Genomic DNA, 57671 nt, shown 5'->3' on the forward strand with positions numbered 1-57671 from the left:
CTGTACATATTACTATGAACACTCTTCATCATTGATTTAATTCTTTGACTGCCAACCCGAAGGCTAAGCAGTTTCGATTAACTCAACACCTGTGAGTGTCCACACAGATTTGCTTGATAAATTGTTAAAGAGCATGGTTAGCGACTTATTCAGCGTTTAACCTTGACCCCGCTGGGTCAGTGGATGCGCATTATAGGGATGTCAGATTTTACCGCAACCTTTTTATCTCAAATAATGTAGAAAACCGAACCAAGCGCTCACTTTTCGCTCCAAGCGCATAATTAAGCAACAATACGCCTGTATTGAACGGCTAATATCCACGATTAGCCTTGTGCAAATTATCAGTAGGGCTTTGCAAGTGATATTAAGTAGCAAGTGATGTTAAATACACTGGTACATCGGCAATGCTATCCAATACTACCGTCGCATCACTACTCTCTGCCACGTCCTTGCCACTACGCACTAATATACGCATCGGCACACCTGCGGCTTTCGCTGCGAGCATATCATCAGCTTTATCACCCACCATCACTGATTGAGATAAGTCGATTTTTAAGAATTTCGCTGCATCGTTGAGCATACCAGGCTTTGGCTTACGGCAATCACAATCTACTTTGTATTCACCGATCCCCTTTTCAGCATGGTGCGGGCAGTAGTAGATCCCATCGAGATCAACTCCTTTGTCGGCAAAGTTCCAATCCATCCACTCTGTTAGACTGTGGAATTGATCTTCACTGTACATGCCGCGGGCTATGCCTGATTGATTTGTGACTACCACGAGCTTATAACCCATTTGCTTTAACGCGAGACACGCTTCAAACACACCTTCGATATATTCAAAGTCATCAACTTGATGTACATAACCATGATCTTTATTAATCACACCATCACGGTCCAAAAAAACGGCTCGATTGACTGCACTCACAGTACTCACTCCACTCACTCTAAACATCGCCTAACGCGTTATCACACTATTATTCCATTCATTGCAATAAATTGCACCGCGAAGTTCACCTTTCTTAGATGAGTCGCATGCTTGGGAACTAATGCTTAGAAACGACAGGTTTCAAACAAGCTACGCTATTCGATATCAAAACGGGAAACCTAAATAAGTAAGCGAAAGAGGATAAAACTTGCACTTTAATAGCCTAATTCATCTCATTATCCATGTACTCAATCGAGCATTCCCCTTTATTTGTGGCGTTTTTAGCGGTAACCTTGGGCGGATAATGAAAGAACAGCCGAAATAGACGAAAATGAGTCGAACTACGCCTATAGTCCACAAAACCCGCACTCAACTAGTTGTAGAAGTGCTTAGAGAGAAAATTCTTTCAGGTGACATAGCAGCAGGAGAACCACTCAGACAAAGCGCTTTAGCCGAAGCCTTACATGTTAGTAGGATCCCGGTAAGAGAAGCGTTAGTGCAACTCGAAGCGGAAGGGTTAGTGAAATTCGAACCACATAAAGGTGCAACAGCAACCGTATTATCCGTCGAACAAGTCACCGAACTCTTTGAATTACGAGCAATGATTGAAACGGATCTGCTTGCAAAAGCGATTCCACTACTCCAAGAAGAAGATTTAATTAAAGCAGAACAGGTACTAGAGCAATTGGAGTCGGCCTTTAAACATGAAGATGCCGTAGCCAGTTGGAGCGAGCTAAATACACAATTTCACACTTGTTTATATCAAGCCGCCAATCGACCACATACTCTTGAGGTCGTCCACGGTCTTAATACAAACTGCGATAGATATATTCGTTTGCAATTGCTGTTAGCAGGAGGTATTCCTGCTGCAGAGCATGAGCACCGCGCACTGCTCAACCATTGCAAATTAAGAGAAACAGAGAAAGCCACGGCGTTACTGCGACATCATATTTTGCATGCCGCGATGACTATCCGAGAGCTCGTCGCCAAACAGGTGGACTAGATCACGGACAGTTATTGGTTATACCCATAAGCTTTGTTGTCGATTCAAGGCAGCACTTCAAGTTCTGCCTTTTTATTTGAGAGAAAATACCATGCAGTACGCCACTATCACTGGTTGGGGCAAATGTATCCCCCCCGCAACCTTGACTAACGATGATCTTGCAACTTTTATAGAAACATCCGATGAATGGATTAAATCGCGCACAGGGATCAGTCAGCGTCATATCAGCCATGTGAATACCTCTGAATTGGCATCCGTTGCCGCAAAGCGAGCTCTTGCCGCAGCGGGTATCGATGGCAGTGAGATAGATATGATCATTCTGGCAAGCGCGAGTCCAGATACGTTAATCCCCAATATTGCATCGACGGTACAAGCCAATATTGGTTCTAACTGCGCGGCATTTGATATCAACGCCGCCTGTAGTGGTTTTTTATACGGCTTAGGTTTAGCTAGCTCTCAGATTAAGAGCGGCCAGAGCAAAAAAGTTTTAGTGATCGGGGCCGAGCGGCTATCTTTCTATTTAGATTGGTCTCGCCGTGAAACTGCCGTGCTTTTCGGTGACGGCGCTGGTGCTGTTGTGGTTGAAGCCTCAAATATTCCAGGTGGCGTGCTTGGTTATGAGCTTAATAACGACCCTGATGGCCGTGATATTCTAAAAGCGGGTTTCGGCACGGCTATGGATAGATTCACAGCCGAATCTTTAGATTTCTATATCCAATTTGATGGACAAGAAATTTTCAAACGCGCAATTAACGGCATGAATAAATTAAGTACTCAAGTACTTCAAAAATGTGGCATAGATAAGGATGAAGTCGATTTGGTCATTCCACATCAAGCGAATGAACGTATTATCGATACACTTGTTAGTCGAATGAAGATCCCGAAAGAAAAAGCCTTTGTTAACATTGCTAACTACGGCAATACCTCCGCGGCTACGATTCCTATTGCCATTTGTGACGCCTTGGAAAAAGAACTTATCAAGCCAAATCAAACCATACTTTCGTGCGCTTTTGGTGCGGGATTAACGTCAGCCGCCCTGCTCCTTCAATGGGGTGAGCGAGTGACGCCGCTCAATATAAGTGATGCAGAGTTACCTCCTTGCGATCAAAGTGGTATTGAACTGGTCAAACGTGCTGTTGATTATTTTTGTAACTAAGATATCAATCACATATCCATAAAAGCCATCCGATGATGGCTTTTTTAATCGCTAAAATCATATACAGAACTGGGCTCTTGTATCTCATCCCAATAAATACCTTCACCAAAATAAACTGCAAGCTTTTGATTTAACTCATTGAAGCTTTTAATTGCCACTTCGTGTCCACTTATACAAGCCCATACAAAGCGATGGCAATTATTGTCGAATAAATCATATTCACGGTATTGATAAATGGCCTGTTCGGCGCGATTCAATATAGCTTCAGCAACCAAAGGTTGGTGCAGATGACTGCAGGCAAGATAGATTTGGCTCCCCGTACGCCCCGCTAGAAAACGTTTTATCGATACCGCCCGCACAAGCCCAGAGCCATGGAGCTCCACTAAACAATCATCACCGAGCCATATACCAGTATGTTCAATAACCCCAAATACATAGCAACAGACAATACTGCCAGGCACAGGCATCACTTGTGTAAAACCTTTTTGCCATTGACTTGGTGCAGCGACCATAGCGCGATGTGTAAGAAGTTGTTTGGCGGCCCGACCGAGTAATCTATCACGCTCAAGTTGTTGGCGTTTCTCACGCTCATCGGCTAATAACACAGCGCCAATGGCCGCGCCTCCAATCCAAAGTAATGGGAGTGGCATTATTGTCTCCTACTCAGTTCATTTATAAGAGTGAAGTACATGTTCTGAAAATTACCAAATCGGAGTTAAGTAGCTTACAACAATCATAATGAACCAAATCTCACCTACTTAACCTTGGTGAAAACCAGATCAAGCCAATGACAACCGTCAAGATCAGGAGGATTGCTGCATTAGCTCAGCCACTTTGAGCTGCCTTGCCCCACCCATGGCAGCCACCTGTGCGAGTAAGAGCTCTGCGCAAGCTAAGGCATCGGTCAATGCACTATGGGCTGAATATATCGGCAAACCATAACGTTCACGGCAAGCGCCAAGGCGTAAACTACCTTCTTTAATGGCGTGATGTCCTCGTAACAATCGATGCTTTTCAAGCATTAAGGTATCTATCGAGGGTAAAAATACAGCTTGATGATAAATAGCCAAAATATCCTGCTGTAAAAATCGGCAATCTAATGGGGAATGGTGTGCAACCAGCACTCTGCCACGGGTCTTAGCAATAAACCATGCCATCGCTTCTTCAATAGTTACGGCTTGTACTAAATGATTATCAAGAATCCCGTGAATAGTTGCACTCTGGCCGACACTGCCGCGAATTTGCACCAATTTTTGCTGTGCTCCCTCGAGTGGGATCACGCCGTGCTCAATAGGCACGAGACCTATACTGAGTATCTGATCTTGCAGGGGATCGAGCCCCGTCATCTCTAAATCCATCGCCACTAATGGCGCTTCGGATACAGGCATCGCCAGTAGAGGCACAAGTGATTGATAATAATCCTTAAAGAGCTGATGTTGACAACGCAGAGCGCGCCAATTCAACCGCGCCTTCACCAGCAGAATACTCATTTAAAAGCTCCGCATAAATTTCATTTTCATGCCAGATTGAGCATCATGAACCACCTTAAAGGCGTCCCGTAATTGGTGGCGCACCAATGAGGATAAATGTCCAGGTAACAAGTAGTTACTCACTTTTTGTCCCTGAGTATATTGGTAGCCTTGATTAGCTAAGCGCATATGGGCGATAAACTCGTGGGCATCGGCCAAATTGAGTGCATCCTTGCGGTTGAGGATATTGGCATCCATCAAAGCGCGAATACGTTTGGCGGTATTGACTTCTTTTATGCCCGCTGACAGCGCATAGACACGGGCGATATCATTAATTAATGCATTACCTTTATGCTTTAAATCAATACCTTTTACTTCACTACCATCACGCTCGAGCACAAATGTGCGGAAAAAACCTAAGGGTGGGGATTCAATCAACGAATTGCCCGTCATCCCCGCAAGAAAGATATCATTGTCACGGGTTTGCGCTAATACCTTGTCCTGCAGTGCATCAAATAAGGTCTGTGGCCCATAAACCGAGCGCATATCAAAAAAAATACTGGCATGCATTAACGCTTTAGGTTCAGGCGTTATCACCCATTTTTCAAATACATGTTGCCATTGCTTTAGTGACATTCGCCACTGCGGGTTTTGCGCCATAATATTACCAGGGCAAAAAACATAACCACACTGATCTAGACCCGCACACACCGCATGGGTGAGCGCATCAAAATAGCCCTTAGCATAGTCGTCCATCTCTTCTGCGACTAACAAGCCATTATCTTGATCCGAACATGCAGCCTGATCCTGTCGACCTTGAGAGCCGAACGCTAACCAACAAAAGGCCATCGGTGGATCACCAAGAAGCTGCTGATTAAGCACGATTAACCGCCGCGTCAGCGCATCGGTAACCGAAGTCAATACACGCCCAATCTCTTCAGCCCTAGCATCGGCACTGATTAAATTCTGCAGCAATAGCGGAATTTGCTTACTAACAGAGATTAAACTAGCAAGATCCTGCTGACGCTCAATTTCCCCAATAAGAAGCAGTGGCTGAGAACCTTGTCCACGCAAGATATCGGTACTGGTCACCATGCCGATAGCTTTACCTTCATCAATAATAGGTAAATGGTGAATATTATGTTCACTCATCAATAGCATAGCTTCAAAAATTAACGCATTCGATGAAATAGAAATAGGTGAAACCGTCATCGCTTGATGCACAGCTAAACGACCATCGAGGCCTGCTGCCAATACTCGATTACGTAAATCCTTATCCGTTAAAATTCCAACTAATTTATGATTATCCGTCACCAACAAAGAAGATACGCGCGCATTTCGCATCAGGAGTGCTGCTTGGGTAACACTGGCATGGGCATCAATGGCAATGGGATCGGGTGACATCAAAGTACTTATGCGACTAGTAGTGGTGAGATCTTTTGCTTTAAAACGTGCCTCATGGCGCAGGCGCTTTGCAAAGGCTCGGGTAAAAAACTTATCGAAATTCCGGCTCTCACTCCTTAATTGATCAAACAAATGTTGCGGTAGATGGTAAACCAAACCATCCTCCAGTATTGCTACTTTATTAACAACTTTCTCCCCCGATAGCAGCGTAGAAAAACCAAAAAATTCACCTTCGCCCACTCTATCCACCAACACGCCTTCAGGATCACGAACCTCAAAAGCACCACTGCGTACTATATATAATTTCGGTGCATTGGCATCAAAGCTAACATAGGCTGAAGCCTTACTGTAATAACCTATGATGACTGCCTTAGCACAACGTAAAATCACCTCATCAGGTAAGGTATCGAAGGGAACTAACCCCTTGAGAAATTGCACTACGGGTTGTAATTCACTCGCATTCATAGGCAACACCTTATTTTTAAGCAGATATTCCCATCACTATAGCCCGCATTGTCAGTGAGCTACATTCGACTAAAGTCAGCTCAAGGTTAAAAAGCAAAAAGAGCGCCGAAGCGCTCTTTGTTTTCCACTATATCCAAGCCTTACTAGTGGCCGCTTGCCTCGCTCGAACCTTTAGGGAAACGAATAGACTCAACCATTTCCTGTACATGTAACGGTGTTGCTGCAGTCACTCTGCTTACGATTGCCGCTACCACAAAGTTGACTATCATGCCGACCATACCAATACCTTCAGGTGAAATACCTAAGAACCAGTTTGCTGGCACGTTTGCCGTTGGGTCAACAAACTTGAAGTAGATGATATAACCCGCAGTAAACAGTAAACCCGTTACCATACCCGCAATTGCACCTTCTTTGTTCATTGTCTTAGAGAAGATCCCCATGACAATAGCAGGGAACAGGGATGATGCCGCCAAACCGAAGGCAAAAGCCACCACCGCCGCCACAAAGCCTGGAGGATTCACCCCAAAGTAACCCGCAATCACAATCCCAACACCAGCCGCTAAGCGAGCATATAAAAGCTCTTTCTTGTCAGATAAATTCGGCATGAAATTCTTTTTAAGCAGATCGTGTGATACTGAGGTTGAAATCACCAACAACAAGCCAGCTGAAGTCGATAGCGCTGCGGCTAAACCACCGGCAGCCACCAATGCGATAACCCAAGCAGGTAAGTTTGCAATTTCTGGTGTGGCTAATACAATGATATCGTTATCGATTTTCATCTCATTACGACTTGCAGGGTCTTCAAACTTACCCGCTGCATAATATAACTTACCGTCAGCATTCTTATCGTCCCACTTAATAAGACCCGTTTTTTCCCAGTTTTTAATCCAACCTGGGGCAGTCTCATAGGCAACACCTTTAGCATCTGAACCATTGATGGTTTCAATCATATTAACGCGGGAGAACGCCGCTAATGCGGGTACAGTTGTATACATAATTGAGATGAAAACTAGCGCCCAACCCGCAGAGATACGAGCAGCTTTTACGCTAGGCACAGTGAAAAAACGAACGATAACATGGGGTAAACCTGCGGTTCCGACCATCAATGCTCCCGTGATACAGAACACATCAATCATACTTTTTGAACCATCAGTGTAAGGTGCAAAACCCAAATCACCGGAGAGGTTATTCAACTTATCTAACAAATATACGCCCGTATTATTACCTGCAGCATCAATCAGTTCAGCCCCAAAACCAATTTGCGGAATAATGTGGCCTGTCATCATCACTGAGAGGAAGATTGCTGGCACCATAAAGGCGAAAATCAATACGCAGTATTGGGCGACCTGAGTGTAAGTAATACCTTTCATCCCGCCAAGCACAGCATAGAAGAACACCACAGCCATACCAATGTATACACCAGTGTCGACTTCAACTTCGAGGAAACGTGAGAACACTACCCCCACACCACGCATTTGCCCTGCAATATAAGTAAAACAAATGAAGATGGCACAGATAACCGCAACCGTGCGCGCAGCCTGTGAATAGTAACGTTCACCAATAAAATCTGGCACAGTAAACTTACCAAACTTACGTAGATATGGCGCCATACACAGGGCTAATAATACATAGCCGCCGGTCCAACCCATTAGGTACACGCTACCGTCGTAACCGACGAAAGACACAATACCTGCTAATGAAATAAATGACGCCGCCGACATCCAATCTGCCGCCGTCGCCATACCGTTAACCACAGGATGCACGCCACCACCGGCAACATAAAACTCTTTTGTTGAACCCGCACGTGACCAAATTGCAATCCCGATGTAGAGCGCAAATGACAGCCCTACGATAAGATACGTTAATCCTTGAACACCCATTCCAATTCCCCTTAGTCTTCTTGTACGTTATATTTTTTATCTAAGGCGTTGGCTTTTGCCGCGTAGACAAAAATAAGCACAACGAATACATACATAGCTCCCTGTTGTGCGAACCAGAAACCTAATTTGAATCCCATGAAATGGATTTCATTCAGAACGTCAACCAATAAAATGCCACATCCAAAAGATACTGCGGCCCAAATAGCTAATAAGCTAAGAACGAGACGTAAATTCTCGCGCCAATAGCCTTTTGCTTTCTCGTTATTTTCAAAACCCATAGCGACTCCCCTGTGCTGTTTTAATTTTAAGTCATGTTTAATCTAACAACAGCTGGTGTGATCACAATCACGACTTTCGTCTAAGTCGTGATTTGAGATACGGTTTAAGAAAAGATGAATAAAACAAATTCAATGGCTTAACAAAATTATTACATTGAAATGCGCTTTAAACTTTTTCAACAGCTTAGACCAATGTCGAACAACATTAGGGGAGATTTAGTTAAATGAGGGCAAAAAAAGACGGGGCTGTAATAACTTATTGTCAGACCTAGATAAATTTAAGTACTGAGGTTTAGATAATCGCTAGGGTGTGTTGACTTTTTGAGATTAGGTTTTGTTCGTTCTGGCAAATTCGTGCTGCGAAACGAGGGTGAAATATCGTAATTCTACTCAAATGACGAGCGGCTCGTATGAAAGAAAGTAAGAGCTTGCCAAACTAAGATAAAGAATAACCCAGCGAGCACTGGGTTATTTACCTAAAAATGACTCCACTTATAAGGATAGTTAAAAACGCTAGCCTATAACTCACTTACTGGCGCTCACTTAGCGGCTAAGAATTTCACTAACGCAGCTAACTCTTCAGGGGTATGTGCCGTTGAAGTCAACATATAGCGGCCATTAACCAGCAGTGAAGGGACCGCTATAATACCTGCAAGCTCAGTTTGTGAGTCGTAGTTCATGAGTGTAAATTGGGCATCAACTGAATTGATTGCAGTCTCCACATCCTCAGCCTTAGCACCTTGGGAAACAAAAAAAGCCTTCACTTGTTCTGGACGAGTAAATTGCTCTCCGTTCACTTGGATTTGCTTAAAAATGGCACTGTGGGTTTGCTTCGTCATTTTAAGCTTTTGCGCCACATAATAGGCAAGCTGGCTCAGTTGCCAACTTGGACGACCAGCACCAACGGGAGTACGCTCAAAATTGATCTCTTTTCCCAGTAATTTAACGGTCGATTCAATTAAGGGCTCTTGGTTATAGCAATGCGGGCAGTTGTAAGAGAAAAACTCGCGTAACACCGGCTTTTGTGCCTCAGAGATCCCCGTAACCGTCACATAATCTTTACCTTCCTCAAAATTTGCCGCTTGTAGTGTAAAACTGGCACTGAGTATGAGTCCGAATGCAAAGGACACCAGTGGTCTAACAAAATTTAACGTGTTCATTATACTGTCTCTTTTATTCGTAATTTGATCTAAAGAACAATTTGCCAAGCCAATATTAGCCAATAAAGATAACCTAGAATGCCAGCTTCTCTCTTAAAATTTTGTTCATATTCCTCAACATGCACTGAGCATATCAAGGGGTGATGCATACTGATAACTAAAGCCTAAGTCGGATATAATTGCATCACCGAGGATCACCTTACTTGGCATGACTTGTTGATTAAATATGGGGGGAACTAAACCCAAAGATTGGGCTGCCACAGGGTAAAACTCAGCCTTAGTCGGGTGTTGTGGAGCGCAAAGATTATAAATTGGAGCAATGGATATGCCATTTTGACTTGCCGCTAAAATAGCACTGACGGCCTGAACACAATCGCTTAAGTGGACTAAATTGACTGCCACATTGGCACCAGAGACGTCCAACTTCCCCGCAAGAAAACGTCCAGGATGCCGTTTAGGCCCGACTAGCCCAGCAAAACGAAGGATACAACTGTTAGCTTGAGCTCGAAATAAAGCCTCTGCATCCAATAGCAGTTGGCTATCACTCGATTCCGCCAAAGCATCGGCTTCAGTCATTAATTTATCTTGGGTAGGATACACACCCGTGGTACTGATAAACACAATACACTGATATTGCCAACCTTGGGTTAGGGATAAAAGCTGTTGCAACTCATCAAAATAAGCACTATTGCCACGTGTTAATCTCGGGGGAATATTTACCACAAGAAAATCAGTTTGGAATAACGCTGCCAATGCCTTAGCGTCGGGTTTAATTTCTGCCCCCTCGCCGAGTTGCAGTGGAAAGGCTTCTATCCCAACATCTATTAATGAAGAGAGTTCATCGATGCTACGCTTACAACCTGTAACTCGATAGCCCTCTTGGACTAAATGCGTTGCCAACGCAAATCCAAACCAACCACATCCCACCACGGCAACACTTTTTTGTGGGGTGCCCTTATCTACTACATCAGCCATATTAGCCCCGAAGAGTCAAAATCAGCGGATAGAATACGGAACTTAATGGATAAGATTCAAGCCTGCAGCGCACTAAAATAAAAACTGACGCCTTTATCAACCTGTAATGTCCGAATAGCGCCTTCAGTTAACTCTTCAGCTTTGAGCGCTTTTTGTACTGTCACACCTTCCTCGCTTAAAAAACGTAACGAAGCCTCACTACCATCGGGCTTACAAGCCCAGACCTGTGGCTGGGTAACCTCTTTGGTCGTCATAATCACTTTAGCTACACAATCATCCGAGAGCTTAACAATCGTTCCTGGGGGATAAATCCCAAGAATTTTGACCAGTACAGAGATTAAGGACTCTGGATGCTTAGTCGCACGATGTTTAAATAAATAGCCCAAAGCCAACTGGGGTGACGAAGCCAGTTGACCACTGAGCTGCTGATCAAAATCATTTGCAAGGGCCACAATCTGAGTCACTATGGGAATTTTATGGCCTGTTAAGCCATCCGGAAAACCTGAACCATCAATAAATTCATGGTGGTGCAACACAATATTAAGCACTTCTTTGGGAAATAAACCCGAACGATTGAGCATGTCATAGCCAAAATTGGGGTGCATTTGCAAATAATTAGCCTCATTTGCAGTTAGAGCCCCACGCTTTCGGCGAATGATATCTGGCACTTTGAGCTTACCAATATCGTGGAGCAAGCTACCAAGGGCAATATCCCGTAAATCTCGCGGAGTTAAATCGAGAGCATGGCCTATCATCATTGCAAGCACGGCAACTGACACTCCATGTTGGGTGACACTCACCTCGTTCTCATCCATCCCCACCAAGGTTAAGAAAGGCTGTTCAATTTCCTGTAAATGGCTAAGCATATCCTCGACTAACGTTGCAGACTGCCGATACGCCCCTTCTGGATCACTCGCAATCTTACCAAACATATTGCGACATTGATTAACACCCTCCAAAAACCGCTTTTGGCTTAAACGCATAGCTTTACGTGTGTCGCTCTTAAGATCCCGCTCAGGCGGCGCTTGCTCTTGAACCTCACTAACTTTCTTATCCGTACTGGGTAATTCAATACCGGTATTGGTTTGCGAGACTAAAAATACATATGGCACACCCAGCCCACGGATCATTTCAATTTGAGCGACGCTGCTGATATCGACACGATTGAATAAAAAGGGGTGATTTGTCCATGACAGAGGCAACTTAACCCTCATGCCAAGTTGAAGTTCAGATAATAATAGTTTTCGTTGAGCTGCTTTTGCCACGCAATATGACTCCTTTAAAATGTGCTGAAGTGGATAGAGACAAAATCCATTACTCAAGCAACACATTCAAGCTAAGTACATATAACTATAGATGATTATGGAAATTCAGTAAGCAATAAGTAAAAAAATGCTTATCAAACTGAGGGATAGCACACACAACGCTAAAAAATTCATTGAAAGAGCGTAAAATTACTTTTAATTACAAAAACATAGACAACCTAAACTTTAGGTTCAATATCCATCGTTTTAGGCCAATCGGCAAGGTAGTAATGGAGTCGTTTCGATTTTAAAACGTATAAACTAGACCAAAACAATACTAGAGCATCAAGAGCAAGACTCCAGTGGAACATAAACTGTCCATGCACCAATCGCTGCCCAAGCAGTACAGCATCCACCAGTAATAACAGCCATAAACCCCATTTTAAGTGAACAAAAAAAGGCCTTAACCAATAAGGTGAACGACGACGCTCACAAAGCACTAGGATATAAAGCAGCACAGCACCAAGGCCTGCGGCAAGAGCAAGTAAGAAGTCGGATTTTTCGGGGTAAAAAATCCGCACTAATTCAGCCCTATCGTTTGCCTGTGTTAACGAAGCGATAAAAATACACCAACCGCGAGCTAAAAAAGCTAAAAGTGCATAGAGGAAAGTCGGCGGTTTGATATGGCCTTTATCATCAAGCCAAGTGATGTGACTGAAATTCAAATAGGTTTCCATTTAAAGAAGCAACAACAGCGTAAAAGTAAGATGGAGTCTATTCTGCCAATTTCAATGGTTCTTCGCCCAATACGCAGTACTTAACACTGAAATAAAAAAGAGCCCTGCATGGCAAGGCTCCATTTGTGTCCAACAATTAAGTGCTCTTTGCGAGAAATTGCAGTTAACTATTCGCGGCTAAGAGTGCTAATAGCTCGTCTTCATCCATCACTTTCACACCAAGTTCCTGTGCTTTAGCAAGTTTTGAACCTGCCGCCTCGCCAGCCACTAAGCAATCGGTATTTTTGGAGACACTACCAGCGACTTTCGCACCAAGGGCCTGCAACTGCGCCTTAGCATCGTTGCGATTAAGTTGATTTAACGTACCCGTTAATACCCAAGTCTGGCCTTTAAGTGGTTGTGCGTCCGCGCTTGGTGCTTCAATTGCAGGCCAATGCACACCTGCTGCAATCAAGGCATCAATCACTTCAAGGTTATGGGGCTGAGCAAAAAAGTGTGCCACATGCTGGGCGACCACAGCGCCAACATCTTCTACTGCGGTTAACTGCTCTACAGTCGCAACGCGCAGCGCCTCTAAGCTAGCAAAGTGCGCGGCAAGGTTTGCCGCTGTCGCCTCGCCCACTTCGCGAATGCCCAAGGCATACAAGAAACGTGCGAGTGTTGTCGTTTTAGCCGCTTCAATCGCGACAGCTAAATTGGTCGCCGACTTCATCCCCATGCGTTCAAGCATGGTCATCATAGAAGCGGTGAGCTTAAACAAATCTGCTGGGCTTTGGACTAATTCTTTATCAATCAATTGCTCGACGACTTTGTCGCCCATACCATCGATATCTAACGCCTTGCGGGACGCGAAATGCTTAATCGCTTCTTTACGCTGCGCTTCACAGAATAAACCGCCGCTACAGCGAGCCACCGCCTCACCTTCAAGACGCTCGACTAAACTGCCGCACACAGGACAGTTGTGCGGAAAGACGATATCAGTCGCAGTTTCGGGGCGTCTTTCGGGCACTATCGCCACAATTTGTGGGATCACATCGCCAGCACGGCGGATGATCACAGTGTCACCGACTTTAATGCCTAAACGCTCAATCTCATCGGCATTGTGCAGCGTCGCATTAGAAACGGTTACGCCACCCACAAACACTGGCTTTAAGCGCGCCACTGGCGTCACTGCGCCCGTGCGTCCCACTTGAAAATCAACCCCTTCGAGTAGGGTCATTTCCTCTTGAGCTGGGAATTTATAAGCTATCGCCCAACGGGGGGATTTAGCCACAAAACCTAAGCGTTGCTGCTGGACAATGTCATTGACTTTCATCACCACACCATCGATTTCAAAGGGTAAATCGCTGCGGCGGGTAAGAATATCTTTGTAATAGTCGAATACTTGATTTAACTCGGAGCACACTTTGATTTCGCTGCTAACGGGTAAACCCCAAGATTTTAGCTGCTGTAACTGTTCAAAATGGGTTTTGCCCAATGAATAAGAATCTGGCTCAACCACACCGAGCGCATAGGCATAAAAGGCAAGTGAGCGAGACGCTGTAATTTTGCTGTCGAGTTGTCGCAAACTACCCGCCGCAGCGTTACGAGGGTTAACAAAGAGTTTTTCATCCTTGGCCCGCGCGCGCTCATTGAGCGCCTCAAAAGCGGCCTTAGGCATAAAGGCTTCACCGCGCACTTCGACGAGTTCAGGAAAATCATTGCCACGTAACTTAAGCGGAATCGATTTGATTGTTTTCACATTTTCAGTGATATCTTCGCCAACAGTTCCATTACCACGGGTAGCAGCACGTTCAAGCACACCATGACGATACAAAATACTGACAGCTAAACCATCGAGTTTAGGTTCACAACAAAAACTCACCTCCCCCACTTTGTCACTCACTCGCTTATGGAAGGCGCAGAACTCCGTCTCATCGAAGGCGTTATCGAGACTGAGCATAGGTTTAAGGTGAGTGATTTGATCAAACTTTGCCAGCGCCAGTCCACCTACTCGCTGTGTTGGCGAATCGGCAACGATAAACTGAGGGAATTGCGCCTCGAGCTTAAGCAAATGCTGCATAAACCTGTCGTACTCAGAATCAGTAATGCTTGGCGCATCATCCACATAGTAGCGAATATTATGCTCGTTGAGCGATTGGCTGAGCGCCTGCATTATCTGCTGCGCATTTCCTGGGGTAACATCTTCAGAAAGAAGCTCCGAATGGAATGTATCGAGTTGAATGTCTTGCATATTCGTTATCCAGATCTCTTTAGATCACAAAAAGTAGCTCACAAAAATGAGGCCGCAGTTAGCGGCCTCATCATGTCATAATGATATAAATCTAAGCATTAGCGCGAATACGGTGTAAATAATCTTGTTTAGTAAACTCACCCCAAGGCTGGCGTTGGCCGTCGAGCACGACTGCATCGATATCATCAGCGAGTTGGCGCGCCGAGTTCAGCATAATCGAGAAGTTCATTAAGGCATCGCCATAACAAGGCAAGGTCATAAAAAATACCACACCTTGGGTGCTGAATTGCTCCATATTATCGGGATCAAATACACCGGGCTTTAACATATTAGCGATGGAGAACAACACCTTTCCATTACCGGCATTATCAACATGACGATGGAAAATATTCATTTCACCGTATTTAAAATTTAAGGTTAAAAAGCAAGGCAGTAACTCGGCGCCATTTAGCTGTTGCCCTTCTTTGGCGACCACGTGCAGCACCAAGACATCACGGGGTTCATCTAAACCTTCTTCAATGGCTTCTTCAGCATAATCGTCATCTTGATCGTTATCTTCTTGATAAGCATCTTCATCAAACAAGGCTGTTTGAGTCGGGACTGTCGCACTATGGGCAAGTTTTTCCTGTTCAAAGGCTTTTTGGGCAACAATCGCAGCGTGGGATTGACCTAAGGGTGGCACATGACTATTAAGCACAGGTTCTTGACGCGATGCTTTAGGTCCACGCTGTTGATCTGTCGCTGAAGGTGACTGCAAACTAAAATCCGGTTGTGGAACAGGTTCTTGCTTGATGTCAGGTTGAGTCTCTTGCTTCAATAATGGTTTAGGTTCTGCTTTAACATCTTGTTTAAGATAGGGGTTAATTGTAGGCGTATCATGGGTACTGGACTCCCCCGCCTTACGTACTCGCACGGCACCAATACCGTCGGCATCAAATCCATCGGCATCGAGACGTTTAGGTGTGCTTTCCCCCTTGTCGGCTTGTTGCTTATAAAAATTGCCCATAGGGCTATCTTTTAACGACTTAGGTTGTTGCCTTCTGATAGACCAAAATCCATGCACCAGCACAGCAACTATGGCTATGGCGCCCAAAACGAACAAAACTAGTTGCAAATCTTCCATTGGTTACCCTGTCTTTCTTCTAGTTATCCAGCGTCAGCCATCGCCACCGCTTGCTCTATATCTACTGCAACTATACGAGATACACCCGGCTCGTACATAGTTACACCTATAAGTTGATCAGCCATCTCCATGGTTATTTTGTTATGGCTAATATATATAAACTGTACGCTCTGTGACATTTCTTTCAGTAATCTACAGAAGCGTTCTACGTTGGCATCGTCTAATGGCGCATCCACTTCATCTAGCATACAGAAGGGAGCAGGATTCAGCCTAAATATTGCGAATACCAATGATAAAGCGGTTAATGCTTTTTCACCACCCGAAAGAAGATGGATTGTGCTGTTCTTCTTACCCGGTGGCTGGGCCATGATGGTCACGCCCGTTTCTAGCAAATCATCCTCGGTTAGCGCCAAATAAGCTCGTCCACCGCCAAAAACCTTCGGAAATAAGCGCCCGAGATCTTCGTTTACAGAGTCGAACGTTGCTTTAAAGCGTGTACGGGTTTCCTTGTCTATTTTACGGATTGCTTCTTCTAAGGTAGCGAGTCCCTTATTTAAATCGTCATCTTGATGATCAAGATAGGATTTTCGCTCACTTTGCTGTTCAAATTCTTCGATCGCAGCGAGGTTAATGGCACCTAAACGAACGATTTTTTGCCGAATTTGATCTAAATCACTCTGCCATTTATCAGGACTGCCTTCAGCGGGCAAAGTATTAATAATCTGTGACAGAACAATTTGCTGTTCTTGCAAGGCCGCTAACTGACTATCTGCTTGACCTTTTAAACCTTCACGACGTAACTTTAACGCGCTCAGGCTTTGAGTCAAGCCCTCAAGCCTACCAAGCTCTTGTTTTTGCTTTATTCCTATACTATTTAATGCCTCAGTAAGGGAACTTTGCTCCGTTCGCACGGCTTTTAAGCCCTGTTGTTGCACCTGTTGCTGTTTAAGCAGGCTGGTTAGCTGTTCACTTAACTGGTGACTATTATGCAAACCGCTCTGTTCGGCTGCCGTGGCAAGTTGCGTTGACACAGTTTCCCGAGACTGAACTAATTCATTGACACGTACCCGCTGTAATTCAATTTGTTCAACATTGACCGCTATTCGCATAGTGACAGATTGCAAGCGTGCACCAAGGGCAGATAAGGTTCGTTCAACCTCAGTCAAGCGCACTTTTAATGCTTGATGCCCCGCCAAATCTGCTTGGGAGTCTTGGCTAAGTTGCAATTGTTTTTCAAGGCTTAACTGCAGGACTTCATCTAGTTCAGCCTCTTGCTCCTCAAGTAGGCTTAATTGTTCGGTTAAGGCGGATATTTCAGCCAAACTCCGCGTTACCGTTTCCTTAAGTTGACTCCGCTTTACTGTGAGTAGCTTAGCTTGCTCAGTCGCATTGGTGAGTTGTGTCGTTTTTGTAGCTTTATCGAGCTGCAATTGATGCAACTTTTGCGTGCTACTGGTAAATTGCTGTCTCTGTTGGTTTAAAATCGCCGCTAACTCGGTTAGCTTGATTTGCTGCATACCAAGCGCGATGTCTAAATCTGCGATACTCTGCGCAAGCTGTACCTGCTCTTTACTCAGTTGCACTAAGGATTCAGCGCTGTCTTGCTTGGCAATTAAAAAGCCTCGCCCCAGCAAATAACCATCGGCGGTGACGATACGTTCATCATCCTTAAGCTTTGCTAGCATCTGTTTCGCAGATTGAAGATCTTGCGCCCATTTAAGCCCTGTTAACCAAGGGGCCAAATTGACATTAGATTGGATCTTGGCGTGATATTCATCATTGGTGTCTATACCAGCCAATTTTAGCTCTAGGGTTTGAAACCCGACCTCGGTATTTAACACGCCCATCGGCAAGGTAAGTAAACCATTTAATGCAAGCTCTGCAGCGGTTTCCCAGCCATTTTCTACCTTAATACTTTGCCACAGCTGCGGCTTATCACTGAGTTGCTCTTGCTTAGCGAGCCATTGTTCAACTAATTCAAAACGAGCACGGGTAGCAGTAAGCTTTTGTTGGATAAGGCCAAAACTAACACGCGCCTCATCTAAGCTTTGCGTGCTCAAACTCACCTGCTCTTCCAACTGATGATTAATGTCAATTTGCTCTGTTACAGCCTCATCTAACAAGGCGAGATCTTGAGTAAGCGGCGTAACCTTATCTTCAAGTTCAACACGAGTCAGGTTATTAAGCTCGGCTTGCTGCTCATCGTGCTGTTGCTGTTTATGCTGTAATAACTGCTCTTGATGCGCCAACTGGCTGCGACGCAGTTCGAGCTGCAACTTATGCTGGGATACTACCGCCGCCTGCTGACGTGCCGTTTCGCTCTGCTGCTCGCTGCGCTCGACACTCATATCCCACTGGGATTGCAGCTCATCCATCATCTCTTGCTGCTCTTCATGCTGTGGAGCAAGTTGAGATAACTCTAACTCCAAAGCACTCAGACTGGTTTGATAACCTTCGAGTTTATCCGTTTGTTGACGGATCTGGTCCTTAACTTGGATTAACTGTGCTTCGAGCTGTGAATCACGCTGTTTTTGATTCTGTAACTGTTGTTCTAGCTTAGCGATTTCGGTGCCAGTTAAATAATAAGCTTCGACGGCACGCTGCTCCTGCTCAGCCAATTGAGCAAGTTGTACTTGTAGCTCGGTCGCCTGTAATTCATCGGTTTGTGCAAGAGACTGCGCAGCCGCTTGTTGCACTTCGATGGCACTGATTTGCTCAGACAAACTCGCCATCTGCACCTGTAACTCTTGATAGCGCATCACGAGAAGTTCAGCGTGAGTCTTACGTTCAGCTTGTTTAAGTTCGCGATATTGTTTGGCGGCCTTGGCCTGCTGGGCTAATTTATCTAGCTGCTTACCTAACTCGCTACGAATATCGCCTAAACGCTCGAGGTTTTCACGGGTATGACGAATACGGTTTTCGGTTTCGCGACGGCGCTCTTTATAACGGGAGATCCCCGCCGCTTCCTCGATAAAAGTACGTAGATCTTGGGGTTTGGATTCGATAAGCCGTGAGATGGTGCCCTGCTCAATAATGGCGTAGCTTCGTGGTCCAAGGCCAGTACCCATAAATAAATCGGTGATGTCTTTACGGCGACACTTTTGACCGTTAAGAAAATACCACGACTCGCCATCACGACTGACCTGACGTTTTACCGAAATATCTTCGTAGCTAGCATATTGGCCTGCCAGACGCCCCTCTTTGTTCTCAAAAACCAGTTCAACCCCAGCCACAGAGACAGGTTTACGCGCGCTTGAGCCGTTAAAAATGACATCGGCCATAGAATCACCACGCAGGTGTTTAGCTGAGCTTTCACCAAGCACCCAACGCACGGCATCAATGACGTTCGATTTGCCGCATCCATTTGGACCAATAATGGCGGTTAATGCCTGTAAAAACGGAATTTTGGTGGGATCGACAAACGACTTAAAGCCAGCAAGTTTTATCTGTTTTAATCTCATAGTGCCAGTTAGCGCGTCTCTGAAGTTTGGCCCGAAAATGGCCCAAGTAGTGCAAATACATTCTGCAGGCAACTCTAGCAAAGCAAACCGCATTTTGTAACGTTTTTTATTGAATTCATGTGGCTTTTAGCTTGTCATCTGCCCATGAGTTGCTCACAATCGCATATAGCTGTCGCTTAACTTTTTGGAAAAACGATATGACACAGAAGAAAACCTTGCCCTTCCCAGCCAAAAGTGGTGTTAATTATTTTCTCGATGGCTTTGGTTTGATCAGGCGTAAAGGCCTGCGCACCTTCGTATTTATTCCATTAATGATCAACCTAGTCCTGTTTGCGGGGGTGATCTATGTGGCCATCGGCCAGTTAGAGACTATGTTCACTTGGATAAATGCCCAACTACCAGAATACTTAAGCTGGCTAAACTTTTTACTCTGGCCGCTCGCAGTTACGACTATGCTGGTTATGCTTGCCTTTGTGTTTAGCTCTGTAATGAACTGGCTCGCCGCGCCGTTTAATGGCCTATTAGCGGAAAAAGTTGAACAATTACTGACAGGAAAACCCCTCCATACAGGCTCAGGTCTCGATGTTGTCAAAGATCTTCCACGAATTTTTGGCCGTGAGTGGATAAAGCTTAAATACTATCTCCCGCGCGCGCTGGTGTTTTTATTACTGTTTCTTGTCCCTATGGTGGGCCAAACACTCGCACCAATTTTGTGGTTTTTATTCAGCGCTTGGATGATGGCAATTCAGTATTGCGATTATCCCTTCGACAATCATAAGGTGAGCTTTAAGGATATGCGCTTTGCCTTAAATCAAACCCGCGGTAGCAGTTTTAGCTTTGGTGCGGCAGTGATGCTGTTTTCGATGATCCCTATTGTTAATTTTATCGTGATGCCTGTGGCGATTTGTGGCGCCACCGCAATGTGGGTCGATAAATATCGCGAAGCCTACCGCAACCCAGCGATAGCCCCTGAGTAATGAAGATATTTGCTTATGGGTTCTCGGTTCCGTAACAAGGGACTCTCAAAAATGACTAGCACAAGTGATTAGTTAACTTACCCGCTGGTAAGTTACGCACAAATAAAAAACAGCCTCAAAAGAGGCTGTTTTTATAGATACCACTCAATCAATGCGTCCGCTTAACATTTCTGCAAAATCACGCTGCCGATAGAATATCCTGCACCAAATGAACTCAATAAACCTAAATCGCCAGCCTTAAAATCGCTGGAATATTTATGAAATGCAATCACAGAACCAGCCGATGCCGTATTGGCATATTCATCTAACACCACGGGCGCTTGCTCCGGCGATACCTCATCCCCAAGCATTTTTCTCACCACAAATTGATTCATATTGATGTTAGCTTGGTGCAACCACAAACGTTTGAAGGACTGTGGCGTTAATGCTTGTTCGGCCAGATGTTCATCCAAATGCTGATAAATCATCGGCAACAGCTCTTTAAACACTTTACGCCCCTGTTGGTGGAACAGCTTATCGGCTTGATGGGCCGCACTCGGATCGCAGCGATTCAGGAAACCGAAATTACTGCGAATATTGTTCGAGTAATCGGTAAAACAGCGGCTTGAGAGGATCTTAAATACATGGTCAGACTGGGCTAGGCTTTGCTCTTCAAGTACCAGTGCGGTCGCCACATCCCCGAAGATAAAATGACTGTCACGGTCGCGATAATTCACCTGCGCCGAGCAAATCTCAGGGTTGATCACTAGCACTCTTGAGGCTGAACCCGTAGCAATGGCATTAGCAGCGGCAACAATCGCGAACGTCGCCGATGAACAAGCCACCTGCATATCGTAACCGTAACCCCGCGTACCAAGGGCGCGTTGGATTTCAATCGCCATCGCGGGATAAGCGCGCTGGGTATAAGCACAGGCAACAATCACTAAGTCAATTTGTTCAGCCTTGAGATTGGCATTTTTAAGCGCCATCAATGCGGCTTCAAGGCCAATCTCGGCCTGCATCGATAATTCGTCACTACTGCGCTCAGGGATCAGGGGCATCATCACTTCAGGATCGAGAATACCCTCTTTGACCATCACATATCTGTGCTTAATACCTGAGGCTTTCTCAATAAACTCGCTCGATGAATAGGACAACGCCGCGACATGGCCTTGCTCAATTAAGCCTGCATTTTCAAGATTGAAAATATCAACATAGGCATTGAAGCTCTCAACTAAGGCTTCATTAGAAATACTGTGGGGCGGCGTAAATAGGCCACTCCCCGAAATTACGACCTGTTTCATAGGTGCTCCGAACGGGTGCTTGTTGTAAGGTGAGCAGACGCTGAAGGATCATTCGTCAGCACAGGCATCACATCTTGACGCTGTGCTTGCTGCTCTAATTGTTGCTTTTTATGCATTTGCACTAAGTCTATCACGACTGTTGAAGATATTTTATCTTGGATCCCCTGCCGATTGGCATCCCAAAATATTTGTATAAAACCGAGTAAACCGGTGGTAAAGCCAGCGGCATAACCGCCATAACGCCCAAACGCGGCCCATAAACTGATGCTAGCACCATCGAGTTGTATCACCCGAATGCCAAGTATCTTTTTACCTAAGGTTTGACCATCGAACCGCGCAGTAAAAACGGTAAAGTAAAACGCAGCCCAACCAAAGCCAAGCCCCATATCACTCATAAAACCTTTAATCCAAGCGACAACACTATGGCTGGTTGATTCATCCTTATCATCTACGCTTTTTATGCGGGAGGATTGAGAAGAGGTTACTTTCGCTGTGTCAGTCACTGTACTTTGCAACGATTCTGTTGGCCGAATCACTTGATTTGGCTTAAGCGGCTCAGGCAGAGAATCTGTTGTCGTCAATTCAGCTTGAGACGTGATAACAGGCCATAGGGTACCATCAAGCACTTCGGCCCGTAATTTTGCACTATCGGCGGCAGGCAAACCGCTAGTGACCAGGGTTTCAAGCACCATTTCCCGCCGCTCATTTTCTGCCATTCCCTTTGATACTGAATCGCTTGCTATCGCCTCTCGTAAGGATTGAATTTGAACCTTCCCACAATCGTAGTTGTCGCACAGACTCAACGAAATCAGTGCGGGTAGCGACGTAATAATTTGTTTACCCAATACCGATTGCTGCTCTGCTAACACATCGTTTGTGTCGTCAGAACCATTAAAATTAAATAGATTATCAGCGGTCGTAAGTAACATAAAAGCCAACATCAGGGCATAAAGTCCCCACTTGAGCAAACGACCAAACTTTCTACTGCGCTTTTCTATAAAGATAATACCGACCACCAGCAAGACAAACATCCAATCCATCTGTTCAGCCAACACAGTGATCAACAAACCGTCAATCATTATGGCTAATGCCCGCTTTAGCGGTGTCGCCAATGGGGTGTATAATACAGCTTCTGCAATGGTAAACGCCTTTGGTGTTACCATCGTTTTGGGGTCTTTGCCCAAATCCATTTGTTGTTGCTTCATTTTTGCTCTTGTCCGATCCCAGTGGTAGGCTTGTTTTACGATTGAAACATCAAGAAGTTATCCCTAAGAATGTAACAATCTTTTTTATGTTAGCAAGAGGTTAACACAGTTAAACTGGCTGCCAATCAGGGTTTGCGAATAACAGCACACCCTTTAATAACTAAATCGAATAAAGAAGAACAAACAATCACTTCTAAAACAGCCACAGCCGATTATGATTCAATAGTGCCAACATAGGAGCAAGCAATCCATGAGCAAAATTTTCGAAGACAATTCATATACTATTGGCAATACTCCACTAGTACGTTTAAACCGCGTTAGCCAAGGTAAAGTATTGGCTAAAGTCGAAGCACGTAACCCAAGTTTCAGTGTTAAATGCCGTATCGGTGCCAATATGATTTGGGATGCCGAGAAAAAAGGTCTGCTCACTAAAGATCACGAATTGATCGAGCCCACCTCAGGCAACACAGGTATTGCACTGGCGTATGTTGCCGCAGCCCGTGGTTATAAACTGACTCTGACTATGCCTAATACCATGAGCCTAGAGCGCCGTAAGTTGCTTAAGGCTTTAGGGGCAAATCTTGTGCTGACCGAAGGCGCAAAAGGCATGAAAGGCGCGATTGATAAAGCAGAAGAAATCCGTCAATCGGCTCCTGAAAAATACATTTTATTACAGCAATTTAATAACCCTGCAAACCCGGAAATTCACGAAAAAACTACAGGTCCAGAAATCTGGAATGATACCGACGGTGAAGTGGATGTCTTTGTTGCCGGCGTAGGTACTGGCGGTACTATTACTGGTGTGAGTCGTTACTTGAAAAAAGTGGCTGGCAAAACCATCACCTCAGTTGCGGTTGAGCCTGCAGATTCACCGGTAATCGCTCAAACTTTGGCAGGCTTACCTGTGCAACCAGGGCCGCATAAAATCCAAGGTATTGGTGCAGGTTTTATCCCAGGTAACTTAGATTTAGAATTGATTGACCGCGTAGAAGCGGTTACCAACGATGAAGCCATTGAGATGGCACGCCGCTTAATGCAAGAAGAAGGCATTTTAGTCGGTATTTCCTCGGGTGCTGCTGTGGTTGCGGCAAACCGTATCGCCGCATTACCAGAATTTGCAGATAAGACGATTGTGGTGGTATTACCATCGGCAGCAGAGCGTTACTTATCTTCAGTTTTATTCCAAGGCCAGTTTGGCGACGAAGAAAACATTCAGTAATACATCATGTTATCGCTTAATCTATACCCGGCCATAGTCGGGTATTTTTATGTTTAAAATTCAATCAACTTCATTTTATTCCTAACGGGAGCAAGTAAATATTACCCACCAAGTAGGACACAGCTCATAGTTATTTATCACGAAACTGACTTTCATGGCTGAGTTCGCTATAAAGGAGTAATCGCAAGCCAACTAATTATTTTTTATGCCTTTCTATAATGCTCCTCGCAATATCAGTGCCTTTGATGCTAAGTTTGAAGCCCAAAAAATTGCCTTTGGCCCCATTAGTTTTCAAGTGGCTCATTGCCTACTCAAGTTTGATATTTTAGCCACCATTGATAAAGCCGCAGAGCAGGGAATAACTTTGGCTGAGTTAAGCCAATCCTCTGTACTGAGTGAATATGCCCTAGGTGTCTTGTTAGATATGGGATTGAGCATGGGTTTAATTTGGCGAAACGATTTGGCCTATGTGCTCGATAAAACAGGGCATTTTCTACTCCATGACGATATGGCTGCAATCAATCTTAATTTTGTGCAAGATGTTTGCTACCAAGGTCTGTTTAAGCTAGATAATGCCTTACTCGAGGGGAAAGCAGCAGGGCTCGACGTATTTGGTGACTGGAATACCATTTATCCCGCACTTAAAGATTTGCCCCCCAAAGCCAAAGAGAGTTGGTTTGCCTTCGATCATTACTATTCAGATCACGCATTCCCCCAACTTTTACCTTTAGTGTTTGCTCACAAACCAAAACACTTAGTCGATGTTGGTGGAAACACAGGAAAATGGGCACTGAGCTGTTGTCAATACAATGCTGAGGTTGAAGTGACTATCATGGACTTCCCTGGACAGCTCGAAGTTGCCGCTCAACATGCCACGGAACAAGGCTATACCTCACGTGTGCATACCTATGCCACTGATCTACTAGACGAATCTCAGCTCTTTGTTGAAGGTGCAGACACCTACTGGATGAGCCAGTTTTTAGATTGTTTTTCTAAAGTGCAAATACTGAGCATCTTACAGCGCACAGCCAAGGCGATGACCATGGATAGCCAACTCTTTATTGTCGAAACCTTTTGGGATAGACAACCCTGTGCCGCTTCAGCCTATTGTGTTAATGCCACTAGCCTCTATTTCAGTGCTATGGCCAATGGCAATAACCGCATGTACCACTCAAAGGATTTATTGGCCTTGCTTCACCAAGCTGGATTATATGTTGATGAAGATACCGACAATCTCGGCCTCGGGCATACTCTGCTGCGCTGTAAACTAAAACCATAACTGCTAATTGACGTCTAGCGCAGCAATGCCAACTATAGTAAATAAAATTGATTTTATGCGTAAAAAGAATCAATTTAACTTATCAACCATTGGAGGAATACACTGATGACATAGAGACAGCGCTCCTCATCGAAGCGGTGTTATCAATCTCACTGTTGAGAGGTAATCAAGATGACTTCCAAACGTAAACGCTGGGCAGCACAAGCTGCTAAATTACCAAGCCCAATGGCAGGCTTAGCCCTCGCCATTGCCAGCCTAGGTTGGACTTGGGAAAGTGTGTTGCCTTCACTTAATGGCATGGGACAACTCATTGGTGCGATTATCGCTTCAATCCTGTTATTACTACTCGCGGGTAAATTTCTACTCCACCCCAATATTCTAACCAATGAGCTAAGCCACCCAGTCGTTGCCAGCGTGATCCCCACGTTTACCATGGCACTAATGGTGATATCAAAGATGCTAGGTCACTACTTACCCAATGCAGGACTAACACTATGGGTCGTTGCCATCGTTATTCATGTGATTTTTCTAGGGGCTTTTATCTACTATCGCGCCATTGATTTTAAATTAGAACATATGGTTCCAAGTTGGTTTGTGCCCCCCATTGGTATCATAGTTGCGGCTGTGTCTTTTCCCGCAGAGGGTTATCGATGGCTCGTTAATGCTATTTTAGTCTTTGGAATGTTGGTATACCTAGTGATGCTCCCCCTTATGCTATACCGCCTCATTTTTTGCCAAGCAGTACCAGATGCAGCTAAACCTACCATTGCCATTTTGGCAGCTCCTGCGAGTTTATTATTGGCGGGTTACTTAACAGTGTGCCAACAGCCCTCCATAGCACTGGTTGCATTGCTAGTGAGCATCGCTGTTCTAATGACCTGCATTGTCTACTTAGCGTTCTTTCACCTATTAAAACTGCCCTTTAGCCCGAGCTATGCTGCATTTACCTTTCCTATGGTTATAGGGGCTACGGCACTTTTTAAAACCTCAACTTGGTTAATGCAATATCGCCACTTTGAAAAGCTGGCCATGTGGATAAATTATTTAGCAGATGTTGAATTACTGGTTGCTACTGTAATTGTTATCTACGTTGTACTGCGATACTTAACACACTACTGCCCTAATCAATATAAAGCTAAAACAGCAGATCAAATACCTACAATGAACATAAAATAAGTAGAATACGAGGGAAAATATTTACTTAGACTAATTTATAAACAATTGAACCATTTCTAAAAAGAATCATAAAAATAAAGACAAATCGAATAAACAATCATCTTTCCTTTATAATTAAACAGAATGATGAATCGTATAACCAGAATAGATAGTTATTTTTTAGATCTATTAAAAATAGAATCTGCACAATTGTAGGCATCAACAATAAAATAAAAATAATAAATTAAACCGTACAGAAAACCCTATTTACATCAACTATAAACAGTGCAGCATTCGATATATATCAAAACAGGAAATATATAGATATATTTTACGCAAAAATTGTAAAAAAGTATGATTATTAGCTGCATGACACAAAGACCCGTCAAACAACAAAAGAAACCCACAAAAAAAACAGAAAACACCAAAAATACACAAAATACACAAAATAAAAACAATACCGCCAATTATAGCAACAACAATTTACTAAAAATAAGTGTTATCACAACTATTCACACTATTTATACCGATACACCCCCCTTAAAACACATAAAAACAAACAAACCACTAACAAGTTAAACGGCATTTACAATGTTGCACTTGTTATTTTCCTGTGGTTATATCCTGAGCCTAATTAAATGGGATACTGATTTATTGCAACAGTAACCCTTTAAGAAAAATAAAAATTAAATAAACAAGTATTAAGGGAGAATAAAATGCGAGCTAATTCTATATTAGCCAAAGCTGTTCGCTTTGCGTTAATAAGCGGTGCAACTACCGCTGCTTTATCAACAGCAGTATTTGCAGCTGAAGATGGAGCAAAAGTTGAACGTATCGAAGTGACGGGTTCACGAATTCAGAGAACCGATATGGAGTCAGCATTACCTGTTACTGTTTTATCTGCCGAAGATATTGCTAAAACAGGCTTAAGTGATGTTTCCGCAGTATTAGCTCAAATGCCATTTAACACTGCTGGTAGTTTTATCAGTGATGCAGGAAGCTCGGCAAGTAACCATGCAAGCTCGGGTATGCGCGGTTTAGGATCGAACCGTACGTTAACTTTGATTAATGGACGCCGTATTGCGCCATCAGCGACCTTTGGTGGTGATTCAACCAACCTCAACTTAATCCCGATGGATGCAATTGAGCGTATTGAAATTTTACGTGATGGTGCTTCTGCAATTTATGGTTCAGATGCTATTGGTGGGGTAATTAACATTATCCTAAAGAAAACATTTGATGGCCTTGCCTTTGATGCAAAATTTGGCAACCCAACTCAGGGTGGTCGCGATGAAAAATCGGCTTCTATTACTTTTGGTAACTCTGATGAAAAAAGTAGCAGCTTAGTTGTTATTGAACATAAACAGTTCGACCCTTTACAAGGTGGTGAACGCCCACATTTAACCGCTGACTGGGATGCCAAATATGGTCGCAGCGGTTTATATGCACCAGAAGGTACTTATCGCCCTGTAGCAGCACGTCCAACTAAAGGTGCTGATGGAACATTTGATGATCCAGTCTATACCGGATTACAAGTACCAGGTAAGGACTGTCCTGCTGATCGAATCGTCACCTCAAAAGATGGTTCAGCGTGTGGTTTCAGTCACTTTGATGGTACTGATTACCTGCCAGATCAAACCAAAGATTCTATCTTTACTAACATGACTCATCGTATTACTGATGAATTAGAATGGTTTGGCCAAGCTATCGTTATGCGTGATAAATCAATCACATCTTCAACAGCGCTATGGACACCCAACCTATATCTTTCTGCTGATAACAAATTTAACCCAACTTACGGCACAGAGAATGCTTCAGAAATCCAAGCTTACCACCGCTTAAAAGGCGTAGCTGACCGTAGTACTGAATTTAAGTCAGATGTCGTTGACATAGTCACAGGCTTAAATCTGGAGTTAGATGCGGGTTCATTAAGCTGGTATGTTCAGTATTCAGACCAAATTGTGAATATTGAAACTGACTCTTATGTTTTTGAAGATAAATTACAAGAGGCAGTTGACCAAGAACTATATAACCCATTTGTAGAAGGAGGTAATGCAACACAAGCAACACTAGATACTTTCTTACATACAGCAACACGTAAAGCAACGTCAAATACTACTGGTACAGGTTTATCTTGGGCAGCTTTAGCTCCAATAGTATTACCCGGTGGCGATCTTGGCTATGCATTTGGTATTGAATACCAGAAAATAGAATATACGGATAAACGAGATGCCCAACAGGCTGCAGGGAACGTATTAGGTACCTACGGTGGCGATTCAGCAGGTGAAAGAAACTATAAAGCAGCATTTATTGAATTAGAACTACCTGTTCTAGATAACTTAACAGTTAAACTGGCTAGTCGTTATGACCAATATAGTCTCCCAGACGTAGGTCAATTATCTAGCTCAGTGAACGTTCGCTATCAAGCACTTGATAGCTTGGTATTACGAGCATCCTATGGACAGGGCTTTAGAGCTCCCTCTTTAGATGATCTGTTAGGTGAACCAGCAACTAGCTATGACTTAGTGACAGATACAACACTATGTCAGTCATTGCCTGCAGACCAACAGAAAGATAATAAAGCATGTGAAGATGCCCAGTATTTACGTAAAAGCTCAGGCAACAAAGAGCTAGAACCTGAAAAATCAGATCAATACGCTTTCGGTGCCGTGTGGAACATCACAGAAAATATTGATTTAGCCGTTGATTATTACAATATTGAAATCACCGACCAAGTCAGTTATATCGATGCACAAACCATTGTCGATTTGGAGGCTATTGGTGGTTTAGGTGCTTACGACCCTAAATACATTTATATCAAACGTAAAGCAGACGGTACGATTGATGAAATCGGTGCTGGCAATATTAACATGGATGGCGTTCAAACTTCAGGACTTGATGTGTCATTCAGTTCAAACTTTGAATTAGGTAATGCAGGTACATTCAAGTTTGCAGTTGAAGGTACTTATGCTCTGGAATTTACTGAACAAGCGAGTCCTATCGCTAAACGTTATGATGTGCTCGGTACTAAGGGTTATCCACCACTGCGTTTCAATACTACATTTAGCTATATGATCGACGATTTTTCAGCGTCATTAATTGCTAAATATATTGATTCCTATGACGGTGAAACAGCGCAACAACAAGAGGCTGGTACCCAGAAGCAAGATTTCGCATCTTCCACTACTTGGGATATGACACTTAACTATGACTTTAGCAATTATGGAAAAGTCACCGTTGGTGCTCGTAATTTATTTGATGCTATGCCAACTGTGAACTATAGCTTGGGCTACCCTGGATACGATACTGATACTCACAATATCTTGGGTAGAGTGATATTTGCTGGCTATAAAGTTAAGTTCTAATTTCCTAGTGAGCAAATAATGCTACTAATATAAGCAAAACGGTATCTTTAGATGCCGTTTTTTTATCCCTTTAAAATAGCTATATTTAATAACATAGCATCCTCTATTAGGGTTCAGATTCAGATTAACTAAAGCCTAAACTAGCTAAAACCTAAATAGTGGGCACCAACAACCAGCACGCTCGATATCAACATCAAAAACAGCATAAAACGCCATATAAACTTAAGCCAATTGCCCCAATCAACTCGGCATACCCCAAGCGTAGCCATTAATGATGCAGAAGTAGGTACAATAATATTGGTGAGCCCATCACCCAGTTGGAACGCCAACACAGCCACTTGTCGAGTCACACCTACAATATCCGATAACGGAGCCATCAGCGGCATAGTCAATGCTGCCTGACCTGAGCCTGAAGTCACAAAAAAATTAAATACCGATTGAAATAACAGCATAAACCATGCAGATAAAGCATCGGGTAAATGCCCTATTACGCCACCGGCACTGCTTAATATGGTATTTAGCACGCTCGGCTGTGTCGGTTCACCACCACCTAACAACAGTAATATGCCTGATGCGCAACCAACAAGCAGAGCGGGCTCCAACATAGTTTTAGCTCCCTCTTTAAAACTCAGTGCCACCTTATTTAACGTCATACCATTGAGTTTAAAAAGAGTACCAATAATGCCAGCCACTATCCCCATGGTAAAAAATTGACTCGCAATTTCAGGGATAAACCAAGCTTTGGCAACCACGCCCCAAATAACCCAGATCATAGTCAACACTAGCGTGAGTAAAATTAAGCCATCTGCGAGATTAAAACGGCTCTCAAGTTTTGCATTGGCGTGATGCTCACGAAAGAATTCATCAGACTGATAACTATGGGATAAGGTAGGATTTTGCTGAATGCGATGGGCATAGCGCATGGTAAAAACAATACCAAATAAGGTAAACCCAACCCACATGGGAAAACGAAAGTCACTGCCTGATAATACCGGAATACCCGCGATACCTTGGGCAATTGCGACACTAAAGGGATTCATCCACGAGCTGGCGAAACCAATCTGGGTAGCGACGTAAGTTACCATCACTGTGGTAATACCGTCATAACCTAAACGTATCATCAGCGGGCAGATAATAATGGCAAAGGCAATCGCCTCTTCTCCCATGCCAAACACCGCGCCACCCAAGGAAAACAAGGTAAATATCACGGGAATAAACAGTTTCTCATTACCGCGAGTTTTATCGATTAATCGCAAAATGCCGTTATCAATCGTACCTGTTGCCATTACCACGCCAAAGGAGCCACCAATCACTAACATAAACATGATAACGCCAATCGCACTACCCCATTTAGAACCTGAGGTTAAGCCTTCGAAGGCAAAATTAAAAAATCCTACGCCACCTTCTCCCCTAAATAAGGCAACAGGTTGTAATTGGGGCTCGCCTATATCATCGAATTGATATGCAAAAGAGTTGGGATCAACCACGGTGCGCGCCTTTTGCACTCCATCTGCAAGATAATGCACCTCCTGGGTTTGGAATGAACCAATGGGGATGAGGTACGTGAGCAAACCTGCAATTAAAGCGACAAAGAAGATAATCACTAAAGTATCGGGCATAACAAATTTACCCGACAGGGGTGTTGATGGAAAGGCATCGACAGTCTTGGTTGACTCAGTAGGGGGATTTGTCATAAGTGCGCCATTTTTATCGTGAATTTAAAGGCCGCACTATAAACCAATGGGAGTAAAATCAGTACATAATATCAATAACACCCCACAACCCCCCGCTATTCAACTTGCTTTGCGAACTTCCTAACCACAGACTCAAAGCCACACTAGTGAGTCACCACAGAACGGCGAATATTTTGTATCCATTTGATAACAAAATGGCTTTACACCACAGTTAAGCATAAAGAGTGAAGCACCTCTAAAAACCACACTGTTAATTTTAACTTTACTTGTGAGCAACTCGACACGGCTCTAAAATCATTTCCGTCAATCCATCAATAAAATTGATACTTTCCACTCCCCCATTTTTCAGCTAGGAGCAAATTAACACATGAAGTACTCACTCAAGCAAATTGCCGTTTTCGATGCTGTTGCCAGCCTTGAAAGTGTGAGTGCCGCAGCCAGAAAACTTTCCATGACACAGTCTGCAGTCAGTATGTCCCTCGGCCAACTTGAAAATCTACTCGGCCGTCCTCTCTTTATACGTCAGGGAAATAGGCTCACATTAAGTCATTGGGGAAATTGGTTACGTCCTAAAGCAAGGCGCCTATTACAAGATGCCCAACAAATTGAATTAGGCCTACATGAACAGCACTTGATCAGTGGTCGATTTAAACTTTGTTCTAGTCAGACTGCTGCCGAGCATCTTCTACCAGAACTCATCAGCAAGATTGATACGGATTTTCCAGAGCTGCGAATTGAACTGATGGTAGAAAACACCGACCATGTCGTTGACGGTTTACTTAACTATGAATTTGATTTAGGGATCATCGAAGGGCGTAACGATGATATTCGTCTTCATCAAGAACAATGGCTAGACGACCATTTAGTCGTTATTGCCTCACCCCACCACCCCTATGCCCGTTACGAAAGCACCAGCCTATCGCAACTTGAACAGGCCAAATGGGTACTCAGAGAACAAGGTGCTGGTACAAGGCGGATTTTTGATGGTGCCATTCATGGTGTTATCGAAAAATTAAACGTCTGGAAAGAGTATGAACACGTTCCTTTGCTAAAGGCTTTGGTAAAAAATGGGCCCTATTTAAGCAGCCTGCCTTTCTTGGATGTTGAGAAGGACGTTGCTAATGGTGAACTGGTTATTCTGTCGACGCCACAACTCAATATGAAACGACATTTATCATTTATTTGGCGTACAGACTCTGGGGAAAACCCATTAAGAGACTGTGTCATTACTGAAGCAAGGCGCTTAAGTCGCCACAGGCAAGTTCTGGTTAAACGCTAATATCTTTTTTTTTGAAGCATCTATAAAGCAAAAATCCCGAAACAACCTTGGTTGTCTCGGGATAAGATTGATAGCTGTCAGTGGTTTTTAATCGTAGAAGGCACCACAAACCACTTTGGCGATCTCATCTCGAGTAATCATCCCGCATAACTTACCTTGCTCAATAACCGGAAAAGCACTCGGCTTAGTGGCGTAAGCATGGCGCAAACGCTCTTCGTAACTTTGATAGGTACTCGCAATCATCAGTCCGCTATCCGTTACAGGAAACAACTTTTGACGATCGACAACCATTAACTCAATTAATGCATCGAGTGGATCCTTGGGAGAAACGGTTAATACCTCGGTTTGCATTAAATCAGCCACTTTATCGGGCACACCGCGAGTAAACTCCTGCGCCCAGAGGCTGCGCAATAAGTCCTGTTGTGAGATAAAACCAACTAATACTTGTTTATCATCTACAACGGGGGCGGAGCGCACATTTGCATCACTTAGCAGCTTTAAACCCGCATAGACAGATTGGTCGGCACTCAGTGTTACTGGATGTTGATCCATTACATCACTCACGAACATTTTAGGAATAGGTTTTGAAACCAGTTTGGCATTTAACATAGTAGGTTGATCTCCAGCAGAAGTAGAATAAATATAAGGTTCGGGAACAATGGATGGCACAAGCTCATTAGCAAGTGTCTCATCCGTAGGCATGTCTTTGTTTAATAAAGAAGAAGTTGTCAACACATTGACTAGGGTTAATGTTGGGGTATGACGCTCAATACTGGATTGATGCGAAGGTTTGGCTTGCTCAATCCACCAATAACCGAGTCCAACAAACATCCCACCGCCAACAATATTGCCGAGTGTTACTGGGATAAGATTCTTGATGACAAAATGGCTAAGGGTTAAATCACTGAATTGCGCAGCATCTATACCAATAGACGTAAAAAATGCTTGATCAGCAAAGATGTGAATTGCAATGCCTAAGGGCACCATAAACAGATTAGCTATGCTGTGCTCAAAACCACTGCTCACAAACATTGCCACCGGCAACATAAGTAAAATCGCTTTAGTTAAAGCATCTCGGCTAGCAAAGGTCATCCATACCCCTAAGCACACCAACATGTTACAAAGGATCCCTAAGCTAAATGCCTGAAACCAGCCATGATGTAATTTATGCTGAGCGATCGTTAAGGCATTCATCCCCCAACGTCCCCCATCAAGTAGATACATACGGGCAGACATGATCAGTAACAACATCACCATTGCACCGAGTAAATTACCTAGGTAGACCCGCACCCAGCACATAACAAGTTGTTTAGTGGTCACTTTCTTTTGTGCCCAAGCAACAGAGCTCAGCACGGTACTCGTGAATAGTTCGCCGCCACAGATCACCACCAACATCAAACCTAAGCTAAAGGCTAACCCTCCAGCTAAGCGTACAAGTCCCCAAGGACTTCCCGCCGCACCAGTTGTCACTGTGATATAAAATACAAAAGCTAAGGCAATAAAGGCGCCTGCAAATGCGGCCAAACCAAATGATTGCCAAGCAGATTTAACCACCTTGCTCTGCCCATAATGTTCAGCGTATTCATAAAGGCTCGGCTTATCAGGTTGAGTCTTTTCAATGTGGGGATAGGATCGCGTTGGCGAGCTGAGATGAGGCTGTTCCCTCATGCGAGCATCGTACTGTGATGCTTTCATCTCATTTAATCCCAACGCTAAATGTTTTCGAGCCAAATAGAGTCAACAACATAAATTTCTCCAGTAATTTCATTGCTCTGTGAATAGTGCAATCAAACAATAACCTGAATAGCCACTCAATAAAATTTGATAATAATGATATGAACAATCATTAAATTTGATACACAAGATCAGTACCTGGCAGAATGTTAAGATTTAAAAATTATTTAACAACCAACCTTATTTATTGTTTTATATGGAATAATTTAAGCAGATATGATTTCGCGCTATCAATTAGCACGACGTCCCAAGAAGTAGATACCCAGCCAGTGATAACTTTTACTCAAACCATCACTTCATCAAGTACCCAATTTCCCGATGGAGTAGGCCATCATCAGTCAACTTGATGAACTAAACGCCCTCTTTTAGCACGAGGAAGAAAACTCCAATAACGGGCTTAACTTCACATTTATTTAAAGACAGTTGCGGATGTACTGCACATTCACGACTTATTTATCGATCCAATTCAAATTTTCACTCCATTTCGCAGTGTAACAACACAAAATCGCAGGCAAACGTGATCAATAGGTAACGCAATATGCATGCCTAAGCGTCAATTTTTATCGTTCACCCACCTAAGTTGTTAAGTGCCTCCCAAATCCCTAAAACAGGTGTTTCAGATTTATTGATACCTAGTGATGACATTAACGACCTATGTTAATATCTGACAGGTAAATTGGTCTGACCAATTTAACCATAAGGAACACGACAGAATGTGGACAAAATTATGGGGTGAACAATTTGTCTACATCGACGACTAAAAAAAGTGACTATTCTTAGCTTGCCAATCTACAAGCAAGAGTCGTTGCCAAAATCATGGAACACGCTCGGTTGTCATCAAATGATGAATCACAATGTTCTTTTCGGAGAATGAGAAACTATGTCTGAAACAGTCAATAAAGAAGAAAGGGAAACCTCAGAGCGGACTTATAGAGAACTGCACCGTCCAGCGTCTCAGTTTGTCACTCGTGAAGCGTATTTGGAGCATGAACTTAAAATCATGAAACCAAGACGCTGGGGATTAAATTTACCGGGTCGCGACTTTCGTTTCGAGTGGGAGGACTTAGTCCCCGCATTAGCTGGAACAATTGGGATTACCGTGATGTATTCAGCGGTGATGGCAGCATGGGCAGCAGGCTTAACTGAACGGTGGGAACATATCAATTTAGGGGCAGAGTTTGCGATCCAAGTTGTCCGTGTTGAAATGCTTATCCCCGCCCTACTCTTCTGTATCATTAGCTCCGGTTTTATCAATCCTCGCGCTAACTTAGGTGGTAACCATGGCCCAATGATCCCCTTAATTGGAGCGATCGCCTTAGCGGGGGCGCACCCACTGGCGCTGGCTATCCTTATTGGGATATTTGGTTTAATTCTCAGTTATTTCAAGGGGGGATCGCGGCTCGTTAACCTAACAAGTAGCGGCGTTGCGGGGGGATTACTCGTCTTCCTCGGTTTTATGGGTGCCAAGAGCCAAATTGGATCACTCTTTGAATGGGCTGGCGGTTTACAGGCCAAACATAGCTTAGATTATTCACTCGGTTATGTGGCTTTTGCTATCTTGCTGATCAATGTGATTTTATATGCTTACCTCGCTAAAGTGGGTAAACGCTGGCTAGCCATTCCGCTATGCTCTATCACTGCCATAGCCTTAGCCTTTGGGTTAGGAGCTGGCCTTGATCTGAAATTTGTCACAGAGCCAGGGATCCCTAACCTAAACCCAGTCTATTGGTGGGGCTCTACTGAGCATGGATGGCAACTAGGTTTACCTAATACTGCACACTTCATCGCTTCATTACCCTTTGCCATCTTAGCTGTTGCTATGTGGTCGCCCGATTTCTTAGGACACCGTATTTTCCAAGAGCTTAATTACCCTAAAGGCGCTGAAAAAGTGTTAATGGATGTCGATGACACTATGACAACCTGCTCACTACGCCAAATTGTAGGCACTGCGGTAGGGGGCGGTAACGTTACGTCGTCTTGGGGAACTTATATGATCCCTGCGGCCATCGCGAAACGTCCTATTCCAGCAGGCGCTATTTTGCTCGGTAGCCTTTGTATCATTGTAGCGATTATTGGTTATCCAATGGATGTGACCGTATGGCGCCCAGTGATGTCGATAGCACTCTTGGTAGGTGTGTTCTTACCACTGCTTGAAGCTGGCTTACAAATGGTGAAAGACAATTTAAGTAGCCAAGCCGCGGGGATTTGTATTTTTGCCTCTTTTGTTGCAAACCCTGTGCTTGCTTGGGCCTTAACTATGCTCCTTGATAACAATGGTCTTATTGGTGATAAGGAACGTCCAAAAACCTTGTCATTTGCAGACCGAGTGATCATTCCTGGCCTAGCATTTGTCATTTGTCTTGCCGCCATGTTAGCGGTTGGCATGATTGAAGGTATCCCAGCACTACTTTAATAACGTTGTTTAGCGCAAGCCAATAATGTGTTGGTTTGCGCTAATGATAGAAGCTATTTATTTCACTGATATATAGCCAATATGATTGATTTTTAAAACATTTATGTATCAATCCCATTGCCTATGTACCATTGGTCCTATAATGGACGGCCAAGTAAGCACTTTTGTACCTAAAGCTCAGTAGCGTCTGAATCCCAATATCAAAGTTTTTGTATTGTTGAACGAGGCTGGTTTTAACTGAATTAGGTATATGACTAATCGATGAGATGCAAACGTTAATTTACGGTAAAAATGCTATATGGGTAGCAATTTTGGAATTAACTCAAGGCAAACTAAACTGATTTAAGTGCGATAGTAGGTTAGCTATGGTAGTATGAATCTGGTTAATTGGTCTTACCAATTATAATGAGGAATTATCGATAACCGAACTAGCGAATATTTGCCATCTTATCGGGTATCAATAGACAGACTTTTGAAGTACCAGCTTTTATAAAGCAACAGGTATTTTAAAGATCAGTTCCCATCATAGGGCGTCATCATGAAGGGAACTTTATATCAGGAATTAGCTATTGGCTTATAGTCAGCATTGCTCAGCGCTGATCGCCAATAACCTTTAATCTCAACCAAAAGGTATTAGTACGATGACCGACAAAACTGAACTGTTTGCCAGCGCCTGGGAAGGTTTCACTCCTGGTGATTGGAAATCTGAAGTCAATGTACGTGACTTTATCCAACAAAACTATACTCCCTATGAAGGCGACGAATCATTCCTAGCCGGTGCCACCGAAGCGACCACAACACTGTGGGACAAAGTGATGGAAGGCATTAAACAGGAAAACCGTACCCACGCTCCTGTTGATTTCGATACTAAGATGGTCTCTACCATCACCTCCCACGATGCGGGTTATATCAACAAAGATTTAGAAACTATCGTTGGCTTACAAACAGATGCACCATTAAAACGTGCAATGTTGCCTAACGGTGGTATTCGTATGGTGGAAAGCTCATGCGCCGCCTACGATCGAGTACTGGATGAAGACGTAAAATACGTCTATTCAGAACTGCGTAAAACTCATAACCAAGGCGTGTTTGATGTTTACACTCCAGAAATTATGGCCTGCCGTAAATCGGGGATTTTAACGGGTTTACCAGATGCTTATGGCCGTGGTCGTATCATCGGTGACTATCGCCGCGTTGCGCTTTACGGTATCGATTACCTAATGAAAGATAAATTTGCCCAATTTAGCTCACTGCAAGCGCAGTTTGAAGCTGGCGAAGATTTATCAAATGTTATTCTGCTACGTGAAGAAATTGCTGAGCAACACCGTGCACTAGGCCAAATGAAGAAAATGGCCGCTAAGTATGGTTTCGACATTTCTAGCCCAGCTAAAAATGCTCGCGAAGCGATTCAATGGACTTACTTTGGCTACTTAGCCGCAGTGAAGAGCCAAAATGGTGCGGCTATGTCGTTAGGTCGTACTTCATCATTCCTCGATGTTTATATCGAACGCGATCTGAAAAATGGCACCTTAACTGAGCTACAAGCTCAGGAAATGATTGACCATTTCGTGATGAAACTGCGTATGGTACGTTTCCTACGTACCCCTGAATACGATGAACTGTTCTCTGGCGACCCAATTTGGGCAACAGAATCCATTGGTGGTATGAGTTTAGATGGCCGCACACTAGTCACTAAATCAAGCTTCCGTTTCTTGAATACCCTTTACACTATGGGGCCAAGTCCAGAGCCAAACATCACAGTATTATGGTCAGATAAACTGCCTCTCGGTTTCAAAAAATACTGTGCAAAAGTGTCTATCGACACTAGCTCTATCCAATACGAAAACGATGACTTAATGCGTCCTGATTTCCAATCTGACGATTATGCTATCGCCTGTTGCGTGAGCCCAATGGTTGTGGGTAAACACATGCAGTTCTTCGGTGCCCGCGCTAACTTGGCAAAAACCATGTTATATGCGATCAACGGTGGTATTGATGAAAAACTGAAAATTCAAATTGCCCCTAAAGCAGACATGATCACTGACGAAGTGCTCAACTTTGATGATGTGATGAATCGTCTTGACGGCTTAATGGATTGGTTAGCAACCCAATATGTCACTTCATTGAACGCTATCCACTTTATGCACGACAAGTACTCCTATGAAGCTGCGCTAATGGCACTGCACGACCGTGATGTACGTCGTACTATGGCTTGTGGTATTGCAGGTTTGTCTATCGCAGCCGATTCACTGTCTGCCATTAAATACGCCACAGTTAAACCAGTTCGTGATGAAAATGGTATTGCGGTTGATTTTGACATCAGTGGTGACTATCCAAAATTTGGTAACAACGACCCACGTGTTGATGATATCGCTTGTGACTTAGTTGAACGTTTTATGGCGAAAATTCGCGACCGTAAAATGTATCGCAATGCGATCCCAACTCAGTCAATTCTCACCATCACCTCTAACGTGGTTTATGGTAAGAAAACCGGTAACACACCAGATGGTCGTCGTTCAGGTGCACCATTTGCTCCGGGTGCAAACCCAATGCATGGCCGTGACGAAAAAGGCGCAATTGCCTCATTAACCTCAGTGGCTAAACTGCCTTTCGCCCACGCTCAAGACGGTATTTCTTATACCTTCTCAATCGTGCCAAATGCGTTAGGTAAAGATGATGATGCCCGCCGTGCCAACTTAGCAGCATTGATGGACGGATATTTCGACCACAATGACAAAAAAGAAGGTGGCCAACACTTAAACGTCAACGTGATGAATCGTGAAATGCTCGAAGACGCAGTGGTTAACCCTGACAAATATCCACAACTGACCATTCGTGTTTCTGGCTATGCAGTACGCTTTAATTCACTGACACCAGAGCAACAGCAAGACGTGATCACACGTACTTTCACTAAAGGTCTGTAAGCTAAATAAGTAAAGGCTGTAGTACAATGTGCTACAGCCTCACTTATTTTATCAGGAGTCACAATGGCAGTTATCGGTCGGATCCACTCAGTGGAATCCTTTGGCACAGTAGATGGTCCTGGCATACGGTTTATCGCTTTTATGCAAGGCTGTTTAATGCGCTGCCAATATTGCCATAACCGTGACACTTGGGATCTTGATGGCGGCAAAGAAGTTCAGGTCGATGAGTTAATGGGCCAAATCATCAGCTATCGACCTTTCCTTGATGCCAGTAATGGTGGTGTCACTGCAAGTGGTGGTGAAGCCATTTTACAGGCCGAATTCGTCGCTGAATTGTTTAAAGCCTGTAAGAAAGAAGGCGTTCATACCTGTTTAGATACCAATGGTTTTGTACGTAAGTACACACCAGTAATTGATGAGTTACTCGACCACACTGACTTGGTCCTGCTCGATATCAAACAGATGAATGATGATAAACATATTGAACTCACCAAAGTCAGTAACCACAGAACACTGCAATTTGCCGAGTATTTGGCGAAACGCAATCAAGCGACATGGATACGTTATGTCGTAGTGGGCGGATTTACAGACGATGAAGCATCGGCATTACAACTGGCCGAGTTTATCAAACCCATGAAAAATGTTGAAAAAGTAGAATTACTGCCTTACCACGAATTAGGTAAGCATAAGTGGGAAGCCATGGGTGAAAGCTATCAACTCGATGGCGTGTCCCCCCCGAGTCGCGAAACCATGGAAAAGATTAAAGCGGTATTTGTCCAGCAAGGCATTAACGCAGTTTATTAGTCGACCAAGCAGCGATTGAAAACGGATTAAGACGAAGTAAAAAGCTAGAGTTCTTCCCAATAACTGGCATCTAAGCGCTCAAAGGCTATTTTTAAGATAACAGCCATATCGAGATAACAAGCCTTAGCGCCTAAGGTATGGCACTGAATGCCCATGGAAGACAGCTTAGCACTTAACTGGTTACTCCAGTCAAAGAGCGATAAAGGTAACGGATGGCGAGCCCGCCAACCTAACCACAATAAGCCCTGCACTGGCAGGCTAATAAAAAATAAAGCGATAGTGACAGCTTGTGGCAAAAATGCCCAACCATAAATATATAGCTGGCTCATACTCGCGAAAACCGCCAAGACGGGCATCACCAGAATGGCAAGCTGAGTCGCACGCACAACCCGATACTCAGGAAAAAACAAACCCAGTTGTCTAACCATAGGCCACGTCTTCATATAACGGCGACCGTCCCCTAAGGTTTTGAGAATATTGATGCTCAATTTTAGACACCTACAACAATGAAACACTGCTTTTACCATAGCATAATCTGGTGCTTTGCCCCAAGACTGTTACGGTAAATACACGGTAGTTTCTATAGTTTTTTGAATCGTTATATTAAACACAATGGCAGAAGGTTTACACATGTCTAATAAACTGGTTTTAGTACTCAATTGCGGTAGCTCTTCACTCAAATTTGCCGTCATTGACGCGCAAACAGGTGACGATCAGATCTCTGGCCTAGCCGAGTGTTTTGGCTTAGAAGATTCTCGTATCAAATGGAAAATCAACGGCGAAAAACAGGAAGCGGCCTTAGGTGCATTTACCGCTCACCGTGAAGCAGTTGAATTCATTGTTAATAAAATCCTTGCGGGCCAGCCTGAGTTAGCGGCGCAGATCCAAGCTGTCGGCCATCGTATCGTACATGGCGGTGAGAAATTCACTCGCTCAGTTATCATCGATGACAGCGTGATCGCAGGTATTGAAGATTGTGCATCCCTCGCACCACTGCATAACCCAGCTCACCTTATTGGCATTAGAGCTGCGATGGCTTCATTCCCTAAACTGCCTCAAGTTGCTGTGTTTGATACCGCTTTCCACCAAAGCATGCCTGATCGCGCCTACGTATATGCCCTGCCTTATAAGTTGTACCGTGAACACGGTATTCGTCGTTATGGCATGCATGGCACTAGCCATTTATTTGTTAGCCGTGAAGCGGCAAAAATGCTCAATAAGCCACTTGCTGAAACCAATGTGATCTGCGCACATTTAGGTAATGGTGCTTCTGTGACCGCAGTTAAAGGTGGCAAAAGTGTCGATACCTCAATGGGATTAACCCCATTAGAAGGTTTAGTTATGGGCACACGCTGTGGCGATATCGACCCATCAATTATCTACCACTTAGTTCATCAATTAGGTTACACCTTAGAAGAAGTGAATAACCTAATGAACAAACAAAGTGGCTTACTGGGTATCTCTGAGCTAACTAACGATTGCCGTGGTATCGAAGAAGGTTATGCTGACGGCCATAAAGGCGCGACATTGGCATTGGAAATTTTTTGCTATCGCTTAGCCAAGTACATCGCCTCTTACACTGTACCGCTCGGCCGCTTAGATGCCATAGTCTTTACTGGTGGTATTGGTGAGAACTCTAATTTAATCCGCGAAAAAGTGCTTAACCTGTTGGAAATCTTTAATTTCCATGTCGATAGCGAACGTAACAAAGCGGCTCGCTTCGGTAAAAAGGGCATTATCACCCAAGATAACAGCACGATAGCTATGGTGATCCCAACTAACGAAGAATGGGTTATCGCCGAAGATTCAATTAAACTTATCAGCAAAGAATAAGATGACCTAAGCCGTTTGCTCACCCAAACGGCTTTATTGTTAAAGACTTACAGCTAACACATTCACAAGCAAACTCGCAGAATCTATCTGCCAAAAACCATCGAACTTAGAGGTTTTTATGTCCCGAAATATTATGTTAATCCCCATAGGCACAGGCGTTGGCCTGACCTCCTTAAGCCTTGGGATGGTTCGAGCATTGGAACGTCATGGGGTTAAAGTTCAATTCTTTAAGCCTATTTCTCAACTTCGTCCCAACGATAATGGCCCCGAACGCTCAACCACCATTTTAAGCAAGTCACCTACGGTAAATCCCTTAGAACCCTTCGACATGGCGCATGCAGAAGCCTTAATTCGAGCGGATCAAATCGATGTACTAATGGAGCAAATCATTGCCCGTACAGCGGAATGCGCCAGCAATACTGAAACACTTATCGTCGAAGGTTTAGTGCCCACCCGTAGCCATCCTTTCGCGGGCGATGTTAACTACGCCATTGCTAAAGCCATGGATGCCGATGTTATTTTCATCGCCACTCCAGGTAGTGATACACCAACAGGCCTAATGAATCGTCTCGAAATTGCCTATAACTCTTGGGGCGGTAACAAGAATAAACGATTAATTGGCGCAGTGATCAACAAGATTGGCGCCCCAGTAGATGACGAAGGGCGCGCCCGTCCAGACTTATCTGAAGTATTTGATCATCAAGGTGTTCAACGCTCAGATGCTGCCAGCATGTTCCAACTGCCCGGTAAGAGCCCACTGCGTATTTTAGGTAGTGTGCCGTACAATCTTGATCTGGTGGCTCCACGCGCCTCAGATCTCGCTAAGCATCTACGTGCTCGCATTATCAATGCGGGTGAAATGCACACTCGCCGCCTACGTAAAGTGACTTTCTGTGCGCGCAGCATCCCAAATATGGTTAACCATATTAAGACTGACTCGTTACTCGTCACCTCTGGCGATCGCTCAGATGTCATCGTATCGGCCTGTCTTGCAGCCATGAATGGCGTTAAAATTGGTGCCCTGCTTCTGACGGGTAGCTATGAGCCAGAGCCAGAAATTCTCAAGTTATGTGAGCAAGCATTTGAAACAGGCTTACCCGTATTCTTAATTGATACTAATACGTGGCAAACCTCGCTCAATATCCAACGGTTTGACCATGAAGTGCCAGTTGATGATGCGGTGCGTATTGATTTAGTTCAAGATTACGTGGCAAGCCATATTGATCAAACCTGGATTGAAAGCGTCACTAAAAACTCTCCACGAGAGCACCGCCTATCGCCACCAGCCTTCCGCTACAAGTTAACAGAACTGGCGCGCGCGGCCCATAAAACCGTGGTTTTACCAGAAGGTGATGAGCCTCGGACGATTAAAGCGGCAGCCATTTGTGCTGAGCGCGGTATCGCACGCTGTGTACTCTTAGGTAAAAAAGAAGAAATTCTGCGTATTGCGGCGCAGCAAGGTGTGGTGCTGGGTGAAGGCGTAGTTATCATCGATCCAGAAGAAGTGCGCGATCGTTACGTTGAACCTATGTTAGATCTACGTCGCAGCAAGGGCTTAACTGAAGTCGTTGCTAAAGAGCAATTAGAAGACAACATGGTGCTTGGCACTATGATGCTGGCTCAAAACGAAGTCGATGGTATTGTTTCTGGCGCGGTTAACACCACAGCCAATACCATTCGTCCACCGTTGCAACTGATTAAAACAGCACCGGGTTCAAGCTTAGTGTCATCCATCTTCTTTATGTTGATGCCAGACCAAGTCCTGGTCTACGGTGACTGCGCCATTAACCCAGATCCGAATGCCGAACAACTGGCTGACATTGCGATTCAATCAGCCGAATCTGCAAAAGCCTTTGGTATCGAACCAAGAGTGGCGATGATCAGCTACTCAACAGGTACCTCTGGCACAGGTTCAGATGTGGATAAAGTGCGCGAAGCAACTCGTATCGCTAAAGAAAAGCGTCCAGATCTGATCATTGATGGTCCTTTGCAGTACGATGCGGCAGTGATGCCAAACGTAGCCCGCTCTAAGGCACCTGATAGCCCTGTCGCGGGTCAAGCTACCGTATTTGTATTCCCAGATCTCAATACCGGTAATACCACTTACAAAGCTGTACAGCGAAGCGCCGATCTGATCAGTATTGGCCCTATGTTGCAAGGTATGCGTAAGCCAGTAAACGACTTATCTCGCGGCGCCTTGGTTGATGATATTGTCTACACTATCGCGTTGACAGCTATTCAAGCCTCACAAAACGATGCGGCCAAACGCTAACATCGTTAAATGTGGTTAAATTATAACCATAAAAAGCACTGGTCGATCCCAGTGCTTTTTTTTGACAATATTTTGGGTAAATGCGCCGTTATTGACTAACCGTTCAGCGGTATAAAAAACCAAAAGAACATTAGAAAACGATGGAAAGTACTAATGAAATTGCATTAAGCCATGTGAATAGCGTGAGTCACTCGAAGAAAATATCCACAAGAAAATAGGAGTTCTAACGACCAACTGATTATCGTCACTTTTTAACCAGCAGATAAAGAAAGACGATATCAGTGACTTACAAAGTATCACTTAAGTCTTCAACATAGTTTTCCACAGATTCTGTGGATAACCTTTTAGGTTATCTTTAACTATATGCCACAGTCATTGCCGAACAGTCAACTCATTTTCTGACATTACTCAAGTTATTACAAAACTTGAACATTGGCACTAAAATCGCGATACTCGAAACAAATTCAGATAACTAAATCCTATGCGAACTCTATTCTTCATCTGTGTATTATTTCTATTTGGTTGTGGCGATCCTGCAACTAAAGATCAGCCAGTCTTAACGCCGGAGGAAGTTAGTTTAGGCTTTTTTAAAGCCATTTATGTCGAGCGCGATGTGGAAAAGGCCAAGCAGTTCGTCAATGAGCCACTGAAAGAAGTGCTGAGCCACTACTACATCGCCAGCGCAGTGCAGCGCAATATGCTCAGTCTTTCCATGACCAACGTTGAAATGGAAATTGATGATATTGATATCGACTTTTTTCGCAAATTTACCAAAGACGTTCTCGTCGTGATCAAGATGAAGGGACTTAAAGCGGGGCAACCTTGGATTGACGATAGAACCATCCGTCTACATAAAATTGGCAATAAGTGGATTATTGTTGAGATCATGCCAGAAAAACGCAAAGTGAATGGCTAGGTTACCTTGTATTGGGAATTTAGCCCAACTAACGTCTGATATATAAAAATAGCAACCCTAGGGTTGCTATTATTTGTTTGCTTTGTTACTTCCGACTCATCAGTATCCGTTAGCGTTTTAGGCTGGGATCACTTCTTCTTCGCTTTCAGCAGGTAAAGACGTCAGTACATCGTCTTTTACTTGATAGTAAGCATTTTCGTATTCATGAACTTCCATAACAACTCCTGCTTGATTTTGTAAGGTCACAAAGGCATGTCCTTCTACGCTGACATTTTGCCCATGAGGAAAGGGATTTCCTTGGGCAGGAGTATAACAAACACCAAAGTCGAGTTACAGAAAACTTTCAGTTTTGTTTTATTATCATGACAAATCTATACAGAAAAATGCTTTAAAAGCTATAAAAATGAATTATCACCTGAAAGACTTTCACCTTAGAGCCATATTTTCATTAAGTCGAATGTGTACAGAATATGGTGCTTAAAACGCTATACTATGGCCTGAATATGAATTGACTATCACTTAGTATTCAATCGATAACGTAATACTTTTAGGGACTTTTCTTGCGACACATCTTTAAATGCTGCCGGATTAGCTAATCGCTCAACATATTCCAATGTTGGCGCAGCTTCAGCAACCTGTTGGCGCAGGAAAGCGGTATCCAGTTCAGGGGCATTTAAACAGAGTAATACTTCACCATGCTCAGTAAGTAACTCAGGTAAATGTCGAATAAGACGAATATAATCCTTAGTCGCAACAAAACTACCCTTCTGGTTACTTGGAGGATCTGCAACTATGATCCCGTAGGGACCCAGTTTTTTCAGTTTGCCCCAAGACTTAAAAATATCATGGCCTAAAAAACGTGCTCCAGCGGTAAAACCATTGAGCAAATGGTTTTGTTTACCAATCGCAAGAGCCCCTTTACTCATATCCATATTAACGACTTCATCTGCGCCGCCCTGCAACGCAGCAACAGAGAATCCACAGGTATAGGCAAATAAATTAAGTACCTTTTTATGGCGTGCATTTGCCCTAACCCAGTCACGGCCATTAGCCATATCGAGAAAAAGTCCATGGTTTTGACCGCGCATTAAGTGCACCTGAAATCGTGCACCATTTTCGGTGACAATATGCGGTTCAGGAATTTCGCCCTCAAGCAACTGAGTAAACGTCTCCCCCGCACGACGGAATTGATACACAAGATTCAGCGGACTTGCAGGATGCCATTCTTGCCAGCGCGCTGCGATAGCTTGCTGGCAAATCGCTAACTCCGTATCTTCGAGGGGAATAAAACTGGTTAACAATAATACGGGTGCAAACCAATCTAAACAAATGTGCTCAGAGCCAGCATAATGTCCACCTCGGCCATGGAATAACCGCACCGCATCATTACCTAGCTCTATCCTTGCTAGGGCTTGTATAAAACTTTGCATTATCTACTACTTCTTTTCTGTTGAACTCGTGTCAGCCTGATGACCAACAGGCTCAGATATCACGGTACTTGCCGCGAATCTATTGTCTACATCGTCAGATAATAAAATCGCCAACCAGCCTCCACTTTTGCTCGATTCAAGGGCAATTTTAACAACCATAGTCAAAGGAACTGAGAGCAACATCCCTACAGAGCCAAGTAACCAGCCCCAGAAGATTAACGATAGAAACACCACTAATGTGGAAAGCCCAAGGCCGCGTCCCATAAACTTAGGTTCGATCACATTGCCCATTACCATATTGGCGCCAATATACAATAACGCTGTACCACCCGCTGCTGTAGGACCAAGTTGAATAAAGGCTAATAGCACAGCAGGAATGGCAGCAATAATGGAACCAATATTAGGAATGTAATTGAATAAAAAGGCGATTACAGCCCATAGAAGCGCATAATCCACACCGATAACGGTTAAGCCAATACCAACAATAATACCCGTCGCTAGACTCACTAAGGTCTTTAAGACCATATACTGGTTAACCGAATGTAAGAAACGATCAATTTGCTGCAAGCGCATATCAGGATCATCCAGCGCTAAATGCAATTTTTTCGGTAATGACTGAGCCTCAAACAACATAAACACTATGGTTAGGACAATCAGGAACAAATTCGCCATCACATTACCTACACCAGACAACATATTGGTTGTCATCGATAGGGCCATACCTGGGTCAAAATAGGCTAACACTTGATCTTGTGAAATCTGAATATTCAGTGCCTGTAATTTATGAAGAATCCAAGAAAACTGTTCCACTAGCTGATCACGGTACTGGGGAAGTTGTTTGGAAAACTCGTTTATAGAGCTCCCCACCACGGAAGCTAACCAAAGTCCCATTAAGACAATAAAACACATCAAAAGAATGATGGCTAACCACTTCGGCACCCGATATTTTGTCATTAACCCGATGGCCGGATTACAGATCATCGCAATAAAGGTGGATAACACAAAAGGCACTACAATCGGGCTCGCCGCCTTTATCCCTGCCAAAATAATCACTACAAAGGCCATCACGGCAAAACCCCGATAGGCTGCTGAAGGCGCATTAGGTCGCGTCATTTATTAAAAATCCTTCTTGATCTTAGATAAAATTGTTAGGCTATCGTGACAAAAGTATCAATCTCAATCACCTAAGCCTTAATAGTAAGTTGTCATTATGAAACCAGAAATCGCGATTATACGCATTAAAAACTTAAGACTTCGCACTTTTATTGGCATTAAAGAAGATGAAATTCAGAATCGTCAGGATGTGATCGTAAACGTGGTGATCCACTACTGCGCTGAACGTGCCCGTAATAGTGATAATGTAGATGATGCACTCAATTACCGCACCATTACCAAAAAGATTATTGAATTGATAGAAAACGATCGTTTCTCATTGCTCGAAAATCTGACAAGCCAAACCTTAGCCATAGCGAGTGAACACCCTTGGGTGGAATTTGCCAGTGTTGAAATCGACAAACCCCATGCACTGCGCTTTGCCGATTCAGTGTCGATGGAGCTTTGTTATCAAAAATCCGCTAAGTAGCAATAACCGTAAAGTGATCCCTGCACGCCCGTTTTCGTATATTTGTTGAGTTGGGAAATTCAACCAATGAGTTCCACACACTTAAGGAAATACCATGAAAATACTCATCACTGGCGCAAGTGGTTTTATTGGTCGCCAGTTGGTTGCACTTTTAGCGCCTATGCATCAACTTACCTTGTTAACCCGCTCCCCAGAACAAGCGCGTAAAATATTAGGTACTGAACATCAATACCTAGCAAGTTTGGACCAAGTAGATGATTTAAATGCCATTGATGCAGTAGTGAATTTAGCAGGAGAACCAATAGTCGCAAAACGCTGGAGTAAAGCCCAAAAGCAACTCATATGCAGCAGCCGCTGGAATACTACAGCCAAATTGAGCCAACTAATCCAACAGAGTAACAATCCACCAAGTGTTATGGTGAGCGGTTCTGCTATTGGTTTTTATGGTCGGCAAAGTGAGCAACTATTAAATGAAAATAGCACTCCCCATGTCGAATTCAGCCATGAAATCTGCAAAACCTGGGAGCAATTAGCGCTGAGTGCTGCATCGGAACATACCCGAGTCTGTATCATTCGAATTGGTATCGTACTCGGGCAAGGCGGCGCACTAGAAAAGATGCTTCCTCCGTTTAAACTTGGGCTCGGTGGCCCTATTGGTCATGGCCGCCAAGGTATGAGTTGGATACACGTGAAAGACCTTATCTCTCTCATCGAATATTTACTCTCCACTGAGCAGTGCCAGGGCCTATTTAATGCCACCGCACCTAACCCAGTAAGTAATGCCGAATTTGCTAAAACATTAGGTAAGGCCCTTAATCGACCAGCGATGATCACAACGCCACCACTTGCATTACGTTTAGCCATGGGAGAAATGTCCGAACTACTTACTGAAGGCCAATTTGTTTACCCTAAACGCGCACTTGAGGCAGGGTTTAAGTTTCAGTACACAGATCTCGAACCTGCATTGATGGATATTGTTGCTCGCTAAGTCAGAATGAGTAGTAAAGCGATCAATTTAGAATAGGTTTTGCTAAAGATTTAAAAGTAATCTGGTTATAAATCAATGAAAAAACTGATTAACCGATCCTAGTGATGCATCTTGATTCTGTTCTTTTTGTACAAAACATTTTCAATACATTTATGCAACAACATGATTTGTAAGATGATTTGACGACAAATAAGACTTTTTCTGTTAAACTCGCCATCATTCGGTCATAAAAAGCCTTCATTCGAAAGCTGAGCATTGACCTTAGCAAAACCTGCACTGCCCCTTAGTCGTCAGTGATTTGCCCTCAGTAACGCTCCATTTGGGCAAAGCTGTTCTGTAAAACCAATACAGTTCATTTGTGCTTACTCATCCTTCTCCATCATTAGGGGATTGACCAAGATCTGCCCTTAAGATCGAGCGCTTAACACCCAGCATTAGCAGGTACTTATACCAATCATATTAATAACGAGATGGGTTATCTCTCATGGGCACTGTGCTCAATGACACACCCACACTAAAACAGTTGTAAGGAATTCTCATGCACACGACTTATACGATTGGCGAGCTAGAATCATTTTTAGTTGCTATCTTCGTGCTGTTTATCGGCCACTCTATCAATCGCCATATACGTGTTTTTAGACAATATAATATTCCTGAACCCATAGTGGGTGGGCTCATTGTTGCCGCAGTTATTGCATGTTTACACGTTCAAAATATCAGTCTTAACTTCAGTTTATCGATGCAAGATACCTTAATGCTGATGTTCTTCAGCACTATCGGTCTTTCGGCAAATTACAAACTGTTACTCAGTGGTGGTAAAAAAGTCTTCATTTTTTTAGGTGTCGCTTCACTGTATATCGTAATCCAAAATGCCGTCGGCGTCAGTTTAGCCAGCCTATTAGGGCTCGATCCCATTATGGGACTTATCGCAGGTTCTATTACGCTATCGGGTGGTCATGGAACTGGCGTCGCTTGGTCACAAACCTTTGCGGAAAACTATGGCATCAATACGTTAGAGTTTGCCATGGCTGCCGCAACGTTTGGCTTAGTGATGGGTGGTATTATTGGTGGGCCAGTGGCACAACGATTGATTGGCAAGCATAATCTTGTCTCTCGCTATGGTATTGGTCGTAAGCACCATGTAGATCACCCACACTTAGTCACATACGATCAATTAGAAGAAGATCATGTCACTGCAAAAACCATTCTCGAAACCCTTTTTGTGCTCTTATTATGTGTTGCAGGTGCAAAATGGATTACAGTTTGGGTTGGCCTATCTGGCATGACTTGGTTAAAAATGCCCGACTTTGTTTATGCCCTATTCTTAGGTGTCAGCATCGCCAATATTACCGAACTCACCCGCGGCTACAAACCCCACACAGAGAGTATCGACGTGATTGGCACTGTCGCACTATCACTGTTCCTCTCGATGGCGTTGATAAATTTAAAACTCTGGGAAATTTTTGATTTAGCTATCCCACTGCTGGTGATTTTATTGGTGCAAACTGCAGTACTGGCGCTCTTCGCCTATTTCGTCACATTCAAAGTGATGGGCAGTAACTACGATGCGGCGGTGATCACCGGAGGTCACTGCGGCTTTGGTATGGGCGCAACGCCAACGGCGGTAATGAATATGGGAGCATTGGTTTCACGCACAGGGCCTTCACCCCAAGCCTTTATGGTAGTACCTATTGTTGGCGCCTTCTTTATCGATATCGTGAACTTGATTGTCCTGCAGGGCTATCTTAGTTTCATGAAGTAGTCATTTATAACTCAAGTACTTATAAATAGGGCGCCGAATTAGGCGCCCTATTTTATCTCTATATCGCTAAGGTTAGAATTCGCGCATTAATCGTTCGGGTCGAGGTAAATAATGGTCATCATAATCAAGGGAGAAAACCACTGAGCTTGAACGGCCGACAATCTCATCGCGTGGCACAAAACCGATGACCCGAGAGTCAGCGCTGTTATCTCGATTATCACCCAGCGCCAAATAATGCGCATCCGGCACAGTCACAGGTCCAAAATTGGCAAGCCCTGAGGGAACGGGATTAAGGCGAATACTGTGGGCAATGCCGAGTAAATCCTCCTGCATTTCAGTCACATCAGCAGGAGCATAAGGACTCAATGCTTGGGATGTGTAAGCAAGAGGTTCGCCATTTAAATACAAGCGATTATCCCGCATCATGACAGTATCCCCCGGCACGGCTATCACCCGCTTAATCAGCTTTTTATCGGCCTTTTTTGAGTCGAAAACCACAATATCACCGCGCGCTGGATCAGCAAGTTTGACTAAGGCGATATGTGTAAATGGCACCCTAAGATCGTAGGCCATCTTATTTACCAGAATGCGATCTCCCTCGACGATAGTCGGCAACATAGAGCCTGATGGCACTGTATTCCAATCGGCCACAGCGCTCCTAAACACCAGCATCAAGCTGATGAACAACAAAAAAGAGCGGTTATCCTTAAGCAGTTTTCTTATTCCTTTGAACATCATTTTTCCCTCTGTATGCATTTATTAGGCGGGCTCAGACAATGTCAGTTATCAACTTCATTAAGACAAGCTAGCACCTATTCCTAGTTAAATAGACTCATTGAGTTGCACTAAGTTCTCATCCAATAAAGCACAACAAAAAAATACTGAGCTTATGCAGCATCAGTACTTTTTATTTTTGACTCAGCCTGTTTGTTTAATAAGCTTAAATGCTAACTCGTTTTAGTTTTAACCCGTCGACATCGAGCTACTAGCTGCCAGCCTTTAATAACTCAGAGCAGGATTGATTAAGTAATTGACGGCAACGCCAAACCCCAAGCAAGGCAACCAGCAAAGCACCGGAAACGGGGGCGATTGCCCACCAAGGCCAATGCATATAGACATTAAGTTCAAACACTTGAGTTTTTAGTAGATAGAGTGCAAATTCGGCTACTATCACAGCTAACACACCCGCAATACCGCCCAGTAAAGCAAACTCTAAGCCAGTCGCACTGCGCAATAACCAACCCGAAGCACCAAAAGTACGTAGCACCGCAAGTTCACGCTGCCGCGTAGCCATTCCCGCTTCAGTCTGGGCAATCAACACTAAACCACTGGCGAGCAGCACCAACACCAGCACTAAGGTTAACGACAATGACACTTGCTCTATGATCTGCCGCAACTGTCCTACCATAGCACCCACATCTATGATGGAAACCGTCGGAAATTGCTGAATAAGCGCCAAAATCACCGCATCCTTAGGTGAACTATCCGCATTCGTCGCCTGATCATCAGGACCTTTTTCATCTAGAAAGAAGCTCGCCATCGAGGTATAAGCAAAAGGTGCGAGGGCTTCTTGGGTAAAGATCATAAAGAAGTTAGGTTGCAGTGTTTCCCAATGTACGGAGCGAATACTAGCAACCTTTACTGTAAGTTCTTTATTATCGATGACATAGGTCAGCTTATCGCCAAGGCTAAGGCCTAATCGCTCCGCCACCCCAGACTCTACCGACACTTCATCTGCGGCTTGATTAAACTGGCCCTCAATTAATTCATTATTGGCGGGCAGTGCATTACGCCACGTCAGGTTTAGCTCGCGTGAAATGCCTATTCGGCCCTTTTCTCCCGCTTCTCGCTGTTCATTCGAAATCAAGCTTTCACCGTTGATTTTGGTTAGACGTCCACGGATCACCGGATAAATATCCGTCGCAGTAATGCCATTTGCCGACATAAAATCATGTAAAGGCTTAGCATCATCGGGGGCAATATTGACTAAAAAGTAGTTAGGTGCATTTTCGGGTAGCTGTTTTTGCCATTCATTAAGTAAATCTTGTCTGAGTGCCAAAATCGTCAATAACAACACAAGTGCAGCGCTAAAACCGACCAATTGCACCGCATTTTGCCGTGCACGACGTCTTAGTCCTGCGAGCGCCAATTGTAAGGGATTGGTCGTTTTCATGCCTATGCTGTGACCTGCGCGTATCATCACAAACCCAAGCACACTTAACAGCACGCCAAGCAATAACACGGCTGCGACCACAGTCAGGGTCAAAGGCCAACTTTGGGAATACAAATACCCCAGTAATGCCATCGCCCCTAAACTCAATAACAGATGCAACCACATGCCAAGTTGCAGGCCTTCTAACTGACGCTGTAGCACCCGTAGTGGCGGAATCGCCAGTAACCGCATCAAAGGGTAGGCTGAAAACATAAAAGCGCTGATAAGCCCTGTGGTTATCCCGAGCAATAATGGCCGAGTCAGTGGCGGCGAATAAGCGGCAATTTCTGGTGGCAATAGATAACTAATCCCAAAATCCAGTAATCCACCACCGATAAGACCTAAGCCTATCCCCAATAAAGTCACAAGCAATAAGTGCATACCAAACAGCAGACGAATTTGTTTCGCCGAGGCGCCAAAGGTTTTTAACATGGCTACCACATCGTAATGGCGCTGGCAATAACGTTGGGCGGCAATACCTATCGCGGCACAAGCTAGCGCGATTCCCATTAAACTGGCTAACAGCAAGAAACGCTCTGCTCGCTTGACGGCTCCAGCAATAGGCGAATCGCCAGATTGCACATCGACCCAGCGTTGAGTGCTATTCAAAAGCGGTTTGGCACTTTGCTCAAAGGCGCTTAATGCGGACTCATCTCCAGCAAATTGATACAAATACGTGACGCGGCTCCCCGGTTGAATAACGCCCGTTTTTGCCACATCTTCCATTCGCATCAAAACAATGGGTGATGAGGCGAAGGGATTAAAGCCTGCGTCGGGCAAACGGCTGATCTCGTTGCTGAGCACAAACTCACTGTTACCTAACTCTATGGATTTGGGATAATCCAAAAGCCCACCTAAGCGAGTCTCAAACCAGATTTCGTCCGCTTGAGGCAGTTCTTTCGTCTTACCGCTGGTCAGCTCAATCTCGCCCTTAAGTGGATAACCTAATTCCACAGCGCGCACTGTGACTAACTGAAATTTATCTCCCGAATAAACCATAGAGTTAAACTGCATATTAGTCACATGCTTAAGCCCAAGTTCTTCGGCTTTAGCTAAAATAGTGGGGTCAATTATTACAGGTGAATCGATAATACGATCGGCAGCGATAAACGCTGACGCCTCACCGTTGATCGCCACTTGCAAGCGCTCGCTCACCCGCGCTAAACCACTCACAGACAATACTGCGAGAGTGATAGCGAGGATAATCAGTAACAATTGCCCTTGCTGTAACTCACGTTTAAATAGGCGCCATGCCAGACTTAACTCCATATTTAAGCCTCCTTGGCATTGGCTAACATATCAGGGGCAACGGATGGGGTTACGACAACAGAACTGGCGTTATCTTCCTGTAAATGGCCATTATCCATCACAAGTTGTCGCTGGCAGCGTTTAGCGAGTAGCAGATCATGGGTCACCAAAATTAAGGTAGTATGACTTTCTTGATTGAGCTCAAATAACATATCGGCGATCTTATGGCCGTTGACGCTGTCTAAATTGCCTGTAGGTTCATCGGCAAACAGCACTGTGGGCTCACAAATAAAAGCACGGGCAATCGCCACCCGCTGCTGTTCACCACCCGAAAGCTGTTTGGGTAAATGGGTCAACCGATGGGATAAACCGACCCGCTCCAGCATGGCCTGCGCTTTTTCCTTAGCATTTGTCACCCCAGCTAGTTCGGCGGGTAACATCACATTTTCGAGTGCTGTTAAGGTATCGACCAACATAAAAGATTGAAAAATAAAGCTGACCTTCTGTTTACGCAGCGCCGCTTTTTGCTCTTCATTCAACGGCGATAACGCCACACCATCGAGCCAAATCTCACCCGATGTAGGCGTATCAAGCGCCGCAAGCAGTCCAAGTAAGGTTGATTTCCCCGAACCCGAGGGTCCCAAAATCGCCACACTCTCACCTTGCTTGACATCTAAGTTAATGCCCTTGAGGATAGTGAGCGTTCCTTCCTGAGTAATCACTGATTTTTCGAGGTTAACAACATTGATGGCACTGTTTTTTAAGATGACGTTAGACATAGGATCCTTCTTATATAAATCGTTCTGGTATCAATCGCTAAGATTAAAATCAATGGCGAAGACCCTAGGGGCATTCATCCTACTGAGTGTGTTTTTGGCTACACCAGTTCATGCGGCAAAGGTACTGATCCTCGGCGACAGCTTAGGCGCAAGCTATGGCATGGCGGAGCACCAGGGCTGGGTTGCAATGTTGCAAAAAAATCTCCCTGAACATCAGTTTATTAATGGTTCGGTCAGCGGTGAAACCACGGCGGGCGGCCTACGCCGATTACCGGCCTTACTCGATTCAGCCTCCCCCGACCTTGTTGTCGTTGAACTGGGTGGTAATGATGGTTTACGTGGATTTCCCCCGGCACAACTTGAAAATAATCTAATCCAAATCATTACTCTAGCGCAAAATAGCGGCGCAAAAGTATTACTTACCGAAATCATGGTACCGCCTAACTATGGCCCTCGCTATACCCAAAAGTTCACCCAAGTGTATCAAGACATATCTAAAACACAGAATATTGAATTGATCCCTTTCTTTATGCAGGAAATCGCCCCCTATCCTGAATTAATGCAACGGGACGGCATTCATCCCAATGAAAAGGCCCAAACAAAAATTGCGGCTTGGATGCAACCTTGGATAGAAAATGCCCTAAGCCAATAAATTTGAGGATATTTTAAGCTAATAAACAGATTGCTCACTTAAACTCATGCTTGAGCGATAAAAACGTGTTGTAACGCAAGAATAACATCATAAATAAACAGTAAAATTAGTGTTAGCAAATGGTTAACTCAAACAAGGAGTCAATATGTCCCTTAGCCATCAGCAAAAAGTGTACATACCCAAGGAAGCCCGCACCAATCAATTCATCACAGCCGAAATCAAGGTGACGGATGAATTACTGAATCAGTATCCAGACTATCAAAGCTGCTATCAGACCTTGAGCCGTTTGATATTTAATTTGGCAGAACAACACGATCTACGTAATGTCCACGTGATCACTAACGATAAACTGCCTGTTGTACGTTTTCATACTGAAGCCTATTGTTTCCAAACCACGGAACAAATTTTATTTTTCTATAATCCGGCGTACCACGAAGCCCAAAATTTATTCACTCAAGACAATTACCGTGCCCGTAAATTGCGTATTGTGTTTCTCGCCACAGGCGAAGATATCCGTAGTAACTCTGCCAGTTTCCATATTCGTGTACGAGAATTACTCAATGAATTAATGCCGCAATTGCCGATAAGCGATCTTAAGGTGAAGATCCGTGACCATCAGCACTTATCCTATGATCTCTTTGCCAAGGCCAAAGGCAATAAAGAAACCTATGGCTATAAGCTGCGCGCCATAGGGCCAAGATATAAGGCTAGAAAATGTGAACTGCCAGAAAATGTTAGCTCGCTCACTTATGTCACCGTGAGCTTGCCACTCAGCCGTAAACTTAAGCAAGGTTTATTACCCGACTCAGCTACCGACTTTACTCCGCTGTATCAGCACCTTGAAGATAGCTTCCTCAAGGCCGCAGCGAACAGGCAACTGACTCGACTCGCTATGATTGCTAACGGCTTAACCCCATTAGTACGCAATAGTAAGTTTGAAAAGCTCGACAGCAAAGCCGAAGTACAAATGATAGGTTTTGATCCTAATGCGACAGAGCAGCAAGTGATCCGTCGCTGGGATGCCGATAACTTAGTGGAAGCTGCGCACTTTACGATCGTTGCCGGCGCCAAGGATTGCGATGATTCAGGCTATGGACGTTTTATGAATAATGTGGAAAGCGCGCTGAAAGCCTTTGCTGCTGAAATAGGTGTT

42 protein-coding genes (1 of these 42 running past the window's edge) are annotated in these 57671 nt (G+C 44.1%); 19 read left to right on the plus strand and 23 right to left on the minus strand.

The features are described 5' to 3' along the window. Positions 1 to 364 precede the first annotated feature (364 nt). Positions 365 to 925: a D-glycero-beta-D-manno-heptose 1,7-bisphosphate 7-phosphatase gene (gene gmhB / locus L2744_RS12690; RefSeq protein ID WP_248992248.1), complete on the minus strand. Its 561-nt coding sequence runs from the start codon at positions 923 to 925 to the stop codon at positions 365 to 367. 331 nt (positions 926 to 1256) lie between these two features. Here gmhB and L2744_RS12695 point away from each other — a divergent pair, with 331 nt between their 5' ends. Both L2744_RS12695 and L2744_RS12700 read left to right on the plus strand, forming a co-directional pair. Further along, positions 1257 to 1928, plus strand: coding sequence for a GntR family transcriptional regulator (locus L2744_RS12695; protein WP_248992249.1), 672 nt, complete (start codon positions 1257 to 1259; stop codon positions 1926 to 1928). Between the two features lie 91 nt (positions 1929 to 2019). Beyond that, positions 2020 to 3084, plus strand: coding sequence for a ketoacyl-ACP synthase III (locus L2744_RS12700; protein ID WP_248992250.1), 1065 nt, complete (start codon positions 2020 to 2022; stop codon positions 3082 to 3084). Positions 3085 to 3128: 44 nt separating this feature from the next. Here the strand turns inward: L2744_RS12700 and L2744_RS12705 are convergent, their stop codons facing one another. From L2744_RS12705 to smc, 12 genes are all read right to left on the minus strand, one after another. Next, positions 3129 to 3734: a lecithin retinol acyltransferase family protein gene (locus L2744_RS12705; RefSeq protein WP_248992251.1), complete on the minus strand. Its 606-nt coding sequence runs from the start codon at positions 3732 to 3734 to the stop codon at positions 3129 to 3131. 153 nt (positions 3735 to 3887) lie between these two features. After that, positions 3888 to 4574 carry an exonuclease domain-containing protein gene (locus tag L2744_RS12710; protein WP_248992252.1) on the minus strand — a complete coding sequence of 229 codons (687 nt, stop codon included), beginning with the start codon at positions 4572 to 4574 and terminating at the stop codon, positions 3888 to 3890. Further along, the gene (locus tag L2744_RS12715; protein WP_248992253.1) at positions 4575 to 6422 is read right to left on the minus strand and encodes a DUF294 nucleotidyltransferase-like domain-containing protein; all 1848 of its coding nucleotides are present in this window, start codon (positions 6420 to 6422) and stop codon (positions 4575 to 4577) included. 143 nt (positions 6423 to 6565) lie between these two features. Then, positions 6566 to 8302 (minus strand): sodium:solute symporter family protein, encoded by a 1737-nt coding sequence (locus tag L2744_RS12720; RefSeq protein WP_248992254.1) that lies wholly within the window; start codon positions 8300 to 8302, stop codon positions 6566 to 6568. 11 nt (positions 8303 to 8313) lie between these two features. Further along, entirely contained in the window at positions 8314 to 8580 is a 267-nt protein-coding gene (locus tag L2744_RS12725) for a DUF4212 domain-containing protein (RefSeq protein WP_248992255.1), read from the minus strand. 539 nt (positions 8581 to 9119) lie between these two features. After that, entirely contained in the window at positions 9120 to 9740 is a 621-nt protein-coding gene (locus tag L2744_RS12730; RefSeq protein WP_248992256.1) for a thiol:disulfide interchange protein DsbA/DsbL, read from the minus strand. A gap of 114 nt (positions 9741 to 9854) precedes the next feature. After that, positions 9855 to 10715: a Rossmann-fold NAD(P)-binding domain-containing protein gene (locus L2744_RS12735; RefSeq protein WP_248992257.1), complete on the minus strand. Its 861-nt coding sequence runs from the start codon at positions 10713 to 10715 to the stop codon at positions 9855 to 9857. Positions 10716 to 10771: 56 nt separating this feature from the next. Then, complete coding sequence (locus L2744_RS12740) at positions 10772 to 11980, minus strand: cyclic di-GMP phosphodiesterase (RefSeq protein ID WP_248992258.1); 1209 nt, start codon at positions 11978 to 11980, stop codon at positions 10772 to 10774. A 218-nt stretch (positions 11981 to 12198) separates the two neighbouring features. Continuing rightward, positions 12199 to 12696 carry a DUF2919 domain-containing protein gene (locus L2744_RS12745; RefSeq protein WP_248992259.1) on the minus strand — a complete coding sequence of 166 codons (498 nt, stop codon included), beginning with the start codon at positions 12694 to 12696 and terminating at the stop codon, positions 12199 to 12201. A 163-nt stretch (positions 12697 to 12859) separates the two neighbouring features. Next, entirely contained in the window at positions 12860 to 14929 is a 2070-nt protein-coding gene (gene ligA / locus L2744_RS12750; RefSeq protein ID WP_248992260.1) for an NAD-dependent DNA ligase LigA, read from the minus strand. Between the two features lie 91 nt (positions 14930 to 15020). Further along, positions 15021 to 16052 carry a cell division protein ZipA gene (zipA, locus tag L2744_RS12755; RefSeq protein ID WP_248992261.1) on the minus strand — a complete coding sequence of 344 codons (1032 nt, stop codon included), beginning with the start codon at positions 16050 to 16052 and terminating at the stop codon, positions 15021 to 15023. 23 nt (positions 16053 to 16075) lie between these two features. Continuing rightward, the gene (gene smc, locus L2744_RS12760) at positions 16076 to 19513 is read right to left on the minus strand and encodes a chromosome segregation protein SMC (RefSeq protein WP_248992262.1); all 3438 of its coding nucleotides are present in this window, start codon (positions 19511 to 19513) and stop codon (positions 16076 to 16078) included. 197 nt (positions 19514 to 19710) lie between these two features. On the opposite strand from smc, the gene cysZ reads away from it, so the two are divergent. Then, a complete protein-coding gene (cysZ, locus tag L2744_RS12765) occupies positions 19711 to 20490 on the plus strand; it encodes a sulfate transporter CysZ (protein ID WP_248992263.1) in 780 nt (259 codons plus the stop codon). A gap of 161 nt (positions 20491 to 20651) precedes the next feature. On the opposite strand, the gene L2744_RS12770 is transcribed toward cysZ, so the two are convergent. Continuing rightward, the gene (locus L2744_RS12770) at positions 20652 to 21773 is read right to left on the minus strand and encodes a beta-ketoacyl-ACP synthase III (protein ID WP_248992264.1); all 1122 of its coding nucleotides are present in this window, start codon (positions 21771 to 21773) and stop codon (positions 20652 to 20654) included. Further along, the gene (locus L2744_RS12775; RefSeq protein WP_248992265.1) at positions 21770 to 22978 is read right to left on the minus strand and encodes an RDD family protein; all 1209 of its coding nucleotides are present in this window, start codon (positions 22976 to 22978) and stop codon (positions 21770 to 21772) included. Before L2744_RS12775 ends, L2744_RS12770 begins: the two co-directional genes overlap by 4 nt. Positions 22979 to 23228: 250 nt before the next feature. On the opposite strand from L2744_RS12775, the gene cysK reads away from it, so the two are divergent. The 4 genes from cysK (at position 23229) to L2744_RS12795 (ending at position 29996) form a co-directional block, all read left to right on the plus strand. After that, entirely contained in the window at positions 23229 to 24197 is a 969-nt protein-coding gene (gene cysK / locus L2744_RS12780; protein WP_248992266.1) for a cysteine synthase A, read from the plus strand. A 205-nt stretch (positions 24198 to 24402) separates the two neighbouring features. Next, positions 24403 to 25476, plus strand: coding sequence for a methyltransferase (locus L2744_RS12785; protein ID WP_248992267.1), 1074 nt, complete (start codon positions 24403 to 24405; stop codon positions 25474 to 25476). A 171-nt stretch (positions 25477 to 25647) separates the two neighbouring features. Further along, positions 25648 to 26652 carry a TDT family transporter gene (locus tag L2744_RS12790; protein ID WP_248992268.1) on the plus strand — a complete coding sequence of 335 codons (1005 nt, stop codon included), beginning with the start codon at positions 25648 to 25650 and terminating at the stop codon, positions 26650 to 26652. Between the two features lie 695 nt (positions 26653 to 27347). Further along, positions 27348 to 29996 (plus strand): TonB-dependent receptor plug domain-containing protein, encoded by a 2649-nt coding sequence (locus tag L2744_RS12795; RefSeq protein ID WP_248992269.1) that lies wholly within the window; start codon positions 27348 to 27350, stop codon positions 29994 to 29996. Between the two features lie 140 nt (positions 29997 to 30136). Here L2744_RS12795 and yfcC read toward each other — a convergent pair whose 3' ends face one another. Continuing rightward, on the minus strand, positions 30137 to 31690 hold the full coding sequence (gene yfcC, locus L2744_RS12800) for a putative basic amino acid antiporter YfcC (protein WP_376711949.1): 1554 nt from the start codon (positions 31688 to 31690) through the stop codon (positions 30137 to 30139). Between the two features lie 367 nt (positions 31691 to 32057). On the opposite strand from yfcC, the gene L2744_RS12805 reads away from it, so the two are divergent. Beyond that, a complete protein-coding gene (locus L2744_RS12805) occupies positions 32058 to 32969 on the plus strand; it encodes a LysR family transcriptional regulator (RefSeq protein ID WP_248992270.1) in 912 nt (303 codons plus the stop codon). An 87-nt stretch (positions 32970 to 33056) separates the two neighbouring features. On the opposite strand, the gene focA is transcribed toward L2744_RS12805, so the two are convergent. Further along, positions 33057 to 34664, minus strand: a complete 1608-nt coding sequence (gene focA, locus L2744_RS12810) for a formate transporter FocA (protein ID WP_248992271.1) — start codon at positions 34662 to 34664, stop codon at positions 33057 to 33059. Positions 34665 to 35583: 919 nt separating this feature from the next. Between focA and L2744_RS12815 the strand changes: the two genes are divergently transcribed. The 3 genes from L2744_RS12815 to pflA all read left to right on the plus strand — a co-directional run bounded on the left by L2744_RS12815 (position 35584) and on the right by pflA (position 40844). Further along, the gene (locus tag L2744_RS12815; RefSeq protein WP_248992272.1) at positions 35584 to 37116 is read left to right on the plus strand and encodes a DUF3360 family protein; all 1533 of its coding nucleotides are present in this window, start codon (positions 35584 to 35586) and stop codon (positions 37114 to 37116) included. 641 nt (positions 37117 to 37757) lie between these two features. Beyond that, complete coding sequence (gene pflB / locus L2744_RS12820; RefSeq protein ID WP_248992273.1) at positions 37758 to 40040, plus strand: formate C-acetyltransferase; 2283 nt, start codon at positions 37758 to 37760, stop codon at positions 40038 to 40040. Positions 40041 to 40103: 63 nt separating this feature from the next. Next, positions 40104 to 40844 (plus strand): pyruvate formate lyase 1-activating protein, encoded by a 741-nt coding sequence (gene pflA / locus L2744_RS12825; protein ID WP_248992274.1) that lies wholly within the window; start codon positions 40104 to 40106, stop codon positions 40842 to 40844. A gap of 44 nt (positions 40845 to 40888) precedes the next feature. Here pflA and yfbV read toward each other — a convergent pair whose 3' ends face one another. Beyond that, the gene (gene yfbV, locus L2744_RS12830) at positions 40889 to 41332 is read right to left on the minus strand and encodes a terminus macrodomain insulation protein YfbV (RefSeq protein ID WP_248992275.1); all 444 of its coding nucleotides are present in this window, start codon (positions 41330 to 41332) and stop codon (positions 40889 to 40891) included. A 142-nt stretch (positions 41333 to 41474) separates the two neighbouring features. Between yfbV and ackA the strand changes: the two genes are divergently transcribed. The 3 genes from ackA to L2744_RS12845 all read left to right on the plus strand — a co-directional run bounded on the left by ackA (position 41475) and on the right by L2744_RS12845 (position 45865). Beyond that, positions 41475 to 42677, plus strand: a complete 1203-nt coding sequence (gene ackA / locus L2744_RS12835; protein WP_248992276.1) for an acetate kinase — start codon at positions 41475 to 41477, stop codon at positions 42675 to 42677. 118 nt (positions 42678 to 42795) lie between these two features. Further along, positions 42796 to 44949 carry a phosphate acetyltransferase gene (gene pta, locus L2744_RS12840; protein ID WP_248992277.1) on the plus strand — a complete coding sequence of 718 codons (2154 nt, stop codon included), beginning with the start codon at positions 42796 to 42798 and terminating at the stop codon, positions 44947 to 44949. 481 nt (positions 44950 to 45430) lie between these two features. Then, complete coding sequence (locus L2744_RS12845) at positions 45431 to 45865, plus strand: nuclear transport factor 2 family protein (protein WP_248992278.1); 435 nt, start codon at positions 45431 to 45433, stop codon at positions 45863 to 45865. Between the two features lie 515 nt (positions 45866 to 46380). Here the strand turns inward: L2744_RS12845 and L2744_RS12850 are convergent. Both L2744_RS12850 and L2744_RS12855 read right to left on the minus strand, forming a co-directional pair. Further along, positions 46381 to 47295, minus strand: coding sequence for a class I SAM-dependent methyltransferase (locus L2744_RS12850; RefSeq protein ID WP_248992279.1), 915 nt, complete (start codon positions 47293 to 47295; stop codon positions 46381 to 46383). Positions 47296 to 47301: 6 nt separating this feature from the next. After that, positions 47302 to 48408 carry an AI-2E family transporter gene (locus L2744_RS12855; RefSeq protein WP_248992280.1) on the minus strand — a complete coding sequence of 369 codons (1107 nt, stop codon included), beginning with the start codon at positions 48406 to 48408 and terminating at the stop codon, positions 47302 to 47304. Positions 48409 to 48505: 97 nt separating this feature from the next. Between L2744_RS12855 and folX the strand changes: the two genes are divergently transcribed. The 3 genes from folX to gltS all read left to right on the plus strand — a co-directional run bounded on the left by folX (position 48506) and on the right by gltS (position 51627). Further along, complete coding sequence (gene folX, locus L2744_RS12860; RefSeq protein WP_248992281.1) at positions 48506 to 48877, plus strand: dihydroneopterin triphosphate 2'-epimerase; 372 nt, start codon at positions 48506 to 48508, stop codon at positions 48875 to 48877. A gap of 94 nt (positions 48878 to 48971) precedes the next feature. Beyond that, entirely contained in the window at positions 48972 to 49865 is an 894-nt protein-coding gene (locus L2744_RS12865) for a TIGR01777 family oxidoreductase (protein WP_248992282.1), read from the plus strand. A gap of 538 nt (positions 49866 to 50403) precedes the next feature. Further along, positions 50404 to 51627 (plus strand): sodium/glutamate symporter, encoded by a 1224-nt coding sequence (gene gltS / locus L2744_RS12870; protein ID WP_248992283.1) that lies wholly within the window; start codon positions 50404 to 50406, stop codon positions 51625 to 51627. A 72-nt stretch (positions 51628 to 51699) separates the two neighbouring features. Here the strand turns inward: gltS and lepB are convergent, their stop codons facing one another. The 3 genes from lepB to L2744_RS12885 all read right to left on the minus strand — a co-directional run bounded on the left by lepB (position 51700) and on the right by L2744_RS12885 (position 55866). Then, positions 51700 to 52362, minus strand: coding sequence for a signal peptidase I (lepB, locus tag L2744_RS12875; RefSeq protein WP_248992293.1), 663 nt, complete (start codon positions 52360 to 52362; stop codon positions 51700 to 51702). Positions 52363 to 52612: 250 nt separating this feature from the next. Continuing rightward, positions 52613 to 55108, minus strand: a complete 2496-nt coding sequence (locus L2744_RS12880) for an ABC transporter permease (protein WP_248992284.1) — start codon at positions 55106 to 55108, stop codon at positions 52613 to 52615. Between the two features lie 2 nt (positions 55109 to 55110). Continuing rightward, the gene (locus tag L2744_RS12885; RefSeq protein WP_248992285.1) at positions 55111 to 55866 is read right to left on the minus strand and encodes an ABC transporter ATP-binding protein; all 756 of its coding nucleotides are present in this window, start codon (positions 55864 to 55866) and stop codon (positions 55111 to 55113) included. A 52-nt stretch (positions 55867 to 55918) separates the two neighbouring features. Here L2744_RS12885 and L2744_RS12890 point away from each other — a divergent pair, with 52 nt between their 5' ends. Both L2744_RS12890 and L2744_RS12895 read left to right on the plus strand, forming a co-directional pair. Further along, positions 55919 to 56518 carry an arylesterase gene (locus L2744_RS12890; protein WP_248992286.1) on the plus strand — a complete coding sequence of 200 codons (600 nt, stop codon included), beginning with the start codon at positions 55919 to 55921 and terminating at the stop codon, positions 56516 to 56518. A 145-nt stretch (positions 56519 to 56663) separates the two neighbouring features. Beyond that, positions 56664 to 57671: the 5' portion of a DUF3083 family protein gene (locus L2744_RS12895; RefSeq protein ID WP_248992287.1), read on the plus strand. It continues 60 nt past the right edge of the window; the window shows 1008 of its 1068 coding nt (coding positions 1–1008); the start codon lies at positions 56664 to 56666; its stop codon lies beyond the right edge, outside the window.

The sequence above is a fragment of the Shewanella profunda genome (genome assembly GCF_023283765.1).
GTDB classification, from domain to species: domain Bacteria; phylum Pseudomonadota; class Gammaproteobacteria; order Enterobacterales; family Shewanellaceae; genus Shewanella; species Shewanella profunda.

Excerpts from the sequence above, each read along its gene's own strand:
- ligA (WP_248992260.1), bottom strand. The coding sequence starts at position 14,929 with ATGCAAGACATTCAACTCGATACATTCCATTCGGAGCTTCTTTCTGAA.
- yfcC (WP_376711949.1), bottom strand. The coding sequence starts at position 31,690 with ATGACAAATCCCCCTACTGAGTCAACCAAGACTGTCGATGCCTTTCCA.
- L2744_RS12880 (WP_248992284.1), bottom strand. The coding sequence starts at position 55,108 with ATGGAGTTAAGTCTGGCATGGCGCCTATTTAAACGTGAGTTACAGCAA.
- L2744_RS12855 (WP_248992280.1), bottom strand. The coding sequence starts at position 48,408 with ATGACGCGACCTAATGCGCCTTCAGCAGCCTATCGGGGTTTTGCCGTG.
- L2744_RS12700 (WP_248992250.1), top strand. The coding sequence starts at position 2,020 with ATGCAGTACGCCACTATCACTGGTTGGGGCAAATGTATCCCCCCCGCA.
- L2744_RS12795 (WP_248992269.1), top strand. The coding sequence starts at position 27,348 with ATGCGAGCTAATTCTATATTAGCCAAAGCTGTTCGCTTTGCGTTAATA.
- L2744_RS12715 (WP_248992253.1), bottom strand. The coding sequence starts at position 6,422 with ATGAATGCGAGTGAATTACAACCCGTAGTGCAATTTCTCAAGGGGTTA.
- zipA (WP_248992261.1), bottom strand. The coding sequence starts at position 16,052 with ATGGAAGATTTGCAACTAGTTTTGTTCGTTTTGGGCGCCATAGCCATA.
- L2744_RS12705 (WP_248992251.1), bottom strand. The coding sequence starts at position 3,734 with ATGCCACTCCCATTACTTTGGATTGGAGGCGCGGCCATTGGCGCTGTG.
- folX (WP_248992281.1), top strand. The coding sequence starts at position 48,506 with ATGAAACCAGAAATCGCGATTATACGCATTAAAAACTTAAGACTTCGC.
- L2744_RS12850 (WP_248992279.1), bottom strand. The coding sequence starts at position 47,295 with ATGCAAAGTTTTATACAAGCCCTAGCAAGGATAGAGCTAGGTAATGAT.
- L2744_RS12770 (WP_248992264.1), bottom strand. The coding sequence starts at position 21,773 with ATGAAACAGGTCGTAATTTCGGGGAGTGGCCTATTTACGCCGCCCCAC.
- gltS (WP_248992283.1), top strand. The coding sequence starts at position 50,404 with ATGCACACGACTTATACGATTGGCGAGCTAGAATCATTTTTAGTTGCT.
- L2744_RS12720 (WP_248992254.1), bottom strand. The coding sequence starts at position 8,302 with ATGGGTGTTCAAGGATTAACGTATCTTATCGTAGGGCTGTCATTTGCG.
- L2744_RS12890 (WP_248992286.1), top strand. The coding sequence starts at position 55,919 with ATGGCGAAGACCCTAGGGGCATTCATCCTACTGAGTGTGTTTTTGGCT.
- cysK (WP_248992266.1), top strand. The coding sequence starts at position 23,229 with ATGAGCAAAATTTTCGAAGACAATTCATATACTATTGGCAATACTCCA.
- smc (WP_248992262.1), bottom strand. The coding sequence starts at position 19,513 with ATGAGATTAAAACAGATAAAACTTGCTGGCTTTAAGTCGTTTGTCGAT.
- focA (WP_248992271.1), bottom strand. The coding sequence starts at position 34,664 with ATGAAAGCATCACAGTACGATGCTCGCATGAGGGAACAGCCTCATCTC.
- pflB (WP_248992273.1), top strand. The coding sequence starts at position 37,758 with ATGACCGACAAAACTGAACTGTTTGCCAGCGCCTGGGAAGGTTTCACT.
- lepB (WP_248992293.1), bottom strand. The coding sequence starts at position 52,362 with ATGTTCAAAGGAATAAGAAAACTGCTTAAGGATAACCGCTCTTTTTTG.
- L2744_RS12815 (WP_248992272.1), top strand. The coding sequence starts at position 35,584 with ATGTCTGAAACAGTCAATAAAGAAGAAAGGGAAACCTCAGAGCGGACT.
- L2744_RS12790 (WP_248992268.1), top strand. The coding sequence starts at position 25,648 with ATGACTTCCAAACGTAAACGCTGGGCAGCACAAGCTGCTAAATTACCA.
- L2744_RS12775 (WP_248992265.1), bottom strand. The coding sequence starts at position 22,978 with ATGAAGCAACAACAAATGGATTTGGGCAAAGACCCCAAAACGATGGTA.
- L2744_RS12845 (WP_248992278.1), top strand. The coding sequence starts at position 45,431 with ATGCGAACTCTATTCTTCATCTGTGTATTATTTCTATTTGGTTGTGGC.
- L2744_RS12725 (WP_248992255.1), bottom strand. The coding sequence starts at position 8,580 with ATGGGTTTTGAAAATAACGAGAAAGCAAAAGGCTATTGGCGCGAGAAT.
- L2744_RS12885 (WP_248992285.1), bottom strand. The coding sequence starts at position 55,866 with ATGTCTAACGTCATCTTAAAAAACAGTGCCATCAATGTTGTTAACCTC.
- L2744_RS12865 (WP_248992282.1), top strand. The coding sequence starts at position 48,972 with ATGAAAATACTCATCACTGGCGCAAGTGGTTTTATTGGTCGCCAGTTG.
- pflA (WP_248992274.1), top strand. The coding sequence starts at position 40,104 with ATGGCAGTTATCGGTCGGATCCACTCAGTGGAATCCTTTGGCACAGTA.
- pta (WP_248992277.1), top strand. The coding sequence starts at position 42,796 with ATGTCCCGAAATATTATGTTAATCCCCATAGGCACAGGCGTTGGCCTG.
- L2744_RS12710 (WP_248992252.1), bottom strand. The coding sequence starts at position 4,574 with ATGAGTATTCTGCTGGTGAAGGCGCGGTTGAATTGGCGCGCTCTGCGT.
- ackA (WP_248992276.1), top strand. The coding sequence starts at position 41,475 with ATGTCTAATAAACTGGTTTTAGTACTCAATTGCGGTAGCTCTTCACTC.
- L2744_RS12745 (WP_248992259.1), bottom strand. The coding sequence starts at position 12,696 with ATGGAAACCTATTTGAATTTCAGTCACATCACTTGGCTTGATGATAAA.
- L2744_RS12735 (WP_248992257.1), bottom strand. The coding sequence starts at position 10,715 with ATGGCTGATGTAGTAGATAAGGGCACCCCACAAAAAAGTGTTGCCGTG.
- L2744_RS12805 (WP_248992270.1), top strand. The coding sequence starts at position 32,058 with ATGAAGTACTCACTCAAGCAAATTGCCGTTTTCGATGCTGTTGCCAGC.
- L2744_RS12730 (WP_248992256.1), bottom strand. The coding sequence starts at position 9,740 with ATGAACACGTTAAATTTTGTTAGACCACTGGTGTCCTTTGCATTCGGA.
- L2744_RS12695 (WP_248992249.1), top strand. The coding sequence starts at position 1,257 with ATGAGTCGAACTACGCCTATAGTCCACAAAACCCGCACTCAACTAGTT.
- cysZ (WP_248992263.1), top strand. The coding sequence starts at position 19,711 with ATGACACAGAAGAAAACCTTGCCCTTCCCAGCCAAAAGTGGTGTTAAT.
- L2744_RS12785 (WP_248992267.1), top strand. The coding sequence starts at position 24,403 with ATGCCTTTCTATAATGCTCCTCGCAATATCAGTGCCTTTGATGCTAAG.